39 protein-coding genes and 1 riboswitch are annotated in these 41,533 nt (G+C 70.9%); of the genes, 12 read left to right on the forward strand and 27 right to left on the reverse strand.

Annotation, left to right across the window (positions count from 1 at the left end; genetic code table 11):
• Both ACWCRA_RS33520 and ACWCRA_RS33525 read right to left on the reverse strand, forming a co-directional pair.
• A partial coding sequence (locus ACWCRA_RS33520; protein WP_451069332.1) for a phosphopantetheine-binding protein occupies positions 1–512 on the reverse strand: 512 nt, incomplete at its 3' end.
• A gap of 512 nt (positions 513–1,024) precedes the next feature.
• The gene (locus ACWCRA_RS33525) at positions 1,025–1,933 is read right to left on the reverse strand and encodes an aminoglycoside phosphotransferase family protein (RefSeq protein ID WP_451069333.1); all 909 of its coding nucleotides are present in this window, start codon (positions 1,931–1,933) and stop codon (positions 1,025–1,027) included.
• A 168-nt stretch (positions 1,934–2,101) separates the two neighbouring features.
• Here ACWCRA_RS33525 and ACWCRA_RS33530 point away from each other — a divergent pair, with 168 nt between their 5' ends.
• Both ACWCRA_RS33530 and ACWCRA_RS33535 read left to right on the forward strand, forming a co-directional pair.
• Entirely contained in the window at positions 2,102–2,488 is a 387-nt protein-coding gene (locus tag ACWCRA_RS33530; RefSeq protein ID WP_451069334.1) for a hypothetical protein, read from the forward strand.
• Between the two features lie 95 nt (positions 2,489–2,583).
• Positions 2,584–3,126: a Rieske (2Fe-2S) protein gene (locus ACWCRA_RS33535; RefSeq protein ID WP_351559412.1), complete on the forward strand. Its 543-nt coding sequence runs from the start codon at positions 2,584–2,586 to the stop codon at positions 3,124–3,126.
• Between the two features lie 40 nt (positions 3,127–3,166).
• Here the strand turns inward: ACWCRA_RS33535 and ACWCRA_RS33540 are convergent, their stop codons facing one another.
• Entirely contained in the window at positions 3,167–3,775 is a 609-nt protein-coding gene (locus ACWCRA_RS33540) for a cysteine hydrolase (protein WP_351559432.1), read from the reverse strand.
• 479 nt (positions 3,776–4,254) lie between these two features.
• Between ACWCRA_RS33540 and ACWCRA_RS33545 the strand changes: the two genes are divergently transcribed.
• On the forward strand, positions 4,255–4,728 hold the full coding sequence (locus ACWCRA_RS33545) for a pyridoxamine 5'-phosphate oxidase family protein (RefSeq protein ID WP_451069335.1): 474 nt from the start codon (positions 4,255–4,257) through the stop codon (positions 4,726–4,728).
• Positions 4,729–4,789: 61 nt separating this feature from the next.
• On the opposite strand, the gene ACWCRA_RS33550 is transcribed toward ACWCRA_RS33545, so the two are convergent.
• Positions 4,790–5,701, reverse strand: a complete 912-nt coding sequence (locus ACWCRA_RS33550) for a LysR substrate-binding domain-containing protein (protein ID WP_351559415.1) — start codon at positions 5,699–5,701, stop codon at positions 4,790–4,792.
• A gap of 74 nt (positions 5,702–5,775) precedes the next feature.
• Between ACWCRA_RS33550 and ACWCRA_RS33555 the strand changes: the two genes are divergently transcribed.
• Complete coding sequence (locus ACWCRA_RS33555) at positions 5,776–6,957, forward strand: EamA family transporter (protein ID WP_451069336.1); 1,182 nt, start codon at positions 5,776–5,778, stop codon at positions 6,955–6,957.
• Here the strand turns inward: ACWCRA_RS33555 and ACWCRA_RS33560 are convergent.
• A complete protein-coding gene (locus tag ACWCRA_RS33560) occupies positions 6,948–8,279 on the reverse strand; it encodes an aminotransferase class I/II-fold pyridoxal phosphate-dependent enzyme (RefSeq protein ID WP_451069337.1) in 1,332 nt (443 codons plus the stop codon). The two genes, ACWCRA_RS33555 and ACWCRA_RS33560, sit on opposite strands and share 10 nt — an antisense overlap.
• 23 nt (positions 8,280–8,302) lie before the next feature.
• Here ACWCRA_RS33560 and ACWCRA_RS33565 point away from each other — a divergent pair, with 23 nt between their 5' ends.
• Positions 8,303–8,983, forward strand: a complete 681-nt coding sequence (locus ACWCRA_RS33565) for a pyridoxamine 5'-phosphate oxidase family protein (protein ID WP_451069338.1) — start codon at positions 8,303–8,305, stop codon at positions 8,981–8,983.
• 8 nt (positions 8,984–8,991) lie between these two features.
• On the opposite strand, the gene ACWCRA_RS33570 is transcribed toward ACWCRA_RS33565, so the two are convergent.
• Together ACWCRA_RS33570 and ACWCRA_RS33575 are read right to left on the reverse strand one after the other, a co-directional pair.
• Positions 8,992–9,999 (reverse strand): EamA family transporter, encoded by a 1,008-nt coding sequence (locus tag ACWCRA_RS33570; protein ID WP_351559422.1) that lies wholly within the window; start codon positions 9,997–9,999, stop codon positions 8,992–8,994.
• A gap of 217 nt (positions 10,000–10,216) precedes the next feature.
• A complete protein-coding gene (locus ACWCRA_RS33575) occupies positions 10,217–10,753 on the reverse strand; it encodes a Clp protease N-terminal domain-containing protein (RefSeq protein WP_351559424.1) in 537 nt (178 codons plus the stop codon).
• Between the two features lie 212 nt (positions 10,754–10,965).
• Between ACWCRA_RS33575 and ACWCRA_RS33580 the strand changes: the two genes are divergently transcribed.
• Together ACWCRA_RS33580 and ACWCRA_RS33585 are read left to right on the forward strand one after the other, a co-directional pair.
• Entirely contained in the window at positions 10,966–11,160 is a 195-nt protein-coding gene (locus ACWCRA_RS33580) for a hypothetical protein (RefSeq protein WP_351559426.1), read from the forward strand.
• Positions 11,161–11,238: 78 nt separating this feature from the next.
• Complete coding sequence (locus tag ACWCRA_RS33585) at positions 11,239–11,667, forward strand: type II toxin-antitoxin system Rv0910 family toxin (protein WP_451069339.1); 429 nt, start codon at positions 11,239–11,241, stop codon at positions 11,665–11,667.
• Positions 11,668–11,729: 62 nt separating this feature from the next.
• Here ACWCRA_RS33585 and ACWCRA_RS33590 read toward each other — a convergent pair whose 3' ends face one another.
• From ACWCRA_RS33590 to ACWCRA_RS33615, 6 genes are all read right to left on the reverse strand, one after another.
• A complete protein-coding gene (locus ACWCRA_RS33590) occupies positions 11,730–12,374 on the reverse strand; it encodes a PadR family transcriptional regulator (protein ID WP_351559430.1) in 645 nt (214 codons plus the stop codon).
• 1,271 nt (positions 12,375–13,645) lie between these two features.
• Complete coding sequence (locus ACWCRA_RS33595; protein WP_451069340.1) at positions 13,646–14,674, reverse strand: TniB family NTP-binding protein; 1,029 nt, start codon at positions 14,672–14,674, stop codon at positions 13,646–13,648.
• Positions 14,675–14,676: 2 nt separating this feature from the next.
• Complete coding sequence (locus ACWCRA_RS33600) at positions 14,677–16,755, reverse strand: Mu transposase C-terminal domain-containing protein (protein WP_451069341.1); 2,079 nt, start codon at positions 16,753–16,755, stop codon at positions 14,677–14,679.
• Positions 16,752–17,414, reverse strand: coding sequence for a TnsA-like heteromeric transposase endonuclease subunit (locus ACWCRA_RS33605; protein ID WP_451069349.1), 663 nt, complete (start codon positions 17,412–17,414; stop codon positions 16,752–16,754). The genes ACWCRA_RS33600 and ACWCRA_RS33605 overlap by 4 nt, the downstream gene beginning before the upstream one ends.
• A 603-nt stretch (positions 17,415–18,017) precedes the next feature.
• Positions 18,018–18,884 (reverse strand): phosphotransferase, encoded by an 867-nt coding sequence (locus ACWCRA_RS33610; RefSeq protein WP_451069342.1) that lies wholly within the window; start codon positions 18,882–18,884, stop codon positions 18,018–18,020.
• A gap of 273 nt (positions 18,885–19,157) precedes the next feature.
• Positions 19,158–20,363, reverse strand: a complete 1,206-nt coding sequence (locus ACWCRA_RS33615; protein ID WP_351558663.1) for an alpha/beta hydrolase — start codon at positions 20,361–20,363, stop codon at positions 19,158–19,160.
• A 195-nt stretch (positions 20,364–20,558) separates the two neighbouring features.
• Here ACWCRA_RS33615 and ACWCRA_RS33620 point away from each other — a divergent pair, with 195 nt between their 5' ends.
• Entirely contained in the window at positions 20,559–21,620 is a 1,062-nt protein-coding gene (locus tag ACWCRA_RS33620; protein WP_351558664.1) for an ArsR/SmtB family transcription factor, read from the forward strand.
• Here ACWCRA_RS33620 and ACWCRA_RS33625 read toward each other — a convergent pair.
• The gene (locus ACWCRA_RS33625; protein ID WP_351558666.1) at positions 21,538–21,930 is read right to left on the reverse strand and encodes a hypothetical protein; all 393 of its coding nucleotides are present in this window, start codon (positions 21,928–21,930) and stop codon (positions 21,538–21,540) included. The two genes, ACWCRA_RS33620 and ACWCRA_RS33625, sit on opposite strands and share 83 nt — an antisense overlap.
• Positions 21,931–22,237: 307 nt before the next feature.
• Here ACWCRA_RS33625 and ACWCRA_RS33630 point away from each other — a divergent pair, with 307 nt between their 5' ends.
• On the forward strand, positions 22,238–23,062 hold the full coding sequence (locus ACWCRA_RS33630; protein WP_451069343.1) for a PhzF family phenazine biosynthesis protein: 825 nt from the start codon (positions 22,238–22,240) through the stop codon (positions 23,060–23,062).
• A 45-nt stretch (positions 23,063–23,107) separates the two neighbouring features.
• Here ACWCRA_RS33630 and ACWCRA_RS33635 read toward each other — a convergent pair whose 3' ends face one another.
• Positions 23,108–23,890, reverse strand: a complete 783-nt coding sequence (locus ACWCRA_RS33635; RefSeq protein WP_451069344.1) for a CPBP family intramembrane glutamic endopeptidase — start codon at positions 23,888–23,890, stop codon at positions 23,108–23,110.
• A gap of 239 nt (positions 23,891–24,129) precedes the next feature.
• The gene (locus ACWCRA_RS33640) at positions 24,130–25,644 is read right to left on the reverse strand and encodes a glutamate--cysteine ligase (RefSeq protein WP_351558671.1); all 1,515 of its coding nucleotides are present in this window, start codon (positions 25,642–25,644) and stop codon (positions 24,130–24,132) included.
• A 501-nt stretch (positions 25,645–26,145) separates the two neighbouring features.
• Here ACWCRA_RS33640 and ACWCRA_RS33645 point away from each other — a divergent pair.
• Both ACWCRA_RS33645 and ACWCRA_RS33650 read left to right on the forward strand, forming a co-directional pair.
• The gene (locus ACWCRA_RS33645; protein WP_351558673.1) at positions 26,146–26,733 is read left to right on the forward strand and encodes a hypothetical protein; all 588 of its coding nucleotides are present in this window, start codon (positions 26,146–26,148) and stop codon (positions 26,731–26,733) included.
• A gap of 316 nt (positions 26,734–27,049) precedes the next feature.
• A complete protein-coding gene (locus ACWCRA_RS33650; RefSeq protein WP_351558675.1) occupies positions 27,050–27,247 on the forward strand; it encodes a DUF5999 family protein in 198 nt (65 codons plus the stop codon).
• A 206-nt stretch (positions 27,248–27,453) separates the two neighbouring features.
• On the opposite strand, the gene gcvP is transcribed toward ACWCRA_RS33650, so the two are convergent.
• Complete coding sequence (gcvP, locus tag ACWCRA_RS33655) at positions 27,454–30,339, reverse strand: aminomethyl-transferring glycine dehydrogenase (RefSeq protein WP_451069345.1); 2,886 nt, start codon at positions 30,337–30,339, stop codon at positions 27,454–27,456.
• Between the two features lie 186 nt (positions 30,340–30,525).
• A riboswitch (glycine riboswitch) is annotated at positions 30,526–30,622 on the reverse strand.
• Positions 30,623–30,736: 114 nt separating this feature from the next.
• Here gcvP and ACWCRA_RS33660 point away from each other — a divergent pair.
• Complete coding sequence (locus ACWCRA_RS33660) at positions 30,737–31,120, forward strand: PRC-barrel domain-containing protein (protein WP_351558678.1); 384 nt, start codon at positions 30,737–30,739, stop codon at positions 31,118–31,120.
• Here ACWCRA_RS33660 and ACWCRA_RS33665 read toward each other — a convergent pair.
• The 10 genes from ACWCRA_RS33665 to ACWCRA_RS33710 all read right to left on the reverse strand — a co-directional run bounded on the left by ACWCRA_RS33665 (position 31,030) and on the right by ACWCRA_RS33710 (position 41,347).
• A complete protein-coding gene (locus tag ACWCRA_RS33665; protein WP_451069346.1) occupies positions 31,030–32,634 on the reverse strand; it encodes a DNA polymerase IV in 1,605 nt (534 codons plus the stop codon). The genes ACWCRA_RS33660 and ACWCRA_RS33665 overlap by 91 nt on opposite strands.
• Positions 32,635–32,736: 102 nt before the next feature.
• Positions 32,737–33,330, reverse strand: coding sequence for a MerR family transcriptional regulator (locus ACWCRA_RS33670; protein ID WP_351558682.1), 594 nt, complete (start codon positions 33,328–33,330; stop codon positions 32,737–32,739).
• Positions 33,331–33,546: 216 nt separating this feature from the next.
• Complete coding sequence (locus tag ACWCRA_RS33675; RefSeq protein WP_006123076.1) at positions 33,547–34,020, reverse strand: bifunctional nuclease family protein; 474 nt, start codon at positions 34,018–34,020, stop codon at positions 33,547–33,549.
• Between the two features lie 53 nt (positions 34,021–34,073).
• A complete protein-coding gene (gene ftsR, locus ACWCRA_RS33680) occupies positions 34,074–34,850 on the reverse strand; it encodes a transcriptional regulator FtsR (protein WP_351558683.1) in 777 nt (258 codons plus the stop codon).
• An 18-nt stretch (positions 34,851–34,868) separates the two neighbouring features.
• Entirely contained in the window at positions 34,869–35,756 is an 888-nt protein-coding gene (locus ACWCRA_RS33685) for an FHA domain-containing protein (protein WP_351558691.1), read from the reverse strand.
• Between the two features lie 148 nt (positions 35,757–35,904).
• Complete coding sequence (locus ACWCRA_RS33690) at positions 35,905–36,771, reverse strand: DUF881 domain-containing protein (protein WP_451069347.1); 867 nt, start codon at positions 36,769–36,771, stop codon at positions 35,905–35,907.
• Positions 36,772–36,776: 5 nt separating this feature from the next.
• A complete protein-coding gene (locus tag ACWCRA_RS33695; protein ID WP_006376801.1) occupies positions 36,777–37,109 on the reverse strand; it encodes a small basic family protein in 333 nt (110 codons plus the stop codon).
• On the reverse strand, positions 37,106–38,035 hold the full coding sequence (locus ACWCRA_RS33700; RefSeq protein WP_451069348.1) for a DUF881 domain-containing protein: 930 nt from the start codon (positions 38,033–38,035) through the stop codon (positions 37,106–37,108). Before ACWCRA_RS33700 ends, ACWCRA_RS33695 begins: the two co-directional genes overlap by 4 nt.
• Before the next feature lie 97 nt (positions 38,036–38,132).
• Complete coding sequence (locus tag ACWCRA_RS33705; RefSeq protein WP_351558689.1) at positions 38,133–40,628, reverse strand: mannose-1-phosphate guanyltransferase; 2,496 nt, start codon at positions 40,626–40,628, stop codon at positions 38,133–38,135.
• Positions 40,629–40,738: 110 nt separating this feature from the next.
• Entirely contained in the window at positions 40,739–41,347 is a 609-nt protein-coding gene (locus ACWCRA_RS33710) for a CDP-alcohol phosphatidyltransferase family protein (protein WP_351558693.1), read from the reverse strand.
• Between the last annotated feature and the right edge of the window lie 186 nt (positions 41,348–41,533).

A 41,533-nucleotide genomic window follows, 5' to 3' on the forward strand; every position in this document is an offset into this window, starting at 1 on the left:
CCCGCCGAAACCACACCCACACCCCGCACCTCCAACACCCACGAACCCCCCGACTCCACCAACCGCGACCGCCACATGTCATGACAGTCCAACACTCCCTGCACCACCCCCACCACACCATCCAAACCCACACCACCCGGCACCCTCACCACCACCGACTGACAAAACCCCTCAAACCCAGCCACCCCCACCCCACCAAACCCGTACATCACCGGCGTCAACGGCACCACACCCACACCCGAAACACCACCAACCCCCGACGACACCACCCCACCCACACCCCGAGCCACCCCCGCCAACCCCGCCACCGACTGACACTGAAAAACCTCACGGCGAGTGAATTCGAGGCCCTCCTCCCGGGCACGGCTCACCAACCGAAGCGCCACGATGCTGTCGCCACCCAGATCGAAGAAACCGTCATCGACACCCACCCGGGGCAGACCCAGCACTTCGGCGAACAACGCGCATAGAATCTGCTCACGCGAAGTCCGAGAATCACGATCGGTCGTCATTGAGAGAAGCCTTCCACGCGCAACCCGGACAGTGGTTTCACAGCGGTCGTGACATCGTCGCGCGGCGATTCCCCGGTCTCGCCAGAGGCTCCACCGGGGACGAATTCAGTTGAACTTTACCGAGCATTTACGCCGACAACTATTCACGTGTGATAACGCTAGGCGCAGAGCCACAAGGCTGTAAACAGTCCTACCGACTCAGATTCACGTGCTCTCATCCGGTCGACGGAGGAAACCCCCTCCCCACAATCGCTGATGTCCGGATTCTTGAGCAGCCCCAACGGAAGATCAATTGGGGTGGGCCGCCGCACTCTCCCCCAGGAGAGGGATTTATGTCCGCCCGGCCATCTCCCCCAGAAGTAGCATCCGACGGAAACCGCGCCTTTCGACGGAGGCGACGATCAGCAACCGGAATCTACACAAGTGTCACCGAATTGACGGAACGGCGAGCCGTACCAGCCAATTCCGCTCCCGGAGCAAGGCACCACGGAAGGCCGGGACCGGGGGGAAGCTCATGAATCGAGCGGGGTGGGCCACCAGGCCCGGGCCCGCTGGGCGCGGAGCAGACCGAGCGGGCTGTCGTCCGTGCCGTGCAGGCGGTCGCAGAGGCGGATCAGAGTGTCGGCACGGGCCAGCCGGAGGCCCCGGAGGCCCGCGGGGGCGCCGTATCCCGCGCGGACGGCGATACGGAGGGCCGCCGGCGCTCCCACCGCCAGGGAGAGACCGGCGATGTCCTCGGCCGGGTCACCGAGCGCGGCATCGGCCCAGTCGATCACTCCGCTGATCCGGCCCTCCGGGGTGACGAGCAGATGCTCGCCCTTGAGGTCGTTGTGGAGCAGGACCTCTTCACGGGGCCCGGCGACCGGGCCCTCCGAGCCGCCCTCCGGCCGGGGCAGCAGTTCCCGGGGGAAGACGCCCTCCTCGCCGAGCCGTTCGGCCGCCGCGCGGGCCCCGGCGTACAGAGATCCCTCGTCGCGGCGCGGCACCCGGGGGAGGTCCAGGGCGCCGGCCGGCCCGTTCGCGGTGGACGCGGACAGGGACCGCAGGGCGGAGAGCAGCCCGGCGAGGTCGTCCTCACCGGCGGGCGCGACGGGCCGGCGTTCGGCGGAGACTCCCCGGAGGCGGGTGTCCAGGGTGAAGCTCAGGCCCGGCGCCCAGAATCCGTTCAGCGAACTGGCGGGCAGGGGCAGCCGGGTATGGCGGCGGATCAGCTCCCGCAGGGCGATCTCCCGCGCCTGGCGGTGTGATCCGTCCCGGTCCAGCGCCAGTCTCAGCACATGGCCGGACCCCACCCACCAGGTCGAGTGGCCGCCACCCTCGTCCACCGGGGTGATGTCCGCCGTCCTTTCCAGGGCGGGGACGGCCAGACGCACGGCGCCGGCCGAACGGGGTTCCGGACCGGGCTCCGGACGAGGTGTCATGGATCGGACTCCTTCACTCCGCCGGGAGGTCCACGGGCGCGGACCACGGCCACGGCCCACGGGCGGTCCATGGGCGGTCCACGGGCGGTCCACGGGCGGTCCACGGGAGGTGTCGCGCGCGCGTCAATGCGCTTGCGCGCGCCCGCGGGTCGGTGACCACGATGCCCCATGAGCGACAACCACACCGGGAATTTCAGCGGCCGGGGCACCGACGGCCTCGCCGCCCCCGCCTTCCCCGACCGGTTCGCCCGTACCCACCGCTTCAGCCTCGGTGTCCCCCGGCACTTCACCGTCTCCCCGGACGGGCGGCGTGTGCTCTTCGTCCGGGGCACGGACGGCGCCGACCGGGTCAGCAGGCTCTGGTTGTACGAATCCGGGCGGGAGCGGCTGCTCGCCGACCCGCCGGCCCTGGACAAGACACCCGACGGAACCCCGGGGACCCCGCACCAGGTGGTGCCGCTGTCGGGGGCGGGCCATCAGGTGAGCCGCCGGGATCAGGTGAGCGGACTGCTGCGGCTGGAGGTGGACTGCCTCAAGAAGTCCTTGAATATTTGAGAATCTGAACCTTCTGACGCCCGGGCCCGTACCCCTTCACGAACAACCGGCCTCCTGGGCCGTATGGGACCGTGCGCAACAGAGGGAGCAGCCGAATGAGCAGCGGTACGGGCAGCGGTACGAGCTGTGGGACATGCCGCGGGCCGAGCAGCGGGCCGGGCGAGCGGACGGGCGGATCGCCGGGACCGCGCCGGGTCGTCGACCGCCGCACCGTCGTCACCGCCGTGGGAGGCGCCGGGCTCGTGGCCGCGCTCTCCGCCTGCGGTGGGACGGACGGCGGCGAAGGTGCCACGACGGTCTCCGAGCAGCCCGCCGGGGAGGGCGGGACGGGCGGCGGGGGTGCCGGAGGAGGCGGGGGCAAGGAGATCGCCAAGGTCGCGGACATCCCCGAGGGCGGGGGCAAGGTCGTCGGCGATGTGGTGATCACTCAGCCGGCGGCGGGTGACTTCAAGGCGTTCTCGTCCAAGTGCACCCACCAGGGGTGCGCGGTCAAGAGCGTGCAGAACAATGTCATCACCTGCCCCTGCCACAACAGCAGTTTCGACGCGAGCGACGGCAGCGTGAAGAACGGTCCGGCGACCGCTCCGCTGCCGCCCGCTTCGATCACCGTCGACGGGGACGCGATCAGGCTCGCCTGAGAAGGTCTCCCCCGAGCCCGAGGGACACGGGAGGCGGGTGTCATGGCCGCTGCCAGCAGGAGAGGACGGCCGCGCTGGTGGTGACCGTGGCGACCAGGGCGAGCGTGTGCCGGATCATCGCGGGGGTGTACGCGGCGGGCACCCCCGCGATGGCGTCGCCGGGAACCACCGCCGTGTAACCGAGGTTGACCGCGTCGAAGACGGCGTTGGGGACGGCGATGTTGGCGGAGACCCCGCAGATCAGGAGCGTACGGCAGCCGAGGTTGCGGAGCAGGGCGTCGACGCCGGTGCCCGCGAGGGGCGAGAGTCCGTGCAGCCGCCGGACGACGATGTCCTCGTCCGCGACCTCGATCGGCGGTGCGATCCGGACGGCGTCGGTGCCGGAGTGCTGCTGTACGGGCAGCCGGGCGGCGGCGCGGAACAGCCGGGCGTTGCGGGAGGCGCCCCGGCCGTCGGGGCGGCGTTCGGCCACCGCGTGCAGAACCTGGACGCCGGCCCGGTGCGCGCCGTCGACCAGGAGGGCGACGCGGTGGAGGGCGCCGGAGGCACGGGCCTCGGCGGCCAGTTCGGGCAGCGCGCTCCGGTCGCCCTCGCCGACGACCCCCCGCTGGCATTCGACGGTGAGCAGCACGGTGGTGGCGGGGTCCAGTTGCCGGGCGAGCGACTCCCGAGGGGGCGGGCGGGGCGGCTCCTCACGACCGGAGCCGTCGCTTCCGGGCGCCTCGCGACCGGAGTCCTCACGGTCGGGTCGCGCACGGCCCAAGCCCTCACGATCGGGCTGCCCGTGGCCGAAGTCCTCACGGCCGGGCTGCTCACAGCCGGAGCCGTCGCTGCCGGGCCGCTCACGGCCGGACTCCTCGCTGCCGAATCCCTCAGGCTGCCGAGAGGGCCGCGCGGGCCGGTGGGCTGACGGCGGCATACGGATTCCCTTCCCCGCTCCCGAGGGAGACGCACCGGTCACGACCCCGGCCCGGAGACGCCCCCGGCCCCCGCCCTGTCCCGGTTCCGGGCACGCCCCCGACCGGGCGCCTTCGGCGCGTGACGCTAACCCCCATTGCGCGATACCGGAAGACCCCTCATGATTCTCTGGCACCCAGTCGGACCCCGTGCAGCGCGGAGAGGGCATCCATGGCCGCCACACAGCGCCGGAACCGCCAGATCATGATGACGCCCGCCGAGCGGGACACCTTCCTGGCCGGACAGCACACCTGTCGGGTCGCCACCGTCTCCGCCGACGGCCGTCCGCACGTCAGTCCGCTCTGGTACGTCTGGGACGGCACGTCCCTGTGGCTGTACTCGCTCACCCGCAGCCGCCGCTGGGAACAGCTGCTCCGCGATCCGAGGCTCGCGGTGGTGGTCGACACCGGCGAGGCGTACGGAGAGCTGCGCGGGGTGGAGCTGTCGGGCACGGCCGTTCCCGTGGGAGAGGCTCCGCGCACCGGGGAGCCGTGCCCCGAACTGGAACTCCCCGAGAGCCTCTTCGCCCGCAAGTACTTCGGCTCCGACAGCGACTCCCTGCCCCATGACGGCAGACACGCCTGGCTGCGGCTGACCCCCGAGACCGTCGTCTCCTGGGACCTGGGCAAACTCACGGCCTCCTGACCCCCTGCCCCCTCCGGAACCCACTGCCCCCCTGACCCCTCCGGCGCACCCCGGCGCCTCCTCACCGGCCCGGGCCGCGCCCCCGGGCCGCCGCGCGCAGGGCCTCCACGGCCGCCCTGATGGACGGCCGGCTCTCCGCGTCCGTGCGCCACACCGCGTACACATGGCGCTGCATTCCCTGCCGTACGGGAACGAGCGCGACGCCGTCCGGCACCGGGCCGCGTCCGAGGCGCGGGGCGACACAGACGCCGAGCCCCGCGGCGATCAGCGCGAGCTGGGTGTGGTGCTCGGCGGCCAGATGGGAGATCCGGGGTTCGATGCCCCGGGCGCGCAGAGTGAACATCAGCCAGTCGTGGCAGAACTCGCCCTCCGGCCAGGACACCCAGTCGTCGTCGGCGAACTCCTCCAGGTCCACTTCCGCGCGGCTCGCGAGCGGGTGCGCCACGGGCATGGCGACATCCGGTTCGTCGTCCAGCAGATGCACCTGGCTGAGGCCGCCGGGGACGGGCAGCCGCCGGTTGCTCCAGTCGAGGACGATCGCGAGATCGAGGTCGCCCCGGATGACGGCCCTGACGCCCTGCTCGGGCTCCAGCTCCCGGGTGTGGACGCGCAGGCCGGGATGGTCGGCGCGGAGCGCGGCGACGGCGGTGGGGAAGAGCCCCCGGGCGGCGGTGGGGAACGCGCCGATCCTGGCCTCGCCGACAACCTGGCCGCGCTGGGCCTCGATGGCCGACTGGGCCAGCTCCACCTGGGAGAGGATGCGGGCCGCGTGGTCCGCGAGCAGCCGCCCGGCGTCGGTGAGCCGGACGCCCCGCCCGTACTTGGCCAGGAGCCGCTGGCCGACCTCGCGCTCCAGCTTCGACAGCTGCTGGGAGACGGCGGACGTGGTGACGTGCAGACCGTCGGCCGCGCCGCTGACCGAGCCGTGTCGGGCGAGGGCGTCCAGGGTCCGCAGGCGCTCCAGATTCAACATGTAAGCAATGCTAAGGGAAACCCTGAACGAAATCTCGCTTGTTCTACAACATCGCAGGACCGAGAGTGAGAGCCATGGCCTCCACCGCTCCCACTGTTCCCTCCATTCCCTCCATTCCCTCTGTTCCTTCTGTTCCCTCCGCTCCCGCTGCCCGCGCCCCGTCCCCGGCCCGCCGGCCGCGCCTGGACTGGCGCGTCCGATTCGTCTTTCTCTCCACCGTGTGGGGATTCAGCTTTCTGCTGATCAAGGTCGGCACCGAGGGGTTCGCCCCGTTCCAGGTCGCCTTCGGCAGGCTGTTCTTCGGTACGGCGGTCCTGGCCGTCGCCATCGCGGTGCGCCGGGAACGGCTGCCGCGCGGCGCCCGCACCTGGGCCCATCTGACGGTCGCCGCGTTCGTGCTCAACGCGGTGCCCTTCTCGCTCTTCGCGTACGCGGAGCTGACGATCTCCTCGACCCTGGCGGGCATCTGCAACGCCACCTCGCCGCTGTGGGGGATGCTGCTCTCCCTGGTCGCGCTCTCCGAGGACCGTCCGACCCGGCGCAGAGTGGCGGGACTGGGCATCGGCTTCGTCGGCGTACTGACCGTCCTCGGCGTCTGGCAGGGCTTCGCCGGGCTCGACTTCCGGGGCACCGCCATGGCCCTGCTCGCCTCGCTCTGCTACGCGATCGGCTGGATCTACGTCCGCCGCACGCTGGCGGGCACCGGCCACTCGCACCTCTCCCTCACCGGGGCGCAGTTGATGGTGGCCACGGTCCAACTGGGTGTGGTCACGCCGTTGTTCACCACCGCGCCGTCGACGCTCCCGCTGCTGCCGCTGCTCGCGGTGGTGGCCCTGGGCGCGCTGGGGACGGGGGTCGCGATGCTGATCCAGTACGGGCTGGTGGAGGAGGTGGGCCCGACGACCGCGCAGATGGTCACGTACTTCGTCCCGGTCATCGCCACGGGGGCGGGGGTCGCCCTGCTCGGTGAGGGGCTGAGCTGGAACACGCCGGTGGGCGCGCTGATCGTGCTGGCGGGGGCGGCGCTGACACAGAGCCGCCGGCGGGGGCAGCGGTCGGGAGCGCGGGCGGGCGCGGGGACCGTGGTGGCGGCCTCCGTGCCGGGCCCGCGGACGGCGGCCGTGGTGTGCGCGCCGGTCACGGGCGCTCCGGAACCGGCGGCGGGGGGCCCGGAACCGGCGCCGCGGAGTCCGGAACCGGCGGCGGGGTGCGCGGCGGGGGGCCCGGAACCGCTGTCCGGACGCTCTCAGCCGTAGCTGCGGGAGGGCGCAGGGCCCGCGGCGCCCGCGACCGCGTCCGCGATCCGCCCGATGTCGTCCGGCGCCAGGGCCGAGACGGTGATCCGCACCCCGGGCGGCGCCGCGAGGCGGAAGCGCGCGCCGGGGGCGACCGCCCACCCGGAGCGCAGCAGCCGGGTCACCGCCCCGGTCTCGTCGGAGACCGGCACCCAGACGTTCATCCCGCTGCGGCCGTGGGCCTCGATGCCGCGTTCGCGCAGGGCCTGGACGAGTGCGTCGCGCCGCTCGCCGTAGGAGCGCGCCACCGTGGCGGCGTCGACCGCTCCCGACGCCCAGAGCCGGGCGACGGCGCGCTGGAGCAGCCGGCTGACCCAGCCGGGGCCGAGGCGCTGGCGCCCGGCCACCCGGTCGACGGTGACGGCGTCACCGGTCAGCACCGCGATCCGCAGATCGGGGCCGTACGCCTTGGCGGTGGAGCGGACGAAGGCCCAGTGCGCGGTCGTCCCGGCGAGGAGGTGCAGAGGCTGGTCGACGATGGCGTGCCCGTGGTCGTCCTCGATGAGGAGCGTGTGCGGGAAGCGGGCGAGCACGGCGCGCAGGCTCCGCGCCCGGTCCTCGCTCACGGCGGCCCCGGTGGGGTTCTGCGCGCGGTCGGTGACGATGAGCGCGCGGGCCCCGCCGCCGAGAGCGCGCTCCACATCGGCGGCGAGGGGACCGTCGTCGTCGACCCCGACGGGGACGGGCCGCAGCCCGAGCGAGGACACCAGATCGAGCAGGCTCCCCCAGCCGGGGTCCTCGACGGCGACGCCGTCACCGGGGCGCAGATGCGCGGCGAGCACCCGCTCGACGGCGTCGAGCGAGCCGGAGGTGACGGCGACGGCCCCGTCGGGCACCCCGTCGGCGTCCAGCGCGGCGCGGGCGAGCCGGGCGAACTCCTCGTCGACGGGAGCCTGTCCGTAGAGCCCGGGGTGCTCGTCGTTGTGGCGGACGGAGGCGGCGAAGGCGTCCCGGAGCGGGGGGAGCAGCGCGGGGTCGGGGTTGCCCGCGCTCACATCCCGTACGCCGGGTGGGGCGTCGACGCCGAAGGAGCCGCGCGGGGTGCTGGCGGGACGGGAGCGCACCCGGCTGCCCCGGCGGCCGGCGGTCTCGATGACTCCCCGCTCGCGCAGGGTGCGGTAGGCGGCGGCCACGGTGTTCGGGTTGACGCCGAGCCGGGAGGCCAGTTCGCGCATGGGCGGGAGCACGGCGCCGGGCTCCAGCCCGCCGGAGCTGACGCCGTGCTCGATGCTGGCCGCGATCTCCGATGCGCGGCGCCCTGCGATCCGATACTCTCCTAGCACAAACGCCATTATGCACTAGTGCAATGGAGGACGCAATGTCGGACGCCACCCCGGACGCGTACGAGCCGACCGAGCGCACCGTCCCCACCCGCTCCCGGGAGCGCGCCTCGTACGACCGCGCACTGGTCCACTCACTGCTCGACGAGGCGTACGTCTGCCATCTCGGCTTCATCCGGGACGGCGCCCCGGTCGTGCTGCCGACGCTCTGCGCCCGGGTGGAGGACCGCGTCTACGTCCACGGCTCGACCGGCTCCCGCCCCCTGCGCATGGCGAGCGGGGCGGAGGCGGGCATGCCGGTGTGCCTGACGGTGACCCATGTCGACGGGCTGGTCCTGGCGCGCTCGGCCTTCCACCACTCGCTCAACTACCGCTCGCTGATGATCCACGGAGCGGCGCGCCAGGTGACGGACCGGGACGAGAAGCTGACGGCCCTCGACGCGATGGTCGAGGCGGTGGTGCCGGGCCGGGCCCGGGACTCCCGGCCGGCGGACGCGCGCGAGCTGGCCGCGACGGCGGTGCTGCGGATCGATCTGGCCGAGGTCTCGGCCAAGATCCGCTCCGGTCCGCCGAACGACGACCCGGAGGACACCGGACTGCCGTACTGGACGGGGGTCGTACCGGTGGTGACGTCGTACGGCACACCGGAGCCGGCGCCGGATCTCGACCCCTCGATCGGCATACCGGAGTACCTCAGGCGGCTGTGAGGCGGCGGCTACCGTCCGGTGCGCCCGGTGGGGAGCCTGCCGCCGGAGGCGTCCGGCTCCTCCGCCGGCGGCAGGGGAGCCCCCGAGGCCACCGGGCCGTCCGAAGGCGCCTTCGGCACCTGGGACTGCGCGATCAGCGCACCGATCAGCACCAGCGAACCGCCCAGGATCTGCGGCAGCGACAGATGCTCCCGCAGCAGCACCCAGGCCAGCACCGTGGCGATGACCGCCTCCAGACAGGCGACGACCCCGGCCACCTGCGGCGACAGCCTGCGCACCGAGAGCACCCCGGTGATGTAGGCGAGCACGGTGGCGATCAGCACCACCCAGCCGAGCAGCAGCCAGGCCGCCACCCGGGTGCCGCCCAGATCGGCCTCCCCGGCCAGCAGGGAGAAGTCCATCGACCACGGGCGGGCGATCACCGTCAGCGCGAGCGCGCCGATGACGAGTCCGTACGCGATGACGCCCAGCGGGTCCGCCGGGTCCTCGCCGTCGCTGCCGTGGTCGGAGAGGAGGAAGTAGCAGGCCTGACAGCAGGCCGCGCCCAGCGCGAGCAGCAGCCCGAGGACGTCGAAGCCGACGCCCGCCCACACCTCGACCACACACGCGAGCCCGGTCACGGCGAGCACCACGCCGAGCGCGGCGGCCCGGGTGACGGGGCGGCGCTGGACAAAACGTATCCAGCCGAGGACGAGCGCGGGGCCGAGGTACTCGACCAGCAGGGCGACCCCGACGGGGATGCGGGAGATGGAGGCGAAGTAGAAGGCCTGCACACCGGCGACGGCGAACAGCCCGAAGCCGAGGAGGAGCGCGGGACGGTGGCGCAGCAGGTCGCGGTGGCGCCACGCGAAGGGGAGCATGACCAGCGCCGCACCGGCGGCCCGCAGCCACACCACGTGGAGCGGGTCGAGCCCCGCCTCGATCAACGGCTTGGCCGCGACCCCGGACCCACCGAACGCCAGCGCCGAGACCAGGGCAATGCCCAGACTCGTGCTCCTACCCTGAGACGCGTGCATCGCCACATGATGCCAGCCCGGGTCAGCACCGTCGACCCTGTCACCCATGTCACCCCGGCGCCCCGGCGCCCCCGGGTGCCGAGACACCCGGCCCAGACACCCGGCCCAAACACCGGGCCACAAGCCTCGGGCCGAGGCACACGGTCAAGACACCGGACCGAGGCACACGGTCAAGGCACCGGACCGAGGCACACGGTCAAGGCACCGGCCAGGGCCTTCACCCCACCCCCAGCCTCCCCCTCAACTCCCCCGCGTCCACCCCCGCCCGCCCCAGCACCTCCACCGCCCGGCACCCCCCGTCCCCGGCCAGCGCCGCCAGCAGATCGACCCCGGCGGCCCCGCGCTCCCCACGCCGCCCCGCCCGCTCCGCCGCCCCCCGCAGGGCGGCGTCCGCCGAGGGCGACCACACCGGGGCCCCCGAGCGCCCCGACCGCCCGCCCGGCTCCTCCGCCGACGCCTGCCAGCGCAGCCCGTACCCGATGCTCCGCTGCACGAGATACCCGAGCACCCGCGCCACCAGCGGCGCGGCCCCGAGCGCGGCCCGGGCCTCCTGGTCCGTCTCCAGGAGCGCGTGCAGCAGATGCGCCGTATCGATCTGCCGGTCGCCGTCGCGCAGCGCTCTCCGGCGCGCACCCGTGATCACCGGGGCCAGTTCGACGGCGGGACCGGCGTCGAGTCCTGCTTCGAGTCCTGCTTCGAGTTCGGTATGGGGCGCTGCGGGCCGGCCGGGCAGCCGGGGCTGAGGGATCTGCACGTCTCCCACCTCATCAGCCGCGAGGGGCACGGACGTCCCCGCAGAGGGCTATTCACCCATCCCGCGCAAGGTGGGCGGGACGGGCGGTTTCTCCTTCTTACGGATGAGATCGGAGCATCACGCCCCACAGACGGCGCGCGCCGCCTTGCCTTTCACACCCCCGCATGTATGCCAGAGGCAACCGAACCCTCCCCCGCCGCGTCCCTCCCCTCATGGTCTGGATGGTCGCTCTGCTCGCCTCCGACGAACAGCAGTACGTCTACCGGGTGTACGCACCGGCCGACGCGCTGCCGGGCGATGTCTTCTGGGCGGCGTTCCACTGCCACGACGAGGGCCCGCACCCCCGCGCGTCGGACTCCTTCGACACGGCGGAGATCTGGCGGCTGCCGTCCGTCACCCGGATCTGACGACTCATCAGTATTGAATGTTCCGGCCGGCGCCCTTACGTTCCGCGACACCGTGACCCGACATGGAGGGGTGGTCGTATGGCCGAAGTCAGCGCCGAGGCCCGGATCGAGGCACCGGCCGGGAAGGTCTGGGCGCAGCTCACGGACTTCCCCGGGTACGGCCGCTGGAACGCCATGCACACCGGCTTCCCGGACGGCGGCCCGACCACCCTGGAGCTGGGGGCTTCCTACCGGGAGAAGCTGCGGCTCATGGACTTTCCGGCGGAAGTGACCTGGACGGTGTACGCGTTCGAGGCCGGCCGGGAGCTGGGAATCAGGGGCACCGGCCCGATGGGGGTCGTCGTCGGCAACCACTACTCCCTCACCCCGGACAGGGATGCCACTCTCGTCCGGATCGAGGGCGAGTTCACCGGCGCGGCGGTGTCGCTGATGGCCGCGAAACTCACGGAGTCGGCGACGGCCGCGCTCCAGGAGTCCCTGGCGAGACTGGGCGCCCTGACCACCTGAAACCGGCGACGGGCGCCGAGGGCCCGTGCGGGACCGCTCGACGCCCGTCCGGGCGGTTCGGCTCAGCGCTCGCCGGCGAGAATCAGATAGAGCTTCTTGCGGGCCTCGTTGATGACTTCCACAGCCTTGGTCCGCTGCTCGGCACTGCCGGTCTTCCAGACCTGGCCGAAGGCCTCCATGAGCCCCCAGCCCGCCTGCCGGATCTCGTTGACCGTCTCCCAGTCGACCCCGCGCCCCGCCTCTTCCCAGGGGGCCTCCGGTCCCGACTCGGCCTCGGCGCGGCCGGTTTCGGTGAGCGTGAACAGCTTCTTGCCGCCCTCGCTCTCACTGGTGATCAACCCCTCGTCCTCCAGCAGCTGGAGGTTCGGGTAGACCGACCCGGGGCTGGGCTTCCACGCCCCGCCACTGCGCTCGACGATCTCCTGGATCATCTCGTATCCGTGCATCGGACGGTCCTTGAGCAGCGCCAGGATCGAGGCACGCACATCGCCGCGCCGGGCCCTGCCCCTCCCCCCGCCGTGCCGACCTCGCCCGCCACCGAAGGGGCCACCGCCCCCGAAGGGCCCACCGAAGGGCGGCCCGGCCGGCGGACCGGGCGGACCGAAGGGCCCGAAGGCTCCCCGGTGCCCGTCGAACCCGCCCCGGCCCGGATGGCCGGGACCACAGGGCCCACCACCGGGCTCCTGCTCGAAAACATGGGGACGCATCGTTACGCTCCTTCCATCGTTGATCAGTCGCGATACGTCAACGATATATCGGAATAGCTCGCAGAGCAATGCCCTGCCGGAGTGCGGGAGGTGACCTGTGCCAGCGAAGTTGGGCAGCTTGTCACCGAAGTTGGACCAATAGCTGTTTGTGACAGCGAAGATGGGTCGCTGCATGGTTTATGACAGCGAAGTTGGGCTACTGATGGCACGTGCGGCGGGGTCGTGGTGACGCACTTAGGCTTGATTCGAAGGGCTCCGACCTGGTGTTTTTCCCGCTTCGGTCTATGCAGATGACGGAGGTGACGCACTTTGCGCCCATCTCTCTGCATCTGCGGTGGAGTCCCGACAGCGTTCGCTAGTCAAGCCCGACTAGCTGCTGATGGCAGTCTTGCGGTGGCGCCTCTGCGTCTTCTCGCGGCAGCTTCTTGAGCACCAGCGGCTGGTCCTCCCCGACGCGGCCCTTTCGATTGGCTCTTGGCAGTGCTCGCAGGTCAGCAGCCTGTAGGGGGTTGGGTCGATTCCTCTGCGGGCGCGTTGCCCGCAGAGATGCGAGCACCAGCGACGCCAGCTGGTCCTGGCCTTGGCTGCGCGGAGAGGGCCCTGGCAGAACTCGCAGGTATCAGTTGGTGGTTGCAGGAATTGGTCCGGTGAGGAGAGACGTTTCCAACGGCGGGCGTCCTGCCGGCAAGCGGCCGAGCAGGTCTGGCGGTGCGAGCGTGACCCTGGGGGTAGTGGTCTCTCGCAGGCTGTGCAGCGGCGGCCTTCTTGGGCGGTCGGATCGTCATCGGTGCCAGGGGTGCTGAGGGTGTTTCCACCGCGCTGGCGCCGGAGGTAGGCGGTGCGGCGGCATGCGGAGGAACAGAGCCGGTGACGCTGCCCGGTTTGGACCTTCATCGGATTCTGGCAGACCCTGCAGGGGGCTGTGATCTGTCGTCGGCGGTGCGCTCGGGTCCTGCAGCGCATGGAGCAGAGGATGGCCCGTCGACCGAAGGCTCCCGTGGGCGGTATGTCCGTGCCGCATTCCCTGCACTTCTTCGTCTCGAGGGTCATTCGCAGGAGGCCAGCGTCACGACCGGTGACCGCGGCCAGGCGGTCCCAGGACGGTGTGCCCCGGAGCTCTGGCGGTTCGAGAAGAAACTTTCGGAGATAGGCGGGTGGGAGGTGGTTGGCGTGGGCGAGGCGCCTGATGAAGGAGGGGCCGCCTTCACCTGCCCGGGGGCGGACCTGGAAGGGGAGGCGGGCGACGGGGGGATCGTTTCGGGCAGGTGCTGTCACTGATCGTCAGCCGTTGGGGGTCTGCCGGGTCGCTTCCGGCGGGAGGCGATGTCCAGGTCGACGGCCAGCAGCCCGGGTTTGGTGATCTTCTCTGCGCCGGTGAGGATGGCGTCGACGGCGGCTCCGCGGATCTGGTGGGAGAGGGTGCCGATCATGCCGCCGACGCGGGTGTGGATGAAGCGGTCCAGGCGGGTCAGGGTGCCGCGTTTGTGCTGGTGCAACAGGAGGTTGGCCTCCATCTGGGCGACCAGCGCCTTCCACTCCCTGTTGTAGGGGAACGAGTGAGTGGCCACTGAGGTGAAGCGGGCAGCGATCTGGTCGCCGCGGGTGCCGGACAGCAGTCCGCCGTCCTCGATGTCGATGCCGGCGTAGGCGAACGTGGCGGGGATGCGTTCGGAGAAGTACTTGAGCGTGTCGGACGCCTCGGCTCCGGTGCGGGTGTGCGGGGAGATGTTGTGGATCTCGTCGACCAGGACGAGGCTGGTGCGGGCCTTGGTGCAGACGCCGACCACGGCCTCGGTGAGGTCGGTGATGTTGGAGCTCCGCAGGACAGGTAGGCCGAGGAAGCGGGCGAATTCCGCAGCGATCATGCGGGGTGTCGCAGCGGGTGGGACGGTGATGTAGATGACTGGTATGCGCTCGTCCTGACCAGGGTGCCTGCGGCGATCCTGGAGTTCGTGGGCCAGTCCGAGCTGGGTGAGGGCGATCGTCTTGCCGGTGTTAGCCGGCCCGGTGACGATGAGGCCCCTGCGGGCACTGATCGCACCGCGGTTGAGGATGATCAGGCGACGTCCGCAGGTGACGGTGTGCCGGACGGTCGAGGTTGCGACCACCTGCAGGCGGGCATGGTGGTCAAGCCGGTCCTCGTCGTACTGATATCTGTCCTCTTTGGTCAGGGCGTCATACTCATCCTGCGTCAGCGTGGCCATCGGCTCACTGATCACCCCCGCGACGAACTCGCGCCAACCGGGCAGGACCGTCAGGTAGCGGCCGAAATCGTCATCCGACGGGTCCGTCAGCGGCATGCTCATGATCGTCTCCAAGGGTCCTCAAACGGGTCGAAGATTCCCAGCGGGATCACTTCGGCCATCGTTTCCTCGTCCTCTGCCAGCGGTTCCGGCAAAGGTTCGTCCCGCGTCTCCGGCGTCGGCGAAGGTGTGTCTGCTGCCGGTGTAGCGGCCTTGGTCCGCGCCACGACGCGGCGGTCCGCCCGGGACGGCTTGGCCTTCCGTTTTCCTGCTGTCGGCCTTTCCGGGCCAGCGTGTGCGCGTGTCAGTAGACGGGACACGGCCTCGGCGAGCTCTTCCTCGGTGGCCTTGGGCAGCTGGTGGCTGACGTGGTCCCAGGCCAGATCACCGAACGGGACCGGAGCCCGTTTCAGGTATTTCCACGTTGCCTGGACCCAGCCGCCGTCGCCGCGATGGTCGCGTACCCAGACGTAGGAGACGTCGTAAGGGTCGCGGTGGACCTCCCAAAGCCCCCGCTTCGCGGTGACACCGGAGTCGCGCAGACGCATCGGTCCCAGTTCGGGGCTGTCGTAGGTCCGGTTGTTGATCCGGATTCCATAAGGATTGACGACCCGCCAGGCCGCTGGCAGCAACTCCACGTAGTCCTGCCCGCTGAGCGCGACAGGAACGTAGCCGCATGCCTCGACCAGAGCGGCGTACTTCTGGTTCGGGGTGAACAGCCGTCCGGGATGGTCGGGGTCACGAAGGCCCTCGTGGGGACGGTTCTGCCACTTGGCGACGACCCATTCGTCCAGCAGGTCCTGCAATTCGGGCAGGGACCACAGGTTCTCGCGCTCGGGGTGGCGTCCGCGGTGGTCGGTGTTCCGGCCGGTGTATCCCGTCAGGAACTGGGCGAACATCGTGGCCACCGAGCCCAGCATTTTCTCGATGTGCCCCTTTTGGAAGGGCGAGCCCTTCCAGGTGGGCTGGAAGTCGATCTCCAGGAACCGGCAGGAGGACCGGAAGTTGCGGGAGATGAACACCTTGCCGTGGTCGCAGACAACCGTCTCCGGGACGATGACCGGCTTGGCCGCCGCATGCTCGAGACGTTCATCCAGGGACAACAGCCTGCGGTGCGGCAGCACCGACCGGGACATCTTCAGCGCGTCGACCCAGCCCGGCCGCATCAGCTCGGGAGTAACCGTGCGGGCCAGCAGCAAGCTCGCGTCCACAGACTTCGTCGTCGGCCGCAGAACCGCCGCCGACAACGTCCTGGTCCCGACGTCGATCATGCCCGTGAGCTCGACCTTGCCGACCACCCCGTTGTCGAGACGGACCAGCACGTCCATCGGGGTGGAGTCCATCTGCATGACCTCGCCGGGAGCCGACACCGTCAGCTCTCCGAACGGGGCCGCCGCCCCGTGGGCCTTCGAACGGCGCGTGACCGCCGAACCGGTCGCGTGGGTGCCCTTCGTCAACTTCGCCAGCAGCCGGTAGAGCGTCCGCTCGGTCGGCAGCGCGACATGCTCATCGTCCGATTCCCGCAGGATCTCCCCGGTCCGCCAGATCAGGTAGGCCCCGTTGCGGGTCGAAGTGTCGACACCTTCCTTGATCGCCTTCCGCATCGCTTCGACGACCGGTTCGGGCACCGAGCCGAACTCTGTGCGCTTGCGGACCGGCCGGTGGTCGGCCAGCCCGACCAAGCCCTGTTCCTGGTAGCGGCGACGCCGGTTGCCGATCGTGTTGGCCGCGACATCGTGGCCGGCAGCCGTCAGCTCGGCTGCCTTCGTCCGCTGCCGCGACGTCACCGACGAGCCCGGCCCGTAGCCCGGCCGCGGACGCGAACCGGACTCAGCGTCCGGAGCAAGCCCGTGGATGACCTCCAGGATGTGCCCCTCCCACCACAGAGCCTGCTTCACGACTTCGGGCGGGAACGCTTCCAGCAGTCCGACCGTCGGCAGCGGCATCCGCTCAGGCTGGAACAGGACCTCGAAATCCGCCGCTTCGAACAGGTCGATCAGAGCGACCACCCGGTGCTCAGCCTCCGCGTCCTCCACTACCGCAGCCTGGGCGGTGACCTCGAGAACCCCCCGGACCTGGCCCTCGAAGCGGATCTTGTGACCGACCGCCAACACCGGCGGCCGCCTCAGCAAGCTCAACGGCTTCCCTCCGTCCAGACCAGGCTGTCGGTCTGCATCAAGCCGCCCACCAGGTCTGTTTCCAAGGCGCCGGACCACAGCAGATGGAAAAGCACCGGCAGGACCTGCAACCGGTCCCCGACCGAACCGGCGCCCTCCCACAGCCCCTTGGGCTCACGGAACGCCTCAAGCAACCGGTCGGCCACCGCTTGAGGCCGGCCGCAACGCGTGCGCCGGTAGCGGGAAAGCCAACGGATGTTCGCCATGAACACCGGATCGGGCCGCCCCACCCAGTCGAACTCCCAGCCGACCGCCCGGCAAGCATGCTCGGTCGCGGTGAACGACTCCCGGGTGTCGTCGTCCAGGTCGTCCTCAGCACGGACATCGACGACACGGGCGCGTCCGTCGGCGAGCCGGACAAAGTAGTCGGGAGCGTGTCTGCGCTTTCGCACCCCGTCGTGCCAGTGCAGCCAGAAGGGCTGCGAGGCGATAGCGGTGACCTGCGGGTCCCGGTCCAGCAGGACCAGCCGGTCTCTCTCCAGCCACGACTCGTAGCCAACGTGATCCCGCACGGTCACCGCGTAGTACCAGCCTGCGAAGCCCCGGCCGTACTTGCGCCAGGAGAAACCGCGGACCGGCTCCACTGTCTCGAACCGCACGTCCCAGCTCGTCTGCAACAGGCGGCGCTTACGAACCCCGTCGAGAGAGAAGTCCAGCTCAAAGGCTGTGAGCGCAGACTGATCGACTGCTCGGGCTAACGCCCCCACCGCATCCCCCGCCTGACGAATCCCCTACCGATCCAACTTCGCTGTCACAAAATAGCGTTGGCCCAACTTCGGTGGCAAACGGTCCTTCTTCGCTGTCACAGGTCAGGAGGGGGCGCGGAAGGGGTGCGCGGGAGTGCCCCGGGACAGCGGCGCGGCGGTGGCCGCGGCGGCTCGGGCGGGCGGAGATCCGTGGCCGTCCGGCTCCGGGCCGGACCTCCGGGCCCGGCGGGCGATGTCGCGGGGGACGCGGCCCGGGGGCGTCCGACCGGTACAGCGGTACGCGGACAGGCCGGTACGCGAGTTCCAGGTTCCCGGGGTCCGGGGTTTTGGGGGTCCGGGGGTCCGGGGGTGGTCCGGGGTCCGGGGGTCGGAGGTTCCGGGGGTCCGGGGGTCCGGGGGTCCGGGGGTTGGCGCGTTCCGGTGGGTGAAGGGCGGCGGGAGCCGGTCGCCCGCGCTCAGGACGTCCCGTTCAGTACGGCCGCACCGCGCGCCGCCGCCGGCCCCGGACGAGCACCTCTACCGGTCGTCCGGACGCCCGGCGACCACGTCGAGTGCCGGCCAGGGAGGACCCGCGCGCAGCAGGCGCAGGAATTCCACGCCGAACCGCCTCCCGTTCGGAAACTGGTCGCCCCGTTCCCAGCGCCAGGCCGCGAGCATCGCGAGAACCAGGTGCCGGCAGTCGTCCAGCAGCCCTCGGTCGACGTTCGGGTAGTGCGCGCACACCGCGTCGGCGACATGGGCGAGATCGAACTCGACGGGCCCCCGGCAGCACGTCTCCAGGTCGATGAAGAACGGACCGTCCCTCGTGGCGAGCACATTGCCCGAGTGCGGCTCACCGTGCAGCAGCTGCTCCGCGGCGCCTCGGTCCTCGATCGCCCGACGCAGACGTGCCAGTCGGCCGCTGAGGAACGCGCGGTCCGCGTCGGCGAGCTCCGGCGAGCAGTCCGGGTCGGCGACGACGGCTTCCGCCTCCGCGACGCGGTCCATGAACCGCGGGCTCGGCACGTCGACCTCCCGCATGCCCGCGTGCAGCCGCTCCAGCGCCTTGGCGTAGTCGGCCGGCGCGGTGCGAGGTGCCACGGGCTCGTAGTAGGTCCACAGCGTCACGGTGAAGCCGTCGCGCGTGTACACACGTGGGTCCACCCGGGGCTCCAGCGGACCCGTCGGACATCCGGCCTCGGCGAGCCGTCGGGCGAGCCGGACCTCGAACTCCGCGGCCTCGTGCCCCGCGGGGGCGACCCGGGCGAGAACGTCGCACGGCGTCAGCCGCAGCGCCAGCCTGTTCGAGTTGTGGAGCACGACCGCGTCGTCGGCCGGCAGGCCGAGCGATACGGCGACCGACGTCGCGGCCCCGATCGCGCGGGCGATACCGATGGCCTCCATCCTCCCATCGTGGCACAGATGGGCGAATGGACGAGTGGACGAGTCCAGTGCGCCCGATCCCGTACGGGCGGGAACTCTCGGCCGCCTCGGCTCAGTTGTCCCTTCGAAGCCGCGGGACCGGACCAGACCACCCACACGGAACAGGAGCGCGGTGTGTGCCGAGGTACCACCACCGGGCGCGGGCCCGGCACGGCCCCGAGACCGGAACAGGAGCAGGCGCAGCAGCGGGAGCGGGAGCCCGAGCCCGAGTATCGCCGGGGGCCTCGGCGCCGCTCAGCGCCGGAGCGACTCACGGCGCCCGGTGCCGCAGCCCTCCCAGGGCAGATGCCGGGCGAAGAACCCGTGCACGGCCTCGCGCACCGCACGCACCGCCGCGCCCGCGCCGATGGTGCCCGTCAGGGCGACCCGCTCGGCATCGGTCATCAGACCGGCGGCCCGGAGCTGGGGCGCGATCGCCGCGTAGTCGCTGAACACCCAGTGCGCGGCGCCGTCGAGCTGCCGCAGCCGGACCGGGCTCCCCGGGTGGGCGAGCGCGGCCGACCAGGAGCGCGTCAGCTCCGGGCGCCCGGGAAAGCCGTCGGTCCCCATCAGCAGCAGCGGCCGGTCCACTCCGTACCGGGCCACCGGGAACAGCTCGCTCGTCCCCCCGGGCACCGAGGGCGGATGGTCGAGAAAGCCCTCCAGATTGACGGCCGTGTGGAAACGCCGGTCCTCGTGGAGCGCCTGGGCGGCGGCCGTCCCGCCGGCCGAGTGCCCGTAGACACCGGCGCGCCGCACATCGAGGGCGCGGTGCAGCCCCTCCGGCAGCGGTCGCCCCTCCACATCGGGGTTCTCCCCCGCCGCGAGCCGCTCGACCTCTCCGAGCACGAAGCGGAGGTCCGCGACCCGGGTGTCGATCGCGGTGCGGAACAGCTCGGGGTCCAGCCGGGGATCGCCCCGGAACACGGTCTCCCGCAGCTCCTCCGGGCGTCCGGCGCCACCGCCGGGGAAGGCGACCTCGCCCGCGTCCCCCGGGTGGTCGACGGAGACGACGACCCAGCCGCGGCCGGCGAGTTCCTCGGCGACCGCGGTGCCCAGGGTGCGCGGGTCGCCGCCGCCCGGGCTGTGGAGCAGCACCGGCCGCCGTACCGCCTGGGCGGGTGCCTGCGCGTGCGCGTGGGTCCTGGTCGCGGCCCAGTCGACCCCCGCCGTCGGGAGCTGCGGGTGCGTCCGGGGCGCGGACACGCGAAACGACGCGGCGGCGGCCCGGGTCATATGGGGCGCGACCGGGTGTCCGGCGACGGCCGCGGCCGGATAGAACACGGTGGCCATCACCTCCCGGACGAGCACGGGAGACCAGGGGTCGCGCCGGGAGCGGTCGACCAGGTGCAGTGTGGTGCTGCCGACCGGATTCGGGCCGGTGGGGGCCGGCAGACGCACCGTCAGCCCGTTCCCGGACGGCGTCCGCACGACGCCGTCCTCCTCGACGGTCCTCCCCATGGCTCCCCCTCCGCATGACGTTCGGCCGGTGTACCGCACCGCCTGTGCGGTGCGGTACACCGGCCGCCCCCCGTCCCCCCGCGGTTCACTGCCGCGAACCCGGTGGCATGCCCTGAACACTGGCACCCGCGGGGGGAGACGGGCGATCCTTGAGGCCCTGCCCGAAAAGCTGGCGCCAGCCACTGAGGGGATGCAGTGATCCGGATACACTTCACCGCCGCCGACTTCGCCCGGGTCAGGTTCGCCCCCCGGCCCTCCCCTCTGCAGGAACTCAACGCGACGCTCGTCATGATGGGCCGTCCCCATGACGAACTGCTCTACGGCCGCTGGAGGCGGCGGCTGCTCCAGTCGCTGCCGGACGGCAGCGCGCCGCTGAAGGATCTCGCGCCCACCCATGAGGCGCCCGGTTTCCTCAATGTCGTCGACGACACCCTCCAGGGCGGCATCGAGTCCATGCGCGGCTCCCGTCCGGAGCTGGTCCGCTCCGGCCTGGAGCAGTTGTACCCCACCCGGTCCGCGCCCGCCTGGATACGCGATCTGTACCGGGGCGACGCCCATGCCTGGCAGCTCCTGCGCCGGGCGCAGCGGCTGGCGTTCGACGCCGCGCTGCGCCCGGTGTGGCCGCTGGTGGAGGATCTGCACCAGGCGGAGTTCACCCGCCACGCCCTGACCGTGGCCGAGCACGGCATCGGAGCCACCCTGACCGGCCTCTTTCCCAGCAGCTGGCCGCAGGAGGACATCTGGGAGCTGCGGGTGCCGGGGAATCAGGACATCAAGCTGGACGGCCACGGCATCCTGCTGATGCCCACCTTCCATCTGACCGGCCCGCCCTGTCTCTCGCATGTGCCGGAGCGCCCTCTGGTGCTGAAGTATCCGGCGGGTCCCGGTCTGCCGCTCACACCGGACGGGGTGGGCAGCGCGGAGGAGGCGCTGGCCGAGGTGCTGGGGCGGACCCGGTTCGGCATTCTGCTGCTGCTGGCGGACGAGCACACCACGGGCGGGCTCGCCCGCCGGCTGGAGGTCAGCAACGCCACCGTCTCCGCGCACACCGCCGCGCTGCGGGGCTCGGGTCTGATCACCACGGTGCGGGCGGGGCGGGCGGTGCTGCACCGGCGCACCGCGCTGGGGGATCTGCTGATCCGGCGGCACACCGAGGCGCCGCCGGCGGCGGCGCTCACTGCCCCGGCCCCCCGGCGGCATCCCGCAGCGGAGGGAGGATCTCGTCTGCGTCCTCCGCCGTTGCCCCGTCGGCCGTGAAGGGTATGGCGTCCCCCGCCTCGGTCACCAGCCAGCCGAGGATCTCCTCGGTCAGCGGAGTGCCGTTCTCGAAGTCGTTCCAGTGGGCCCGGTGCCCCGAGCCGGGCAGCACCGCCGCGACCGCGTGTGCCCGCTCAAGACGCCAGAAGTCCGGATAGTCCGTCACCGGCCGCAGCGCGCCCCGTTCGGGGTCGACCACGAGGGCCGCGTTGGTCAGGGGCTCCCAGCCCTCGACCGGCAGTTGCCGGCCCATGAGCTCGTCCGTCCCGGAGAAGAACGCGAGCCAGCCCGTCTTGGTGAAATGCATCATGCACGGGATTCTCCCTGCTCCCCGGCAGCCCTCCGGCACCGGGCGACGCCGGGACGGCGGGACGGCGTGCGGCGCGCCGGTCGGCGCCACGACGGTACGAGCGACACCCGGACGACGCGCACCGCACCGCGCGCCGCCGGAACGCAGCGACACCGGGAGCGACACCGGGCCGTGCGCGCCGCACCGCCCGGCCCCGGGCAGCTCCGGCCCTCCGGCGGTACGGTGCCCCGCTCCCCGCCCCCGGGAAGGGCCGCCGGTCTCCGATTGGCCCGCGCCCGCCCCCCGCCCACTCGCTACGGTCGGGCCCATGCGCATTCAGATCGTCGACGCCTTCACCGACACCCCCTTCGCCGGCAACCCCGCCGGTGTCCTGCTGCTGCCGAAGTCCCGCGCGTTCCCCGACGCGGCCTGGCTCCAGCGGGTCGCCGCCGAGGTCAATCTCTCCGAGACCGCCTTCGCCCATCCCCTCCCCGCCGGAGAGGAGGGCGACTGGGCGCTGCGCTGGTTCACCCCCGCCACCGAGGTCGACATGTGCGGGCACGCCACCCTCGCCACCGCGCATGTCCTGCACACCACGGGCGCCGCCGACGGCACCGTCCGGTTCGCCGCCCGCTGCGGGATTCTCACGGCCACGGCCCGGGAGGACGGCACGATCACCCTGGACTTCCCCACCTCCCCGCTCACCCGGGTCGACATCCCGGACGGCATCGCCGAGGCGCTCGGCGCGCCGGTGCTCTCGGTCCACGACACCGGGCCGCACATCGGCGACCTGGTCGTCGAGCTCCGCGACGAGCGGAGCGTGCGCGCGCTGACCCCGGACATCCGCGCTCTCGCCCGGCACTCGCGGCGCGGGATCGTCGTCACCGCCGCCGCCGACGACCCCGGCCTCGGCCACGACTTCGTCTCGCGGGGGTTCTTCCCCGGCGCGGGGATTGACGAGGACCCGGTGACCGGCAGCGCGCACACCGCGCTCGCGCCGTTCTGGTCGGCGCGCCTGGGCCGTACCGAACTGACCGGCCTCCAGGCGTCGGCCCGCTCCGGTCTCGTCCGGTGCTCCCTGCGCGGCGACCGGACCCTGCTGACGGGCCGCGCGGTCACCGTCATCGACGGCGAACTGCTCACCGCGCCCTGACCCGGCGAGGGGCGTGCGGCCCCTCCCGTACGCCCCGGGGGTCCGTCACGGGGTGGGCAGCCATCCGACCCGGCCGGCCAGCAGCGCGTATCCGACGAAGGCCACGATGTCGAGCAGCGCGTGCGCGACCACCAGCGGTCCGACCCGTCCCCACCGGCGGTAGAGCAGCACGAACACCACACCCATGACCATGTTGCCGATGAATCCGCCGATGCCCTGGTAGAGGTGGTACGAGCCGCGCAGCAGCGAACTGGCGGCGAGGGCCGCCATCGGGGTCCAGCCCAGCTGGTCGAGCCGGCGGAGCAGATAGCCGACGACGATCACCTCCTCCACCACGGAGTTCTGGATCGCCGAGAGGATCAGTACGGGGAACTTCCACCACACCTCGGGCAGTGACTCGGGGACGACCGTCAGATTGAACCCGGTGGCCCGCGCCGCCAGATAGAACGCCAGACCGGCGCTGCCGATGCCTGCCGCGACCAGGGTGCCCCGTCCCAGGTCGGGCCAGGGCCTGGTGCGGTCGAAGCCCATGGCCCGCAGTCCGCCCGCGCCCTCCCGGGTCAGCAGATGCGCCACCAATAGGACCGGCACCAGGGCCGTGCTGATACCGAATAGCTGCCAGGCGAGATCGAGCCAGGGGCGGCCGGGCGCGTGCGAGCCGTTCAGCGTCGCCGCCTGATCCTTCAGACCACCCGGTTCGGTCAGCGATCCAACAAAGCTGATCAGCGCCGAGACTCCGCTCGCGCCCAGCGAGAGCGCGAGTACCAGGAGCGTCTCGGACCGCAGAATCCTCCGTGGCGTGCCTTCCTGGGGAAGGGAATCGGCCACGTGTCCGGGCTCCGTCTGCACTCGTGCCTCCAGTCGTTCGATCCCGCGCGGCCTCTCCTCGTCGCGCCGGGTGACGAGGGTACGCAGGGGAGGTCACAGCTTGCCCGATGCGGGTGCGCCGGGGGGAGGCAGGGCGGGGTGTCGCCGAGGGGGCACCCCGCCGGGCGTCACCGGATGTCCGGCTCGCGGCCCGCCGCCGGGCCGTCCGTGCGGAGGGCGCCCCGCCGCCGGGCCGCCCTTCAGGCGCTCCGGCCGGGGAAGCCCACGGGCCAGGTGTGCACCGGTTCGCCCTCGTGCATCAGATCGCAGTAGCGGCGGGTCATCGCCGCGAGGGCCGCGTCCCGCTCCAGACCGGCCTCCCGGGCGCGGTGGTAGGTCTCCGTCTGCCAGGAGGCGCCGTTGACCCGGCGTTTGCAGCGCTCCTCGATCACTCCCAGATACCGGTCCCGGTCGGCGGGTTCCACATTCCACGCGTCGAGTCCGGCGGCTGCCAGCGGCAGCAGTTCATCGCGTACGAGTTTGACGGCCGGCACCCGGGTGATGCCGCCGCCCCGGCCGGGGCGCGGCCACTGGAGCCCGGCGTCGATGCCCTCGCGGCACGCGGTCTCGAAGTTCTCGGCGGCGGCGTCGAAGGGCAGCCGGGTCCACACCGGCCGGGGCTCCTCGGCGAGCGCGCGCACCAGCCCGTAGAAGAAGGCCGCGTTGGCGATGACATCGGTGACGGTGGGCCCGGCCGGGAGCACCCGGTTCTCCACCCGCAGATGGGGTACACCGTCGGCGACCGAGTACACCGGACGGTTCCAGCGGTAGACCGTGCCGTTGTGCAGGACCAGTTCCTGAAGACCGGGGACACCGCCGTCGTCGATGATCCGCAGCGGGTCCTCGTCGTCGTCGCAGATCGGCAGCAGGGCGGGAAAGTAGCGGAGATTCTCCTCGAAGAGGTCGTAGGCGGAATCCACCCAGCGCTCCCCGAACCAGGTGCGCGGCCGCACTCCCTGCGCCTGGAGTTCGGGCGGGCGGGTGTCGGTGGCCTGCTGGAAGAGCGGCGGCCGCGACTCGGGCCAGAGCTCCTTGCCGAAGAGGAACGGGGAATTGGCACCGACGGCGACCTGCACGGCCGCCACGGCCTGCGCGGCATTCCACACATCGGCGAAACGCCCGGGTGTCACCTGAAGGTGCAACTGCACGGATGTGCAGGCCGCTTCGGGGGCAATCGAGGCGGAGGTACAGGTCAGCCGCTCCGCTCCGTCGATATCCAGGGTGAAGGCCTCCCCCCGGGCGGCGACGATCTGCTCGTTGAGCATCGCGTAGCGGTCGACGGCGGAGAGGTTCGCGGAGACCAGATCGTCCTGGGCGAGGGTCGGGAGAATGCCGATCATCACGATCCCGGCGCCCACCTCGTTGGCCTTGCGATGCGCATATCCGAGCCCGGCGCGCAACTCCTCGGCGAGCTGATCGAGAACCCGTCCGCCGAGCCGGTGCGGAACAATGTTTACTTCCAGGTTGAACATTCCCAGCTCGGTCTGGAAATCATGGCTCGCGATGCGTTCCAGGACTTCCGCATTCATCATCCGGGGCAGCCCGTCCGAACCCGCGAGATTCAGCTCGATCTCCAGGCCCATCAGATTCTTGGGCCGGTCGAACCTCTTCTCGGCCAGCAGCCGCCCCAGTCCCGCCAGGCACTGTTGCAGCTTTCGCCGGTACCGCTGGCGATCGGACAGCGCAAAGCTGCCTGTCACGATCTTTTCCCCCATCGAAGCGTCCTCCTCGCGTGGGCACCGCGCGGCATCGGTCGCTCGCGTCACGGACGATAATGCCCAGCCTGGCTGATCCATAACGCGGCGGCCACGCCCGGGGGCGGGTAGGGTGTCAGAAGTGACACGCGGCACATCCCGCTGATGCGATGCGGCCCGCCCGCCGGCAGGGTGCAGTACACAGATACTCCACCCGCCGTATGGTGAAAAACACCGACCGGTTTCGGCCTACCGGCAACTGGGCTAATGCCCTGGCCGTGAAGGAAATTTCCCCGGCAACCCCGCAGATCCCCTGCTGAGGACGGACCTGAACCAGCCTTGTTTTTAATGCGCACGAGCGCTAGCGGAAACACTATGAGAACACGTGTCGTATAAACTTTGCCCAGCAGGCAGAGAGTTGGCGCCCAGTCGCCTTCCCGGCCCTTCTGGCCCCGCACGCTGACAGCGCCGTCCGCATCTGCCTCTGCCTCACCGTGTCTCCCAAGTGAGAGGCGACCCACCATGCCGCTGCACGCCCTACCGGCCCCCGCGCCCGCACTCCGCAGCGTCCTCACCGCACTCGGTTCTCCCACCGCTGTCAGTGAGGACCGCACCCCCGCTCTCCGGTCCGTCCAGGGACCCGCGAGCCCCGAATCACCCCTTCCCGTCCATGTCCTCGACCAGATCGCCCCGACGCCCGCCGGCCCCGGCACCAGGCTCACGGGATGGCGCTTCCTGATCCGCGGCACCGATCGGTACGTCGCCGCCGCGGAGACGGTCCTCACCCCCGACGGCTGGGCCTTCTCGCACTTCTTCGAAGGCCCCTATCTGACCTCCACCGAACGGGCCCTGCGGCAGGCGGAGTCGATGACGACCCCGTTTCAGCCACGGCTGCTCTCCATCCCCGAGCTGTACATGCTCACCCTGTGGCTGCACGGGGACCCGGAGGCCGACGCCGCCTCAGGCACCCTCCTGCCCACCGACGTTCTGATCCCGCTCGCCCCCGCACCCCCCGGGATCGCGGCCGACCGGCCGCACCGGGTCACCGATCTCCTCCCGGTGATGACCCTGCGGCTCACCCCCGCGCCCCTCCTCGGCTCGCCCGCCTGACCGCGCCCCGTTCGCGCCCCGGCGCACGGGCGAATGAGCACTTCGCGCCCCGTGACCACTCGGTCGCGGGGCGCACTTCTGCCCGATCGGACTAGTCCAATCCGACCCCCTGGAACCACCCGAAAGGACAATCCAGCAGGGCTGAACCATCACCTTGGTGGACACGTCTCTTCTGAGTGAGACGAGCTGTCGCGAAATCCCTGCGGGATGACGCCCGTGGGGCAACACTGGGACCGGACCTACAGATACGGGGGCGGCCATGAACACCTCATCGAGCCGCAGGACGTTCACCACACCGCAGCGAAAGAACTCAGCCATGTGCCAGCACCAACCGCCCTGCCCGACATCCGACTCCGCCGACCGGGACGCGGCGCGCCTCGTGGCGCACCATCCGGAGCAGGGCTGGAGCCTGCTGTGCAATGGCGTGCTCCTCTTCGAGGACACCGGCGAGCTCCTCCCCGACGGGCAGATCATCGCCCCTCACCGGGTGGGCCTGACGGCGACGGCGGCGTAGAACCGCCTCCCCCGGCGCCACCCGCGCCATCGCTCCCGCCGCCGTTCCGCCCCGCCCCCGCGCACCCGCCGTCTCCGGCCCGCGCGCGGCACCGGGCGGGCGCTCCGGTCCGGTCCGGTGTACGCGCTCCGGTCCGGGTACGACGAAGGGGCCGGCCGGAGACTTCGCTCCGTACCGGCCCCCCTGCGACAGGCGTCCGCCGTCCGTCAGCGGTCGTACTCCTCCAGCGGCGGGCAGGAGCAGACGAGGTTGCGGTCGCCGAAGGCGCCATCGATCCGGCGCACCGGCGGCCAGTACTTGTCCGCGGCGCTCACCCCGGCGGGGAAGACGGCCGTGTCACGGCTGTACGGGTGGTCCCAGTCACCGCCCAGCGCGGCGGCCGTGTGGGGCGCGTTCCGCAGCGGGCTGTCCTCGACGGGCCACTCGCCCGACGCGACCAGCTCGATCTCCCGGCGAATGGCGATCATCGCATCGCAGAAGCGGTCGATCTCGCTCAGATTCTCGCTCTCGGTGGGCTCGATCATCAGGGTGCCGGCCACCGGGAAGGACATCGTCGGCGCGTGGAAGCCGTAGTCGACCAGCCGCTTGGCGATGTCGTCCACGGTGACTCCGGTGGCCTTCGTCAGCGGGCGCAGATCCACGATGCACTCATGGGCGACCAGACCGGCGGGGCCGGTGTAGAGCACCGGGTAGTGCGGCTCCAGCCGCTTGGCGATGTAGTTGGCGGCCAGCACGGCGACCTGGGTCGCCCGCTTGAGACCCTCGCCGCCCATCAGCCGCACATAGGCCCAGGAGATCGGCAGAATGCCCGCCGAGCCCCACGGCGCGGCCGAGATCGGCCCGACGCCCGTCTCCGGGCCGGCGGTCGGCTGGAGCGGGTGGTTCGGCAGATACGGCGCGAGGTGCGCCCGGACGCCGACCGGCCCGACACCGGGGCCACCGCCGCCGTGCGGGATGCAGAACGTCTTGTGCAGATTCAGGTGCGAGACGTCGCCGCCGAACTTGCCCGGCTTGGCGAGCCCCACCAGCGCGTTGAGATTGGCTCCGTCGACATAGACCTGGCCGCCGGCCTCGTGGACCCGGGCGCAGATGTCGGCGACGTGCTCCTCGAAGACACCGTGCGTCGAGGGGTAGGTGATCATCAGCACGGACAGCTCGTCGCGATACTGGTCGATCCTGGCGCGCAGGTCGTCGACGTCGACCTCGCCGTCGTCGGCGGTCTTCACCACCACGACCTTCATCCCGGCCATCACGGCGCTGGCGGCGTTGGTGCCGTGCGCGGACGACGGGATCAGGCAGACCGTCCGCTGCTCGTCGCCGTTGGCGCGGTGGTAGGCGCGGACCGCGAGAAGACCGGCGAGTTCACCCTGCGAGCCGGCGTTCGGCTGGATGGAGACCTTGTCGTAGCCGGTGACCTCGGCGAGCCGCTCCTCCAGCTCCCGGATGAGCGTCAGATAGCCGGCCGCCTGGTCGACGGGGACGAAGGGGTGGATCTGCCCGAACTCGGGCCAGGTGACCGGCTCCATCTCGGTGGTCGCGTTCAGCTTCATGGTGCAGGAGCCGAGCGGGATCATGCCGCGGTCCAGGGCGTAGTCCCGGTCCGAGAGGCGGCGCAGATAGCGCAGCATCGCCGTCTCGGAGCGGTGCTGGTGGAAGACCGGGTGGGAGAGATAGTCGTCGGTGCGCAGCAGCGCGGCCGGCAGGGTGTCCTCGGTGGTCCCGTCCAGCGCGTCGATGTCGCCGGTCACGCCGAAGGCGGCCCACACGGCGGTGAGCTGGGCGCGCAGGGTGGTCTCGTCGCAGGCGACGGAGACGTGCGAGTCGTCGACCAGGCGCAGATTGACCCCGCCCTCACGGGCGGCCGCGACCACATCGTCCGCGGTGCCCGGCACCCGTACGGTCAGGGTGTCGAAGTAGGAGTCGTGGAGGACCTCCACACCGCCGGCGGTCAGGCCCGCGGCGAGCAGGGTGGCGTAGCGGTGGGTGCGCCGGGCGATGGCGCGCAGTCCGTCCGGCCCGTGGTAAACCGCGTACATCCCCGCCATCACGGCGAGCAGCACCTGCGCGGTGCAGATGTTGCTGGTGGCCTTCTCGCGCCGGATGTGCTGCTCACGGGTCTGGAGTGCGAGCCGGTACGCCTTGTTGCCGTCGGCGTCGACGGAGACACCGACGAGCCGGCCGGGCAGGCTGCGGGCGAACTTCTCCCGGACGGCCATGAAACCGGCGTGCGGGCCGCCGAAGCCCATGGGGACGCCGAAGCGCTGGGTGGTGCCGACGGCGATGTCGGCGCCGAGCTCACCGGGCGGGGTGAGGAGGGTGAGGGCCAGCAGATCGGCGGCGACGGTGACGATCGCGCCGAGCGCCCGCGCCTGCTCGATCACCGGCTTGATGTCGCGTACGGCCCCGGAGGCCCCCGGGTACTGGAGCAGGACGCCGAAGACACCGCGCTCGGCGATCTCGGCCGGGATGCCGGCGCTGAGGTCGGCGGTGACGACCTCGACACCGGTGGGCTCCGCGCGGGTCTCGATGACCGCGAGGGTCTGCGGCAGTACGTCGGAGTCGACCAGGAAGATCCCGTTCTTGACCTTTCCGACCCGTCGGGCGAGCGACATCGCCTCGGCGGCGGCGGTGCCCTCGTCGAGGAGGGAGGCTCCGGAGGTGGGCAGCCCGGTCAGCTCGGCGACCATCGTCTGGAAGTTCAGCAGAGCCTCCAGCCGGCCCTGGGAGATCTCCGGCTGGTAGGGCGTGTACGCCGTGTACCAGGACGGGTTCTCCATGACGTTGCGCAGGATGACCGGGGGCGTGAAGGTGCCGTGGTAACCGAGGCCGATCATGGGCGCCAGCACGGTGTTGCGGTCGGCGAGGCCGCGCAGCTCGGCGAGGACCTCGGCCTCGGTGCGGGCGTCCGGGAGGGCCAGCGCCTCCGCGCTCTTGATGACATCGGGGACCGCCGCGGCGGTCAGCTCGTCCAGCGAGCCGTATCCCACCTGCGCCAGCATCTTGGCCTGGGCCGCCGCGTCGGGGCCGATGTGGCGCTGCTCGAACGGGGTGCCCTGCTCCAACTGGGAGAGCGGAATGCGGTTGGCGGTCATGTAGGAGGCCTCCTGGTCTGACACGACCTGCGAGAGGCACCACCGCACGCGGGGTGCCCTGGACGGGCCTCCCCCTCTGTCATCTCAACCTGAGAGCTTCACCGGGCCGCCCGACTGCGACGCCCCGGCTTTCACCGTCGGTGAGAGCGGATGCCGTCCGACGCCCGCCCTGCTTTCCAGAGTGACCTCGTCCGCGCGGTACAGGTGCCTGAGAGATTCCGGGGAGGATTTGCTCCTTCGGCGCCACCGTCGTCCTGCCGGTGGACTCTCCCGCGCGGGGTCAGCAGCCGCTTGCCAGCCTACCAGCGTGACCTTTCAACAATCGCTCAAGTGGCCGACACCTGCGAAGTGCCCTTTTGTATGGATCAAAGAGCAGTTGCGACCATATGGAGGGACCGTGCAGACCGATATCGATCCGCGCAGCCTGATCGGCCGCAAGGCGTTCGACCGCGACGGGGCCAAGATCGGCACCGTGGACGAGGTGTACCTGGACGATGCCACCGGTACACCCGAATGGGCGGCAGTGCGCACCGGGCTCTTCAGCCGGGACGCCTTCGTCCCGCTGGAGCCGAGCACCTTCGTCGACGACACCCTGCGTGTTCCCTATGAGCGCTCGCTGATCAAGGACGCACCGGACTTCGGTGTCGGCCGCCATCTCTCCCCCGAACAGGAGCTCCAGCTCTACCACCACTACGGCCTCGAACTCTCCGTGTCGCCGGAGGTGCCCGTCGCGCCCCCCGACGACCGCTCCTTCGGACAGGTCGCGGGCGACGAGGACTGACCGGCGGCGCCGGCCGGCCCCGCCGGGTTCTCCGGGCTCCCCGGCGGCGCGTCCGGCGGCCCCTCGGGCGGGCTCTCCGGCGGGGCGACCAGGGGCAGCGGATCGGAGGGCTCCAGATCGGGGTCGTCCACCCGGAAGGTCCGCACGCGCCCCGGCGGGGAGAGCGGGTCCTCGAACCGCACGGTGACCCGTCCGACACCGCTGCCCTGCACCCATCCCGCCCCGTGGACCGCGTGACGCACGTCGTTGCCGGCGGACCAGCGCCGCTCGGCGGGTCCGCCGGACGGGCCGGCGGTGCCCCCCGCCGCCACGGGCGCGCTCCGCCCCTCCGCCGGGTCCCCGTCCCGCCCGGCCGGTTCCCGCCGCTCGTCCGGTGCGTCCGGTGCGCCACCCGGGGGCGCCGCCGCGCTGTCCGGGGCGGCGCCCCCGGGGCGCTCACCGGCTGCGGCCTGCGCGAAGAGGTCCTCCTGGGTGTAGTCGGCGAGCCCGGACACCCCGACGCCCAGCAGCCGGACACCGCCCGTGGTGTCCACGGACTCCAGGAGGCGCGCCGCCGCCTCCCGGACGACCGCGGGATCGTCCGTCGGCCCCCGGAGCGTCTCCGAGCGCGTCAGCGTCGAGAAGTCGTACCGCCGGACCTTCAGCACGATCGTCCGCCCCGAGTGCCCGGAGGCCCGCAGCCGCTGGACACAGCGGTCCGCGAGCCGCTCGACCTCGATCCTGATCCGGACCCGGTCGTGCAGATCCACGTCGAAGGTGTCCTCCACCGACACGGATTTGGTGTCCCGCTCGGCGACCACGGGCCGGTCGTCGAAGCCCAGGGCCATCCGGTGCAGCGCGGTGCCGTGCGCCCTGCCGAGCAGCCGCACCAGCTCGTCCTCGCCCGCCTCGGCGACCTCGGCGCAGGTCGTCATGCCCGCGCGCCGCAGATGCTCGCCGGTCGCCGGGCCGACGCCGGGCAGCGTCCGCACGGTCAGCGGCCCCAGCAGCTCACGCTCGGTCCCCGGCTCCATCACCACCAGACCATCCGGTTTCGCCTGCTCGGAGGCGATCTTCGCCAGCATCTTCGAGCCGGCGAGGCCCACTGATCCGGTGAGCCCGGTGACGGAGCGTATATCCGCCCGCAGCCGCTCTCCGGCGGCCCGCGCCGACGGTAGATCCGAGGCCGCGCCGCTCGCCTCCAGATCGACGAAGGCCTCGTCCAGACTGAGCGGCTCCACCAGCGGCGACAGGGAACGCAGCAGCTCCATGACCTGTTCGCTGATGGCGCGGTAGAAGGAGAAGCGCGGCACCAGATACGCCGCGTTCGGCGCGAGCCGCCGGGCCTGGGCCATGGGCATCGCCGAGTGGACCCCGAACCGTCTCGCCTCGTACGAGGCGGTGGCCACGACACCGCGCGGACCGAGCCCGCCGACGATCACGGGCTTTCCGCGCAGACTCGGCTTCGCCGCCTGTTCGGCTGCGGCGTAGAACGCATCCATGTCCAGATGCAGAATCGTCGGCGCGGATCTCACATCTCCGATGCTGCCCTACGCCACTGACAATGCCCGCCGGGCCATTCGCCGTGTCCTTCCGGCCGGGCCGGGAGGAAGGCGGGGCGGGGTCCGCCGAACGGGTCAGACGGCCCGGTTCTGCCGGCGCCTGGCCAGCTCGTCGGCGGGATTGTGGCCGATCAGGGTCTCACCGGTGTCGACCCGCTCACCGTGCAGCTGCGACAGCGCCGTCTCGACATCGCGCCAGACCACGCCGACCGCGATACCGAAGATCCCCTGTCCGCCCTGGAGGAGGCTCACCACCTCGTCGGGCGACGAGCACTCGTAGACGGTCGCGCCGTCGCTCATCAGCGTCATCCGCTCCAGATCGGCGTGGCCGCGCGCCCTGAGGTGCTGCACGGCCGCCCGGATGTTCTGGAGCGCCACCCCGGTGTCCAGGAATCGCTTCACGATCTTCAGGACGACCACATCGCGCAGGCTGTAGAGCCGCTGGGCCCCCGCGCCGCGAGCCGGCCGCACACTCGGCTCGACCAGGCCGGTACGCGCCCAGTAGTCGAGCTGCCGATAGGTGATGCCGGCCGCCGCACACGCGGTCGGCCCTCGATAGCCGACCGTGTCCGCCGACGGGTCGACCGCACTCTCCGGGAGCGGATACGGCCCGCTCTCCCCCAGGGCTCGCCCGAGGGCCCCCACCGCACCGCCGCCGCTGCTTCTCACGCCGACCTCCATCCTTGACCTGCCCACCCGACGGTAGGCAGTCACCAGGGGTGCGTCAACGATCGCCACACTCGGCACGCCGAGTGATAATCACCCTGAGAGTGGTTTCTCGTGCCCCAAAACGGGGAAGACGTGCCCGAATGCGCCCAAGCCGACAGTCTCGGCCTCTCCGGTGACCGCCAGTGGACCGGCGGTCACCTGCTCACCGTACGGCGGTCACTGGCTGTTGGTTCCGAAGTCCTCCGGCGAGATCTGATCGAGGAACTCGCGGAACTTCTCCACCTCGTCCTCCTGCTCATCCGGAATCGCGATACCCGCGTCGTCGAGCACCCCGTCACTGCCGTAGATCGGCGTGCCGGTGCGCAGGGCGAGCGCTATGGCGTCGGAGGGACGCGCGCTCACCTCGACTCCGCTGGCGAAGACCAGCTCCGCGTAGAAAACCCCTTCGCGCAGGTCGGTGATGCGGACCTCGGTGAGTTCCTGCCCCACCGCCTCCAGCACATCCTTGAAGAGGTCATGGGTCAGCGGTCTGGCAGGTGCCATGCCCTGCTGGGCAAAGGCAATGGCGGTCGCCTCCCCGGGACCGATCCAAATGGGGAGGTACCGGTCGCCTCCCACTTCACGCAGGAGCACGATCGGTTGGTTGGAGGGCATTTCCACCCGGACACCCACAACGTCGAGCTCGTTCACACAGCAACCCTAGGACGTGCCCGGCCCGTTTGGGTAGTCGGGCACGTTCTGGATCAGCCGAGACGGACTCCGAGGGCACTCTGCAACAGGGCCGCGTGCAGCCGTACGGACAGCTCCGCCAGCTCTTTCGCCGTGGCCTCCGCATGTGCCCTGGTCTGCGGATTGCGATGCCGCCGCAAGGGTGCGACCACCTGCTCCACCAGCCCGGCATCCCGCTCGGCGGAAGCCTTCATGGCCCGCAGATGACGCGGTTCCAGACCGAATCCGCCCAGGTCGGCCACCAACCTGGCCACCGTCACCGACTCGGCGTCGAAACTGCCGGCGGCGTCAGGGGTGAGCAGGCCGTAGGACTCCCAGACGGCCAGCTGCTCCTCCGAGACCCCGGCGGCGGCCAGCAGAGCCGCCCGGCCGATCCGTGCGGCCGTACGGCGCTCACCGGCGGCCTCCCAGACCCCGGCGGCCCCTGCCGCCCCGGCCGGCGCCTCGCCCTGCGAGCCCTGAGCGGGCAACTGGACCTGTTCACCCCGGGCGACGGCGTCCAGATGCTCACGGATCACCTTCAGCGGAAGATAGTGGTCCCGCTGCATCCGCAGTACCTGGGCCAGCCGCTCCACATCGGCCGAGGTGAATTTGCGGTACCCCGACGGTGTGCGCCGCGGCTCCACGAGACCTTCGGCCTCCAGGAAGCGGATCTTGGAAATCGTGACTTCGGGAAACTCGTCGCGCAACTGACCGAGCACCGTCCCGATGCTCATCAGCCGCTCACCCGCGGCGAGCCGCCCCGCCGCGGTGGCGGTGCCGTGACCGGCACCGCCCGTCGGTGTTCGCATGGTGCCTTCCCCGCCGGGTTACAGGCCCCGCTGCTGGCTCGCGTAGAAGACCAGCCGGTACTTGCCGATCTGGACCTCGTCACCATTGGCCAGATAGACCGAGTCGATCCGCTCGCGATTGACATAGGTGCCGTTCAGGCTGCCCACATCGGCGACGCCGAAGCTGCCGTCCGGATTCCGGCGGAACTCCACATGGCGGCGGGACACCGTCACGTCGTCGAGGAAGATATCGCTCTGCGGGTGACGGCCGGCCGTGGTCAGCTCGCCGTCCAGCAGGAAGCGGCTGCCCGAATTGGGGCCGCGCCGGACCACCAGCAGCGCCGAACCGAACGGCAGGGCCTCGACGGCGGCCTGCGCCTCCGGGGAGAGCGACGGAAGCTGTGTCTGCCCCGTCACCTCGGAGTCGTATGCCTCCAGGCCCGAGATGGAGATGGTGGACGTCGTCTCCGACGCCCGCTCCGCGGGCGCCTGGCCCCGCAGCGGCGCGCCACAGTTCGAGCAGAACTTGCTCGACTGCGGATTGCGGTTCCCGCACCTCGTACACACCGTCACGGCCGCCATGGACCGGTCCTCCTGCCGCGGCTGTCCCCCATGGGGATTGGTCGCGTACGGATCGGGGGCATACCCTCCACCCGTACCTGAGGCTGCTGGTTCCCCGAAACCTATGCGGCCGGGACCCGCAGGGTCAACAGACGACGCGCCCCGCCCACCGGGAATGTCACCACCCGGCCCGGAGACCTCATCCCGGAAGAGCGGACGCTCGCCGCCCTGCTCCTCCTCCTGGCCATGACGCCGCGCGCGATGCTTGGCGTTTCCGCCGTCCTCGCGCGAGCTCTTGCCGAACAACTTCGCAAACAATTTCACGGGCGATTCCCCTTGACCGAAATAGACCCGCCCGTGGGGCAGGACGAACCCTCAATGACCACACCTGCCGACCCGGACATCATCACAACGTCCGTACCCATCAGACAGTTTCCACCACGCGGCACAGCTTCTGTGTGCCGACCCCTCGCAACCTCATGCCCCGACCCGCCGGGCACCGTACACCGCCGCCTCACTGCGCCGACGACCGAGCGTAGTCAGGCCGCTCCGCGGGCCGCAAGGCGCCCACGACGATCTTCTCCGAGCGGACCACCGAAGCGGTGGCCTGCTCCTTCTCCAGCGTCTGCACCACTCCGCCCGGAATGTTCAGGGCGGGCTCAAGATCCTGCGGCTTCCCGATGACCTTGAAGATGTACGGCGCCCCGATCCGGTTCCCGTCCACCTCGATGTCGCCGCCCGTACCGGTGAAGTACGTATCCGCCACGACCCGGTGGTCATTGACCTGGATGGCCTCGGCGCCCGCGGCCCGCAGCTCCTGGATCGCGTCGAGCAGCATGTCGGCCTCCACCCGGCCGGAGCCGTCGGTGATGGTGAGCGTGATCCCGGGGCCCTGGGCGGCGACCGTACCCGCGAGAATGCCGAGCTGCTGCTCCTTCTGCTCGGTCTGCCTGCGGGCCTCCTCGGCCTGGTCCGAGCTGTTCTCCAGCTCGGTGCGCTGGGTCTCCAGCCGCTGCTTCTCGTCCTCCAGGCGCTCGGTGCGGTTGTCCAGCTCATCGAGAATCCGCACCAGATCCTCCTGCCGGGCACCGCGCAGAGCGCTGTTGTCGCTGGTCGAGCGGACCTGGATGGCGAGCCCGAGACCCAGGACGAACAGCAGCACCGCGACCGTGAGTTGAGCACGTGTCACCCGCGGCGGCCAGAGGCCGGCGACCAGCCGCTGGCGCCCCGTCATCCCGGCCCGCGGGCCGGCCGGGGCCGACCGCTCCGGCCCGGACTGCGGCTCGGGCTGCGGCTCTCGCGAGGGGACCTCGCCGGCGGCCGGCTCCCTGCCCTCCGGGTCTCCGTTCACCGGGCCGCCCTTCATCGGATCGCTGCTCATCGGCCTCACGCCCGGAAGACGTGCCGGCGGATCGCGGCGGCGTTGGAGAAGATCCGGATGCCGAGCACCACCACCACACCCGTGGAGAGCTGGGCGCCGACGCCCAGCTTGTCCCCGAGGAAGACGATCAGCGCCGCCACCACCACATTGGACAGGAAGGAGACCACGAAGACCTTATCGACGAAGATCCCGTCCAGCATGGCCCGCAGTCCGCCGAAGACGGCGTCCAGCGCCGCCACCACAGCGATCGGCAGATAGGGCTCGACCACCGCCGGAACCTCGGGCCGGACCAGCAGTCCGGCCACGACTCCGACGACGAGGCCCAGTACGGCGATCACGATGTGCCCTTCCCTGTGTCTGCCGTGCCCTGCCCGCTGCCCTTCCCGGCGGAGGCGGTCCTCGGCTCTGCTGTACGTACGATCAGGCTCGGGGCCGCCGCGAGACGCACCGTGTCCTCGGTGGAGACACTGAAGCGGATACCGAAGTTCTCCCGCAGCGCGTGCAGATACCGGCCGTCGACGCTGTCCCGGAACTCCGTGTCCAGCCTCTTTCCGTCCCCCACCGCCAGCACCGTATAGGGCGGCACCAGCGGCCTGTTGTCCACCAGTATGGCGTCTCCGGCGGCCCTGATCGCGGACAGGGCCGTCAGCCGCTGCCCGTTGATGGCCACGGCCTCCGCACCGGACTCCCACAGCCCGTTGACCACCCGCTGCATGTCACGGTCCCGCACCCGGCCCGTATCGCTGAACCCGCTGCTCTCGCGCGGCCCGCCGCCGCCCTGGGCGGTGTCCTCGCGGTCGTCGACCACGAGCTTCACACCCGGGCCCTCGACCTCGGTGGCCCCCGCCATCAGCGACACCACCTGGTGCCGGCCGTCGCCCGGCGTCCTGAGCGCCTTGCGCTGACGCTCCCCCACCTCGTCCCGGAGCCGGTCCACTCCGCGCTCCAGCGCGTCGGCGTCCGAGGTCTCCGCCTCGATGCGGTCGATCAGCTCCTCGCGCTCCTTCGCCAGCACCGGAGCCGATATCCGCGCCTCCGCCGCACCCACCGTGACGATCAGAGCGGCGAGCACCAGGCCGGCCGCGAGACCCAGCCGGGCGCGCAGCGAGCGGGGCAGTCCACCGCCCTCCGCCTGCCGGCGCGCGGTCGCCTCGGCGTACCCGTCGTCGAGGCTGTGCTCCATCACATTCGTCAGCAGCGACATCGAGGCGTCGGGACGCGGGGGCGGGGAGCCAGTGCTCCGAACGGGGTGCTGCTGCGGCATGCCGCACATCGTCGCACGTCGTGGGCGCTACCGCCGAATGGCCCCACCGGTGTGCCGGACGCCTCGCTTCCGAAACGTCCGGCACACCGCTCACACCTCAGTGACCTGCGCTGTCCACCACCGCCGACCAGTCGTTGAGCAGTTCCTGAGCCGACGCGTCATCGGGCCCTTCCGCCCACAGATGAGTGACGGCCTCCGAGGGATCGGGCAGGACCATCACCCACCGTCCATCGGCCTCGACGACCCGCACCCCGTCGGTGGTGTCGACCTCGCGCTCACCGGCCGCCTCGACGACCCGCCGCATCACCAGTCCCTTGACCGCCCAGGGCGTGGCCAGATCACGCTTGAGCACATGAGCCCGCGGAATCCGCGCATCGATCTGACTCAGCGTGAGCTGGGTGCGCGCCACCAGACCGACCAGCCGCACCAGGGCCGCCGTACCGTCGAAGACGCTGCTGAACTCCGGCACGATGAAGCCGCCGCGGCCGTCGCCGCCGAAGATGGTGGTCTCCTCACGGCCCACCCGCGTCAGATCGTCGGGCGATGTCGTCGTCCACTCCACCTGGGTGCCGTGGTACGCCGCCACCTGCTCGGCGATACGGGTCGTGGTCACCGGCAGCGCCACCCGCCCGCTGCGCCGCTCCGCGGCCACCAGGTCGAGCAGCACCAGCAGCGCCCGGTCGTCCTCGATGATCCTGCCGCGTTCGTCCACGAGGGAGAGCCGCTCGCCCACCGGGTCGAACCGCACCCCGAAGGCGGCCCGCGCCGACGCCACGATCTCACCCAGCCGCACCAGCCCGGCCCGGCGGGTGTCGGCGGTCTCGGTGGGCCTTGCCTCGTCGAGACCCGGATTGATGGTCAGGGCATCCACCCCGAGCCGGCCCAGCAGGCTGGGCAGCACAAGCCCCGCGCTGCCGTTGGAGGCGTCCACGACCAGCTTCAGCCCGGACTCGGCGATGCCGGTGGTGTCGACATTGCGGAGCAGGGACCCGGTGTACGAGTCGAAGACGCTGGCCGGGAAGTACAGGTCACCGATCTCGCCCGGGAACGCCCGCCGGTACTCCTGCCGTGCGTAGACCCGGTCCAGCTTCCGCTGTCCGGCCTGGGAGAGGTCGGCACCCCGTTCGTCGAAGAACATGATGTCGACGGAGTCCGGCACACCGGGCGAGGTACGGATCATGATGCCGCCGGCGCTGCCGCGCGCGGTCTGCTGCCGTGCGACGGGCAGCGGCACATTCTCCAGATCCCGCACATCGATGGCGCTCGCCTGGAGGGCCGAGATCACCGCCCTTTTCAGCGCTCGCGCACCACGGGAGTGGTCACGGGCGGTCGTGACGGTGGACCCCTTCTTCAGGGTGGTCGCATAGGCCCCGGCGAGCCGCACGGCAAGCTCCGGGGTGATCTCCACATTGAGAATCCCGGACACTCCCCGGGTGCCGAAGAGATGCGCCTGGCCGCGCGACTCCCAGATGACCGAGGTGTTGACGAAGGCGCCGGCCTCGATGGTCTTGAACGGGTAGACGCGGACATTGCCCTGGACGATCGACTCCTCGCCCACCAGACACTCGTCACCGATGACGGCACCGTCCTCGATCCGGGCGGCCCGCATGATGTCGGTGTTCTTGCCGATCACACAGCCGCGCAGATTGGAGTGCTCGCCGATGTAGACGTTGTCGTGGACGACGGCCTTGTGGAGAAACGCGCCGCTCTTCACGACGACATTGGAGCCCACGACCGTGTGCTCGCGGATCTCCACATCGGCTTCCACCTTGGCGTAGTCGCCGATGTAGAGCGGACCGCGCAGGACAGCGTCGGGGTGCACCTCGGCGCCCTCGGCCACCCAGACGCCGGGAGAGATCTCGAAGCCGTCGATGTCGACGTCGACCTTGCCCTCCAGGACATCCGCCTGGGCCTTCACATAGCTCTCGTGGGTGCCGACATCCTCCCAGTAGCCCTCGGCGATATAGCCGAAGATCGGCTTGCCCTCCTTCATGAGCTGCGGGAACACATCGCCGGACCAGTCGACGGAGACATCCGCTTCGACATAGTCGAAGACCTCGGGCTCCATGACGTAGATACCGGTGTTCACCGTGTCCGAGAAGACCTGGCCCCAGGTGGGCTTCTCCAGGAACCGCTCGACCTTGCCCTCTTCGTCGACGATGGTGATGCCGAATTCCAGCGGGTTGGGCACCCGGGTCAGACAGACCGTGACCAGCGCGCCCTTCTCCTTGTGGAAGGAGATCAGGTCGGTGAGATCGAAATCCGTGAGGGCATCACCGGAGATGACGAGAAAGGCATCGTCCTTCAGCGCTTCCTCGGCGTTCTTCACACTGCCGGCGGTGCCGAGCGGTTTCTCCTCATTGGCATAGGTGAGCTCCATTCCGAGCTCTTCGCCGTCACCGAAGTAGTTCTTGACCAGCGAGGCGAGGAACTGGACGGTGACGACGGTTTCATTGAGCCCGTGGCGCTTCAGCAGCCGGAGCACATGCTCCATGATCGGCCTGTTGACGACAGGGAGCAGTGGTTTGGGCATGCTTGAAGTCATGGGGCGAAGTCGGGTGCCTTCGCCACCAGCCATCACGACGGCCTTCATGTCGGAAGCGTCCTCCTTGAGAGAGACGGTCTAGCCGACTTCGCTCGTCCAAAGAGGCCCTCTGGCGTCATGCTGGGCGTGCGACACTGCACAGCTTCGCATCGACGAGGTCAATCGGCCACTGCGTCCGCCTTGACGAGTCGGCGAACCTGGACCACATACAGGATTCCTGCCCACCAATACAGAGTTGTACCCCATCCGGCGAAGGCCCATCCGAAAATAGCAGCGAGTGACGCGAGCCACCCTGATCCGTCACTGAGCAGCAGCAACGGGAAGGCGTACATCAGGTTGAAGGTCGCGGCCTTGCCCAGGAAGTTCACCTGCGGCGGGGGATAACCGTGCCGGCGGAGGATTCCCACCATCACCAGAAGCATCAGCTCGCGGGCCAGGAGAGCCGCGGTGAGCCAGAGCGGCAGGATCTCGCGCCAGGTCAGACCCACCAGGGTCGACAGAATGTAAAGTCTGTCGGCGGCCGGGTCCAGAAGGCGCCCCAGGCTGCTGACCTGGTTCCATCGGCGGGCGAGCTTCCCGTCCAGGTAGTCACTGATCCCGCTGAGCATCAGCACCAGCAGGGCCCAGCCGTCGCTGTTCGGACCGCCGAAGACCGGGCGGAGAATCAGCCACAGGAAGAGCGGTACGCCCACCAGGCGCGCCATGCTGAGGATGTTGGGGATGGTGAGTACCCGGTCCGTCTGAACGCGGGTCTCCTGGACCTCCACCCGGGGGCCTCCTGTGTGCAATGTGCCGATGACTCCTCCCCGACCTTACCGTCAGCCGGCCGGGATACGGACACAGGGGCCGCTCCGAACGGGTCCTGAACGCAGAAATGCCTCAGCCCCCCGGACCATAAAGATCCAGGGGACTGAGGCTAAAAATTGTTCGGCGGCGTCCTACTCTCCCACAGG

Source organism: Streptomyces sp. NPDC001889, from assembly GCF_053594535.1.

Coding starts and splice junctions, on each gene's coding strand:
- ACWCRA_RS33585 (WP_451069339.1), top strand. CDS start 11,239: ATGGCCGAAGTCAGCGCCGAGGCCCGGATCGAGGCACCGGCCGGGAAG.
- ACWCRA_RS33550 (WP_351559415.1), bottom strand. CDS start 5,701: ATGTTGAATCTGGAGCGCCTGCGGACCCTGGACGCCCTCGCCCGACAC.
- ACWCRA_RS33580 (WP_351559426.1), top strand. CDS start 10,966: ATGGTCTGGATGGTCGCTCTGCTCGCCTCCGACGAACAGCAGTACGTC.
- ACWCRA_RS33700 (WP_451069348.1), bottom strand. CDS start 38,035: ATGCCGCAGCAGCACCCCGTTCGGAGCACTGGCTCCCCGCCCCCGCGT.
- ACWCRA_RS33545 (WP_451069335.1), top strand. CDS start 4,255: ATGGCCGCCACACAGCGCCGGAACCGCCAGATCATGATGACGCCCGCC.
- ACWCRA_RS33690 (WP_451069347.1), bottom strand. CDS start 36,771: ATGAGCAGCGATCCGATGAAGGGCGGCCCGGTGAACGGAGACCCGGAG.
- gcvP (WP_451069345.1), bottom strand. CDS start 30,339: ATGACCGCCAACCGCATTCCGCTCTCCCAGTTGGAGCAGGGCACCCCG.
- ACWCRA_RS33640 (WP_351558671.1), bottom strand. CDS start 25,644: ATGGGGGAAAAGATCGTGACAGGCAGCTTTGCGCTGTCCGATCGCCAG.
- ACWCRA_RS33645 (WP_351558673.1), top strand. CDS start 26,146: ATGCCGCTGCACGCCCTACCGGCCCCCGCGCCCGCACTCCGCAGCGTC.
- ACWCRA_RS33535 (WP_351559412.1), top strand. CDS start 2,584: ATGAGCAGCGGTACGGGCAGCGGTACGAGCTGTGGGACATGCCGCGGG.
- ACWCRA_RS33530 (WP_451069334.1), top strand. CDS start 2,102: ATGAGCGACAACCACACCGGGAATTTCAGCGGCCGGGGCACCGACGGC.
- ACWCRA_RS33555 (WP_451069336.1), top strand. CDS start 5,776: ATGGCCTCCACCGCTCCCACTGTTCCCTCCATTCCCTCCATTCCCTCT.
- ACWCRA_RS33615 (WP_351558663.1), bottom strand. CDS start 20,363: ATGGGGAGGACCGTCGAGGAGGACGGCGTCGTGCGGACGCCGTCCGGG.
- ACWCRA_RS33525 (WP_451069333.1), bottom strand. CDS start 1,933: ATGACACCTCGTCCGGAGCCCGGTCCGGAACCCCGTTCGGCCGGCGCC.
- ACWCRA_RS33590 (WP_351559430.1), bottom strand. CDS start 12,374: ATGCGTCCCCATGTTTTCGAGCAGGAGCCCGGTGGTGGGCCCTGTGGT.
- ACWCRA_RS33610 (WP_451069342.1), bottom strand. CDS start 18,884: ATGGAGGCCATCGGTATCGCCCGCGCGATCGGGGCCGCGACGTCGGTC.
- ACWCRA_RS33595 (WP_451069340.1), bottom strand. CDS start 14,674: ATGCCGCTGACGGACCCGTCGGATGACGATTTCGGCCGCTACCTGACG.
- ACWCRA_RS33650 (WP_351558675.1), top strand. CDS start 27,050: ATGTGCCAGCACCAACCGCCCTGCCCGACATCCGACTCCGCCGACCGG.
- ACWCRA_RS33625 (WP_351558666.1), bottom strand. CDS start 21,930: ATGATGCATTTCACCAAGACGGGCTGGCTCGCGTTCTTCTCCGGGACG.
- ACWCRA_RS33705 (WP_351558689.1), bottom strand. CDS start 40,628: ATGAAGGCCGTCGTGATGGCTGGTGGCGAAGGCACCCGACTTCGCCCC.
- ACWCRA_RS33565 (WP_451069338.1), top strand. CDS start 8,303: ATGGAGGACGCAATGTCGGACGCCACCCCGGACGCGTACGAGCCGACC.
- ACWCRA_RS33570 (WP_351559422.1), bottom strand. CDS start 9,999: ATGCACGCGTCTCAGGGTAGGAGCACGAGTCTGGGCATTGCCCTGGTC.
- ACWCRA_RS33630 (WP_451069343.1), top strand. CDS start 22,238: ATGCGCATTCAGATCGTCGACGCCTTCACCGACACCCCCTTCGCCGGC.
- ftsR (WP_351558683.1), bottom strand. CDS start 34,850: ATGCGAACACCGACGGGCGGTGCCGGTCACGGCACCGCCACCGCGGCG.